We start from the raw sequence: 57,671 nt of genomic DNA on the forward strand, positions 1-57,671 counted from the left end.
GCTCGGCAGCGTGGGAGCGGCCGGCAGCGCACCGAGGTTCGGCAGGCTCGGGAGGGACCCGAGATCCGGCGTGCCCGGCAGGCTGGGCAGGCCGCCCAGGTCCGGTACGCCCGGGAGCGCCGGCTGCTGCAGTGCCGGCAGGCCTGGTGCTACCAGGTCACCGCCACCGACCGCGGGGCCGGCCTGGCCGTGCACGCCGTAGTGGCCGGCATCGGTGGTGATGTGCAGGGTCGGCTGCTGCAGGGCGGCGGCCGCCTGAGCGGAGTGCCTCGCCTGGTACGCGGCGGCGGCAGCCTTCTTGGCGGCGGCCTTGGCCGCGTCGACCGCGGACTGGTTGTGCGCGATCTGCAGTGCTTGCCCGGGGGTGGCCTTGCCACCCTGCTGGGTGAGCACGTGCACCGTACGACTGGCGGTCTGGGTCACCTGCTGGGTCGAGGAGCTGACCAGCGAGGTGACGTTGGTGGTGCTGGGAAGCTGAATCGGCGCGGCGTGAGCCACGTCCGTCAGCGTGCCGGCAGCGTCCGTGGGGGCGGTGGCATCGGCGGCGTGTGCCGCGCCAGCCCCCACTGCCACGAACCCGGCGGTCAGGATCGCTGTCTCCAGCGATCGGCGAACCCATTTGTTCACAGTTCCAAGGCCCTTCTTGTCACTTGGCATGTGGTCAAGCGCAGAGAGTCGACAACCGGTGCGCTGGCCATCGTGGACAGGCATCTCGACTCAAGGGGAAGCAACTCAGTCCGGAGAGACTGACGGCTTGGCGGTGGTATGCAAGATGAAAAGATCATCTGAACCAACCGGCCCAGCAGCTTCGAACCCCAGCCCTGACGAGCGAAGTGGATCGAGCCAGGCGCTCGAGTCCGAGCCGGAGTGGCCGGAGACGGACGCCACCATGAACGCCGGCTGCACCGGGGCGGGCCCCGGTCCGGACGGCGATCCGGACGCGCTGAGAAGCTGCGCCACGACCGGCGCTATGGCGGCGGTACGTGGCACCTGCACCGCGGCCCGGGAGGCCCGTGGCGCAGTGGGGAAAGCCAGAACTGGGGTGCCGACCGGGATCGGGTGGCCGCCGGAGTGGCCGCCGCCGATCGGCTGACCGGCCGGCGGGGCCGGGTGCCACGGCGCTGGCCACGGCAGGTCCGGGAGGCAGCACGGCAGGTGCCCGGGGTAGCCGTTCAGGATCGGCATCGGCGAGTCGCCTGGGTCGTCGACGATCGGCAGCGAGGGCGATAACGCCGCTGGCCGTACGACCGCGGCCACGATCGACCGGAGCCTATGGCCAGGCCGGCTGACCAGATCGGTCACCGAGCCGGTCAGCCCCGAGGTGAGGCCGCCCACTGAGCCAACCGCCGACGAACCGCCTCCCGAGCCACCAACAAGGCCACCGAGCAGGCCGCTGGACGGGGACGGCGTGGAGCCGGTCGTGTCCACCGCAGGCTTGTCGCCGGTGACCTTGCTGTCGGCGACCGGACTGTCAGCCGGCGCCGAACCGGCGGCCGTCGTGCTGCCGGTGACCTGGCCGACGGTTGACGAGACCGGGCCCAGAGCCGGCAGCGACGGCTGGTCCGTGGGAGCGCTCACCGCGGCGACCACGTCCGTCACCGATGTCGTCGGCTGAGTCGACACGGTGTCGGCGTACGCGACGCCGCTGTGCGAAAGGGAGGCGGCGAGCCAGAATCCGGCCGCGAGTCCGGCGACCGCGAGCGCCGCCCGTGCTGTCCGGCTGCCGCGCGCACGACACAGCGCGGTGCTGACACCGCACCGTGTCGGGCCGAGCAGATCCAGCACGTGACTCCTTTGGCACTGTTCCTTGGCGCCGCAGATTACCGGCCTGGCACTCGCAACAACAACCAAGGGCGCGTAAATCTCGTTATTTCTGCTGAGAACCGACGGTAAGTTGCGTTCTCCACACAAGACGACACTGTGCTTTTCGTGTGTCGTACGCCATCTCGTTACACATCGGCGCAGGTCAGCGGACTTTTCTAGCGAATAGTACTAATAGCGATATACCGTACAATTCGGATTCAGAGTTACATTTGCCGAAGTTATGCGTCCCGCGCCTAACTTTATGCGTACCGAACAAGGTGACCATGCCCGGAAGGGAAGCCGACAGACCATGCTCCTGAATAACCAGAACCGCCGCCAAAGCCTATGGTTCTGGCTGTGACCGCTGCACCTGCCCCTTATGCCGACAGCGAGGTCGGCCGGCTGCGCACCGTGATGCTGCACCGGCCCGGCGCGGAGCTGAAACGGCTGACCCCTCGCAACAACGACGACCTGCTGTTCGACGGGATCCCGTGGGTCGGGCGCGCGCAGGAGGAACACGATGCGTTCGCTGACGCGTTGCGCGGCCACGGCGTCGAGGTCGTCTACGTGACGGACCTGATCCGCGAGACGCTCACCGTCGCGGACGCTCGGACCGAGGTCACCGAGGCGGTGCTCGCCGATCCGCGGCTGGGCATCGGGCTCCGCCGGGCGGTCGGCGCCCTGCTGGACACCCTCGACCCGGACGCGCTGGCCGAGGTGCTGATCGCCGGGCTCGCGCACCACGAACTACGGACCGGCCGGGACACCCTCACCTACACGTTGATGGACGACCACGACTTCATCATCAACCCACTGCCGAACGTGCTGTTCACCCGCGACTCCAGCGTCTGGATCGCTGGCCAGGTCGCGGTGACCAGCTTCGCGATGCCGGCCCGGTCCAGGGAAACGACCCTGACCAGGGCGATTTACACGTACCACCCACGGTTCGCCGGCACCGAACTGGTGTACGAGCCGGAGTTCGAACACGTCGAAGGTGGGGACGTGCTGCTGCTGGCCCCTGGCGTGATCGCCGTCGGGGTCGGCGAGCGGACCACGTCGGCCGGCGCCGAGCGGCTCGCCCAGCGGGTCTTCGAGCGTGGCCTGGCGCACACCCTGCTGGTGCTGCCGATCGCCCAGGAGCGGGCCACCATGCACCTGGACACGGTTTGCACGATGGTCGACGTGGACGCGGTGGTGATGTATCCGAACATCGCCGACAGCCTCTGTGCCTACACCATGACCGCCGGTCCCGAGCCGGGCTCGGTCAGCCAGCTGAGCGGCCCGGAGCCGTTCCTGACGGCGGCCGCGAAGGCGATGCGGATCGACACCCTGCGGGTGATCGACACCGGGCTGGACCCGGTGACCGCCGAGCGCGAGCAGTGGGACGACGGCAACAACACACTCTGTATCGCGCCGCGCCTCGCGGTGGCGTACGAGCGGAACATCGAGACCAACGCGCGGCTGGAAGAGGCCGGCGTCGAAGTGGTCCGGATCGCCGGCTCGGAACTGGGCAGCGGCCGGGGCGGGCCGCGCTGTATGTCCTGCCCCATCACCCGCGACCCGCTGCCGCGGTAGCCGGCCGGACACGACCGGGGGCCGGGGATGATCACAGCGGACGCCGACGGGCGCGAGATCATCGCCGTACGACATGGGCAGAGCGAGGCCAACGCGGCCTTCGGCCTGGCCGACCGGACCGGCGTCGAGCCGGTCGGGATGCCGGACCGGGACGCCGACGTCCTGCTCACCGAGACGGGTCGGGGGCAGTCGGCCGCGCTCGGCCGCTGGCTCGGCACCCTGCCACCGTCCCGGCAGCCCCAGCTGGTCTATTGCTCGGTCTTTCGACGCGCCCAGCAGACCGCCGAGCTGGCCCTCGCGGCCCTCGCCGAGTCCGGCGGCCCGGCCGTACCAACAGTGCCCGACGAGCGGCTCCGAGACCGTGACATGGGCCAGTTCGAGCTGCTCACCGCGGCCGCGATCCGGCGCCGCTTCCCGGCCGAGTCGGCCCGCCGGGACCGGCTGGGCGACCTCTACTACCGGCCGCCAGGCGGCGAGTCGCTGGCCGATGTCGCCTTCCGCATGCGGGCCGTGCTCACGGACATCCGCCGGCGTCCGGAGCGTTGCGTCCTGCTGGTCGGCCATGACGCGGTCGTCCTGATGCTGCGTTACGTGCTGGAGGGCCTCGACGAGCGGGAGCTGCGTACGGTGATCCGCGACAACCCGGTGCGCAACACGTCGGTCACTCGCTGGCGGGACAAGGGCGACGAATGCCGGTTGGTCGACTACAACCTCTGCGACCACCTGCGCTAACGCTTAGTGACCCGGTCGCGGGCCGCGGCGCGGCTGGTCGGGGGGCGGGCTCTGGGTTCGGGGTGGGGGCGGCTGCTGGCCGGTGCCACCGCGTCGCTGCACACCCCGGCCCTGTTCGCGGGCCTTGCGAGCACGGTCGAGCAGGTCACGGGCTCGCTGGGCGTCGGCCGGCGGCAGCGGCGCCAGCTCGCCGGCCGGCGGTGCGGCAGCTGGCCGGGCGGCGAGCGGCGGTATCCGCGGATCGTCGGCCGGCGGCGTACCGCTGAACCTGCCTGGACGGACCGGCTGGGCCGCTTCAACGGGCTGGGCTGGGTTGATGGCCTGGGCTGAGTTGACGGGCTGGGCTGGGTTAACGGGTTGAGCTGGGCGTACGTCCGGCGGCTCGGCCTGACCCCCGGCTCCCGACGCGGCCGGCGGAGGTCCGCCAGCGGCCGGTCCAGGAGCGGCGGTGGGTGGCGACGCACTCGGCGCTGGCCCGGGGCCGACGCCAGCGGGCGGTGGTCCAGCGGGCGGTGGTCCTGAGCCGGCGGACGGGCCGCCGGCCACTGGTGGCTCCTGGCGGGCCGGCGAGCGCAGGTCGATGAGCGGACCCTCGACGATCTCGACCGGTGCCAGGTCCTCCAACGGAGTCGCTGGACGGGGTGCGACCGCCTCGGCGGGGGTGGGCTGGCCAGCCGGCGGGGGTGGGCTGGGCTGCTTGGCCTGCGCTGCCTCGGCCGGATCCACCGACGCGGCCGCGTTGCCACGGAACCCCGCCTTCACCGGTGGTTCGGGCTTCTCCGCCTGGCTGGCACCGGTTGGTACGGCCGCACCTGGCGCCGCGGAGTCGGTCGGCTTGGCGCGACTCCACAACCTGGCCAGCAAGGACTGCTCTTCAGCGACCTCAGCGCCTTCGACCAACCCAGCGGCACCAGCCACACCAGCACCAGCTGCCCCGGCCGCTCCAGCTCCGGCGGCACCCGCTGCCCCGGCAGCGCCCGCGCCGGTCACCCCAGCGGCGCCCGCACCCGCAACGCCGGCCACGCCAGCACCGGCCACCCCAGCACCAGCGGCTCCGGAAGCGCCAGCCGCCACGCCCGCAGAGGCCGCCGCACCTCCAGCGACAGCGGCAGCTGTTGGACCAGCCGCGACGGCTCCCCCGGCCACTGCGGCGGCACCGGCGCCCGCCGGACTCGAATAGACGATCGACTTGGCGTACGGCTGAAGCAGTGGCGCGACCTGCTGGCGATAGATCGACCCGCTGGCGACCCCCTGCGTCGCCACGCCGACGGCCGGCGCGACCGCGCCGACCCGTCGGGCGGACGAGATGGCCTCGCCGGCCTGGAAGCCGTATTGGGTGAAGAGCGCCTGCCGGGTCACGTCGGCGAAAGACTTGGCCACCGGTCGCGCGGCCGATCCACCGCCTCCGCCGCCGCCGCCAATCCGCCACAGCAACGACATGTCCGCCGCGGCCGCGCCGGTGGTCTCCAGCGAGTCGAAAACGCCCGAGAGGTAGTCGCCGACCGCTCGGCTACCCAGCCCGAGCTTGTCGATCAGCCGGCCGTCCGGGGTGCTCTCCACCGGGGTCGCCGGCTGACCTTCCTGCCACAGCTTGCTGGACACAACAGTCGCGAAATGCTTGTTCGACAGGCGGTTGCCCTCACCCGCCGGCGCTTGCGGGTCGGCGGCCACGTACTGGCCGGTGCCCGGGTCGATGAGGTCGCCCTCCCAGAACATCCGGGCGGCACCGGTCTGGCCGGGATCGAGATTGAAGTACGCCTCACCGCGATCGACCGCGTCGATCCCCCGGGCGATCCAGCCGAGCACATCCTGCGGGCCGCTGATGGGCCGCCCGTCCGCTCGTACGCCCCGAGCCTGCAACTCGGCGATGACCTGCGCAAACGCGGCCTGCACACCTTCCGGCGTGGACAGCCGGAGACGCTCGGCGCGGGCCACCGAACGGACCGCGTCGACGATGTCGTCGAACTGGTCCGTGTGCAGCAGGTTGAGCGCGGCCCGCAGTGCTTCGACCGCCTCGGCGTCGCCCTCGGACAGGTCGAGCCCGTCGTCAGGCTCCTCGACGCCGTCGAGCGGCGCCGCAAGGGCGTCCAGCAGCTCCAGCGGCTCGGGGGCAGCCGGTTGCCGCGGGGGCTCAGGAGGTTCCGCCGCGCTCTCGGTCACCCCTCGTACGGTAGTCGTGCGAGCGCTCCGGCACGACCATCCACAAGCGGCCGATCGGCGCCATCCGCGCGGCGCATAGCCTCTTAGCGGAGGGTCATTTGGCGCAGTCGCAGGCCGTCCCGGGCGCGCCGCTCGGGAGCGGTCAGCGGCTCGTCGTTGGCCTCGGCCGTGGTCAGCGCCTCGGCGACCCTGCCCACCACTGGCTCCCAGTCGGCCGCGGTCGGCTCGCCAGGCAGGTCCCAGACGGGGATCAGCAGGCCATGCGCCCGGTACGCGCCGATGTAGCGCGAGTCGGTGCCGAGCGTGAGCTGGTCCTGCGCGTACACCCGGGACAAGGCCTGCAGCGCAGCGTCCTCCTGCCACGGCAGCACCCAGCGCAGCTGCGCCTTGCCGCCGGTCTGGCACCAGTACGCCGAGAGGTCCGGCTGCACTCGTACGGTCGGCTCCATCACCGAGTTGGCCCGCTTCATCCCACCGGTGACCTCCTCGTCCGCCGGCTCGACCGTGTTCAGCCAGAAGTCGAAGTTCGGGTGGCTCCGCACCTTCAGCGGCTCGGCCTCGATCAGGTCCTGCAGCCGGCGGCCACGGCCGGGCAGGCCGGAAAGCACCACCCGATGGTTCGGCGGCGCGGTGAGCGCCAGCTCCAGCGCCTGCGCGAGGTCACGGCTGAGGTCACCGGACCGGGCCGGGGACTGCATCGCGAGCATCCGCCGGCCGTCCGGGGTGACCAGGCCGGGCCAGGTCAGCGGCAGCACGGTGGCGAGGGTGACCTCGACGCCGGCGAGCTGCTCGCCCACCGAGTCGGTGAGGCGTACGGTCGCGGTCGCCGCGGGCACCACCTCGCGCATCGCGACCCATTCGGTCTCGGACTGCAGGCCTTCGAACGGCCGGCCAACGAAAGCGTCCTGCTCACGTTTGTCCTGAGCGCGTACGTTTCGGGCCCGGCGCTCTCGCGATGCGGTCTTGCTCACGGCGTCGGCTCCTTTGTCGCGGCGGGGGAACCAAGCGAGCGTAGATGGACCAGAGTGGAGAGATGAAACAGGGTCAGCGACTCAGCGTGGCCGACCCGCTACCTAAGCCACCTCGAGAGGAGTGCTCTTGCGCCGCAACACGGCCCACACCGACTGGCCGGGGGCCTCGGTGTCCACTCCCCAGTCCGAGGCCAGAGTGGCCACGATGCGCAGCCCACGGCCGGTCTCGGAATCCAGCGGAGCATCCATCTGGTGCGGGAAACCGGCGGCGTCGATCGCGCCGCCGTCAGTCACGCGGAGGGTCACCTCGTGGCCCTCGTCGTTGCGGGCCAGCTCCCAAGCGATCCGGAGCACGCCGCCGGGCAGCGGGTTCGCATATCGCACGGCGTTGCCGACCAGCTCCGAGACCAGGATCTCGACATCGTCGGTGAGGTCCGCGGACACTCTGCGGGCGCCGAGCTCACGGCTCAGTTCCCGACGCACCGCGGCCGCGCTTCGCGGGTCGTGCGGCACATCACGGATCGCGAGCGTCACCGATGTCACCCTCCGTCCCGATAATCTGTAACAAATCTTCGTAGATGGTGCACACCATGTCCAGGGTTAACGGCCACATTCCCACCGAGACTGCAGCCAGCGACGACTCCACCACTCATCTAGTCATCGGCGGAGGGGTCGCTGGCGTTTCGTGTGCACGTCGATTGATTTCCGGCAATCTGTCGGTTGAGCTCCGGGAAGTACGGAAAACGCCCGGTGGTCGGATGTTTGCACCCCACCTGCACGGCCGTCCGGTCGATCTGGGTGCGTCATATTTCACCGCTCGCTATCGTGACTTTTCAGACATAGTGGCCTACTGGGTCAAGCGTGGTGTCGCCCGCCCATGGACTGACACCTTCGACGCGTACGCGCCGGGCCGGCCAGCCGAAGTAAGCGCAGGTCCGATGCGGTATGCCGCGCCAGCCGGACTACAGGCGCTCGTACAGGACCTAGCCGAAGGCCTGCCGATCGCGCTCGGCGCTCCGGTGACCCATGTCGGCCCCGGACCGACCGCGGACGGCCGCCGTTACCGGGCTGTCGTCCTCGCGATGCCGGACGCGGCGGCCGCCGAAATCCTCGACGAGTCCCTCACGGCCGAGCGCGCAGCAGTGACCGACATCACGTGGGATCCAGTGGTGGCGGTCGCCGTCGGCTACCGGGAACGCTGCTGGCCGTTCGCCAACGGCACCTTCGTCAACGACCACCCGATCCTCAGCTTCGTCGCCGACGACGGCGCCCGCCGCGGCGACTCAGCGCCAGTCCTGGTCGCGCACTCCACGGTGTCGTACGCCCGATCCGCCGCGGCCGACCCGAGCACCGACCCGGCCGGCCCGATGCTGGCGGCCCTCGCCGACCTGGGCGTCACCGGCACCCCGGACTGGATTCACACTCACCTCTGGCCGCACGCCCGGCCGGCAGGTGGACGCGGCAACGACCCCACCTATCACCTCGGCGACGCCATGATCGGCCTCTGCGGCGACTCCTGGGGCTCCCCCCGCATCGAAACCGCCTGGTCATCAGGCGCCGCCCTAGCCACCGCCCTGCTAGACCGCGGCTAACCCGCCCATCAGATCGAGACATCCACGAGTGCTTGAGCACTCACCCATTCGCGCCCCCAGCTCAATGTGAGTGAGAACTCACTCATTCGGTCTTGAAATGAGTGAGCGCTCACTCGTACTCTGTGGGCATGGACATCGAGCAGGGTCGACGCCGGGCGCCGGCGATGAGTGTTGAGGATCGCCGTGCGGCGATCGTCAAGGCGACCATGCCGCTGGTGCTGGAACACGGCGCCAACGTGACGACCAAGCAGATCGCGCAGGCCGCGGGGATCGCGGAGGGCACGGTCTTCCGGGCGTTCGACGACAAGGAAGAACTGATCCGTACGTGCGTCGCCGAGGTCTTCAAGATGGACGACGCGGTGAGCTGGATGCGGGCGATTGGCACCGAGACGCCGTTGCCGGAGCGGCTGCGCGGCGCCGGCATGGTCATGCAGGAGCAAATGGCCCGGATCGGCACCCTGATGCAGGCGCTGGCGGCCTCCGGCCATGACGTACGCAAGCACCACGACCATAAGGAGCCCAAGGAAAACGGTCCGCAGAACTTCATGCGGAACGTCACCGAGGCCGTCGCCGAGTTGCTGGAACCCGACCGGGATCAGCTGACGGTGCCACCGGACCAGCTCGCGCAGCTGTTCCTCAGCCTCGTCTTCGGCGCCCGGATGCGCTATGGCGACCAGGGGCCCACCCAAGAGCAGATCGACGCCTATCTCAACCAGACAGTCGACGTTCTTTTGTACGGCGCCTATCGCCCGAACTCTGACAAAACAGACCTCCGAGGGGGAAACAATGAATAAACCACTAATAGAAGCCATCAATGTCAGCAAGACGTTCGGCAAGGTCACCGCGCTGGACAAAGTCAGCATCGAGGTGGCGCAAGGCAGCGTGATGGGCCTTCTCGGTCACAACGGAGCCGGCAAGACCACGCTCGTCAATGTCCTCACCACGATGCTGCCGCCGACCAGCGGCACCGCCCGGGTCGCCGGGTTCGACGTGACCAAGGACGGTCACCAGATCCGCTCCCGGATTGGCCTCACCGGCCAGTTCGCAGCGGTCGACGAGGAGCTGTCCGGCCGCGACAACCTGGTACTGATCGCCCGACTGCTGGGCGCCACCAAGGCGCAGGCGCGAACTCGCGCCGACGAGCTGCTGGCGATTTTCGACCTCACCGAGGCGGCGAAGCGGCTGGCGAAGACTTATTCCGGCGGCATGCGGCGGCGGCTCGACCTGTCCGCCAGTCTGGTCGGCCATCCGGACGTGATCTTCCTGGACGAGCCGACCACCGGCCTCGACCCGGCCAGCCGGGTCGGCATGTGGCAGATCGTCGAGTCGCTGGTGCAGGACGGTACGACCGTACTGCTGACCACGCAGTATCTGGACGAGGCGGACCGGCTGGCCGACTCGATCACCGTGCTGGCTGGCGGCAAGGTGGTCGCGGCCGGTACGGCGGCGCAGCTGAAGTCGCAGGTCGGGCAACGGTCGGTGACCGCCACCCTGGTCGACAACAGCGAGTCCGGCCGGGCCGTCGACGTGCTCCGCCAGGCCGGTCTGGAGCCGGCCTACGACCCGAGTCGCAAGACGATCACCAGCCCGGTGACCGCCTCCGCGCAGCTGACCACCGTCGTACGAGCGCTGGACGACGCTTCGATCGAGGTCGCCGAGCTGGCGCTGGGCGAACCGACCCTGGACGACGTTTACCTCGCCCTCGCGCACTCCACCGCCACCGCGGCCTGACCATAAAGGACTTTCCTATGACAACGACACTCACCAAACCCATAGAACCGCCGGCCGCTCCCGTTCGGGAGCGCGACTGGCACGGCGCCGGCGTCGGCACCCAGATCGCGGTGTTGACCGCCCGGTCGCTGCGCAAGTTCCTCACCAACCCGCGGCTGATCATTTTCAGCCTGCTGCAGCCGCTGATCATGTTGCTGCTGTTCAGTCAGGTGTTCGGGAAGGCACTGATGGGCTCCGGGCTCACCCAGGGCGGCAGCTACATCAACTACCTGATGCCGGCGATCCTGGTGACCACCGGCATTGGCGCCTCCTTGCAGTCCGGCGTCGGGCTGGTCACCGAGATGAAGAACGGAGTGCTCGCCAGGTTCCGGTCGCTGCCGATCCGGCTTGGCACCGTGCTGGTCGCCCGCAGCATCAGCGATCTCGTACGCTCGGCCATCCAGCTGGTCATCCTGCTGATCTTCGCGGCGATCCTGTTCGGCTTCAACCCGGCCGGCGGCATCCTCGGAGTGACCGGTTCGCTGCTCTTGGCGTTGGCCGTCAGCTGGGCGCTGACCTGGGTGTTCCTCGCGATCGCGTCCTGGCTGCGGAACGAGGAGGCGATGCAGACCGTCGGCTTCCTGGCGATGTTCCCGCTGATGTTCGCCTCCAGCGCCTTCGTCCCGCTGGCCGCGCTGCCGATCTGGCTGAAGGTGGTCGCCACGATCAACCCGCTCACGTACGCGGTGGACGCGTCCCGTCACCTGTCGCTCGCGACACCGGTCGGCACCGGAGTGATCTCCGCGCTCGGCGCCAGCGCGGTGCTGGCAGTCGTCGGCATCTTGTTCGCCGTCAAGGGTTTCCGCCGCCCGGCGTAACCCTTACCTATAGATACGAGGGTGGCCCGGCGTGTTCGCAGCGCCGGGCCACCCTCTTGCGTACGACTAGATGACCTGCGGCTGGCCGGAGTCGGCGGTCATGTCACGGCCGGCGGCGGACCAGGCCTTCATCCCGCCGTCCAGGTTGACAGCGTCGTTGATGCCCTGGGACTGCAGCCACGCGACCACTCGCGACGACCGGCCGCCACCGCGGCAGGTCACCACTATCGGCTTGTCGTCGGGCAGCTCGTCCAGCCGGGCCGGCACATCGGCCATCGGGACGTGCACCGCGTTCGGGGCGTGTCCGGCCGCCCACTCGTCGTCCTCCCGGACGTCGAGCAAGTAGGCGTCCGCGGGCACCTGGTCGACCGTGATACTGGGAACCGAGTTCGCCGCGTTCGGCTGCACCGGGTCACCACCTCCATCGTGAATCTCCGTCGCACCGGGTCTCAGTGTGACGTCCCTGCGGTCCAGCATGACTGATACGCCATGAGCAGCAACAACAACCCTGGCATGAGCTATCGCACAGTGGCGCCATGGCCGAGTCAGCGGTGCGCGTACCGACCCGGCTGAGCGGCCGCTGGCCGGCACTGGAGCGGCAAGTCGCGGACTCCGGGCACGTTTGTCCGTCGATCGAGTACACATTCGTTCCAAAATCAGGGAAATCAGGCGATCGGACCATGCAGTACGGTGAAGGGCACATCACCATTGCCGTGGGAGGACCGAAAGCATGCTGCCGGAGCGGATGGCCGGCTGTCTGCTCGCCGGCGCGGTAGGTGACGCGCTCGGCGCCCCCATCGAATTCCTGTCTATTCAAGGCATTCGGCAGCGGTACGGGCCGGCCGGGTTGACCAGTTACGCGCCGGCGTACGGGCGGACCGGTGGGGCGATCACCGACGACACCCAGATGACCTTGTTTACCCTCGAGGGCCTGTTGTTGGCCGGTCCGGAAGGCGACCAGGTCGAGGCGGTCCGACAGGCCTACCTGCGCTGGCTGGAAACCCAGGGCGGCCCGCCGGCCGAGCCGGCCGGCCGGTTGCTGGGGATCGCCGACCTGCATTCGTTGCGGGCGCCCGGAAACACCTGTCTGTCAGCGCTGCGGGCGACCGTGGCCGGCGGGCCGACCGGCACGGTGGCGGACCCGATCAACGACTCCAAAGGCTGCGGCGGCGTGATGCGGGCCGCGCCGGCCGGGTTCGTCAGCGGCGATTTGCGGCGCGCTTTCGCGCTTGGCAGCGAGATCGCCGCACTGACTCACGGCCACCCGTCCGGTTACCTGCCCGCCGGCGTACTCGCAGCGGTGGTGAGCCAGGTCCTGTACGCGGACGCTTCGCTGCCGGATGCGCTGGAAGCCGCCGCGGCCGAGCTGAGCCGCTGGCCGAAGCACGAGGAGACGACCGCCGCCCTGGCGGCTGGCATCGCGCTGGCCACCGCCGGCCGGCCGACGCCAGAGCTGCTGGAGAGCCTCGGCGGCGGCTGGACCGGCGAGGAGGCGCTGGCGATCGCGGTCTGTGCCGCGCTAGCCGGTGACGACCTGCGGGACGCGCTGCTGCTGGCGGTGAACCACTCCGGCGACGCCGACTCCACCGGCGCACTCTGCGGCAACCTGCTGGGCGCCGTGGCCGGTACGGCCGCGATTCCGGCGCAGTGGCTAGCGGACCTGGAGATGCGGGACGTGATGCAAGACCTGGCGGCGGACGCGGCTCGTACGTTCAGCTGGTGAGGCCGAGCAGCTCGCGCATCCGTGCGTACTTCCTGGTTAACCGCTGCCGGGTTGGTTCGTCCAACACCGAAAGTCGGGCCGGGTCGGCGTTGTGGGCGAGGTCGCTCTCCTTGACCAGCCGGGCACCTGGCTCGGCCAGGATCCGGGCGGCATAGTCGGCCGCCGGCTCGCCGCGCCGCTTCGTCATCGCCAGCACCATCCGCCGGGTGGTTTCCGGCACGTCCAGGCTGGCCAGCTCCGCCTCGGTCAGCACCCCGTCCTCGACCGCGTCATGCAGCCAGCCAGCGGCGATCTGGTCCGGGCTGCCACCCCGCTCGGCAATCCCGCCGGCCACCGCGGCCAGGTGTTCGGCGTAGGGCCGGCCCGCCTTGTCAACCTGCGCGGCATGCCGTTCCCGAGCGAACCGCTCCACCCATTCCAGATCGACCGGCACTCGCTCAGCCTTCGCCGGACAACTTCGCACTGATGCGTTTGACAAAGGCGTCAGCCTCGGCCTCGGTGATCTCCACGTGGTCGACGTCGTCGTGACCGAGTCGATAGAGCCGTAGGTAATCAGTCGGCTCCCAGCGCAGGTTGCGGGTGAAAGCCTCGTCGACGTCCTGACCGTCTATCACTCTGTGACGGACCACGCCGATCGGATTGCTCGGCGAGGTGCGCTCGTTGTATTTCGCGTAATAAGTAATGGTTTCCATCAAGCCCTCCTACTTCACGATAGTCGGCGGAGGGATCTCACCGGCACCCGGCGGGATCGGTACGTGGCTGAAGATCTGCCCCTGCTCGGCCTGCAGGCGGGCGATCTCCTCGGCCGAGACCCCGGGCAGCCGCTGCGCCTCGTATAGCTCGTGAGTGACCATCTTGGCGTCGAAGCTCTGCGGAGTGTGGAACTGCACTTCGAAGACCTGGCCAGTGCTCGGGTCCTTCCAGAACGAGTTGATGCCTTTGTAGTCACCTGGTGCGTTGGTCCAGCTCGGCTTCCACTTCACCGCCTGGTAGCCCTGGTGCTGGAGTTCCTGGACCGCGTGCTCAACCCCGGCCGAATACTGGCCGCCAGGCACGTCGATGGTGTAGCGAACCGCGTCCTTCACGTCGGCGAGACCATCGGCGACGGAAGCTCCCGGATTCTCCAGGAGGTAGGTGGCGAGCTTGCGCTTGAGCGAGTCCGCGCCTTTCAGCCGGTACTCGAAACCCTCCAGCTTCCCGCCCTCGATGTGGTGAGTCAGCGAATCAACGCTGCCGCTGATCTTGGGCTCGTGGCCAGCCACCTGGTCGATGAAGTGATCAGCCGCGGCACTGTCGGCCGGGTTCAGATGTAGGCCGTTCTCGCCCTTCCACGATCCGTCCGGCTGATGGCCCAGGTGCGGATCCGCCGGGCTGCCATCATGCCCGTGACTGCCCTGAGCGTCATGCCCACTCGGGTCATGCGAGTTGGCCGGGTCATGCGAGTTCGCGGGGTCATGCGTACCCGCGGGATCGTGCGGGTTTGCGGGATCGTGCGGATTCGCAGGATCGTGCGGATTCGCGGGGTCGTGCGGGTTCGCAGGATCGTGCGGATTCGCGGGGTCGTGCGGCGCGTTCGGGTCGTGCGTGTCGGTCGGCGTGTGGTCGTGCGGGGTGTTCACGTCGGTGTCGTGGACGTGCGGGTTGGTCGGACCGTCGGGCAGTTCGGCGTGTGGCGGGTGTACGTCCGGGGTGTGCGGCAAGTTCACGTCCGGAGTGTCCACATGCGGGATCTTCAGGTCCGGCGTCTTGGACCACGGGAGTTTCAGGTCGGCGAGCTTCGGGATCTTGATGTCGACCAGATCGGTGAGCTTGGGCAGCTTCACGTCCGGGATCTTGGACGCGACGGTGGCGGTGAAGTCGGCGATCTTGGGGAACCTGGCCGCCAGGGTGCCGGCCACGTCGGCGGCCTTGCCGGCGAGGCTGGTGCCCTTGAGGCCGGCGCCGGCGCCCTTGGTGCCGAAAACGACCGAGGCGATGTTGAAGACCACCGCGCCACTGGCCCGTGCCGGATCCTTGCCCCACTCGTCGTACGCGATCAGGCTCTTGCCCATGTTCAGGTAGTCGTTGCTCAGACCACCCTTGGGCATGCCGGGAATGCCGGTGGTCTGATCGATGGTCAGCGCCAGCGGCAAGGCCCCTGGCGTCACCAACAAAGCCAGCTCGCCAATGCCCTTCCAGGAGGCGACGAAGCCGTCCCAGCCACCGAAACCGACCAGATTTCCGAGGCCCTTGATCGTGCCCCACAGGCCGTCCACGATGAAGCCCTTGCCGAACGAGACAACGCCGTCCCAGGCGTCCTCATACCAGGGCTTGTCCCGCTCTTCAGGCTTGCCCCACGGCAGGCCCTTGTCGGAGTTCAGCGCCTGGTTGAGCTGGTCCTGCGAATACCCGAACTCGTTGGGATCGGTCTTGTCGTCGCCGTTGTCCTGGACGTACGGCGTGCCACCCCAGAGCGCGATGATCTTGTTCGCGCAGGTCCGCTGGGCCGCCATCCACGCCGCGACGGCGCCGTTGACGTCGGTCTCCATCTGGTTGTGCTCGTTGACCTTGTCGCCGTCTTTGCGCCAGTCGTCGTCGTTCTTCACGTCGGCGACGAACTTCGTCGCGCGCGTCTTCAGACTCGCCAACTGGGCCTGGAGCGGGGTGATTTCGGCCGCGTACGCCACCAAAGCCGACCCGACAGTGCCGATGTCCGTGCCGGCCGAGGCCGCCTTCGTACGCACCGGATTCGTCGCCGCGAACAGCTGCGCGGCCTCCGGGGCGGTGTAGCACGAGCTCAGGCCCTGCCACGCCGAGTCGACATCGCCACCAGTGGTGGAGATGTTCGACCCGGCGGTCTGCAGGGCTTTCCCGTTGGTCGAGATCGCCTCGACATCACCGATCTGCGGGATTCCGTCTGGGTTGATCATCTCGGCGGAGCCAGTCCTTTACTTCTTCTCCCAGGCCGGCGGCACAGTCGCCGACGAGGCGGCTTTCTGTGCGTTGGCAGCCATCTCCAGGTCACCCTTGACGTACGCGTTGACCGCGTTCACCGCGCCGGTCATCGCATCGCCGGTGCGCTTGACCACGAACTCCAGGTCAGGCTTGATCTTGTCGGCGAAGGTCGACATCGCGGTCGCGATGATCTGCGACTGGGTCGCCTGCGTGCCGTTCTGCATGGAGGTCTGCAGGCTGGTCATTTCGGCTTCGAAGCCCTTGGCGACACCTTGGGTCTTGGTCAGCACACCCTGGATGGCGGGAACGTGAAGATCCCAAGCGCCCACGACGGTGTCCTCCCCTCAGCTGTGTCGGCCGGTCAGCCGATGTTGGAAACCGCGGTCCCGGCCTGGCTCAGCGCGGTGGTGGCGGTGTCGTCGTTGTTCAGCAGCGTGGTCTTGACCAGCGCGATGATCGAGCGGACCTCGCTCGCGGCGGTGTTCCAACGCTTCTCCACGCCGGCGTACTGCTCGGACACGCCGTCGGCCTGGAAGTCGGCCATCGCGGCGTTCACCGCGCCCTGCCGCTCGCCGATCAGTGACTCCAGCCGGGACACGATCCCAGCGAGGTCGCCCTGCACGGTCTGCGAGGGCCCCGTGTCGTAACTACGCCGATCTGCGTTCACCATTTCTGTTCCCCCCGCCTAGCGTGAAGACCCGAAGCGGGCCGCGTCGAAGTTCGCCGTGCTCATCGCGTGGTGCGAGTGGTCGGCCATCTGCTGGTCACCGGTGGTGAAAGCGGAGTTCATGCCACCCTGACCGCCGAGGATCTTGGACAGCGCGCCATTGAGGTCGGCGGTCACCTGATCCGACTGCGCCTTGAACGTGTCGAACGCGGACCGGCCGGCCCCGTTGAACTTGCCTTCCAACGGCGTCACGGCCGCCACCAGCTGTTTGATCAAAGAACCGAGGTCACCACTGGACCCCTGGGTCTGCTTCGCCAGCGTCGACAGAGTCGCCGCGCCCATGTCGAACTTGACCATGCGTTCACCTCCGTACGCCTGGATGCGGGCCCACGGCCCCATCGTCTTTCCCAAGTCTGCCCCAACGGGTGTTAGGTCAGCGTGAAGAGAACTGCCCATCGCCGCTGGTCGGCCTGCCCGACAGGTCGGACAAGCGCGACCTTGCCAGAATGTACGCAGCAAACTGATCCCACCCGAGGTTTGGACGAAGATGGCCCGCGACTATGACACGCAACTGCTGGAGTCCGTCGCGGTACGCCGCCGCCGGCTCCGGGACGCGCTGATCTGGGGGCGGCTGCGAACCCGCCGGACGATCTCTGACAACGTGGTGCGGTTCCTGATCGGACTTGTCCTCGCAGGCCTGGGATGCGCCGCCTGCGTGGGCTGGTCGTATCTTCAGAAAGCGCTCGCTGACCAGGCCAAACAAGCCAAGTCAGCAACCGCGGTCGTACGGCTGGTCGAGCACCGGCCGACCCAGTGGGAGGTGAGGTAGACAGTGGCCTCAGCGGCCGGTGGCTACACCCGGGTGACGCTCGCCGGCAGCCGGCGGCGGGTGGACATCGTGGTGCCCTCCGACGAACCGGTCGGCCGGCTGCTGCCGGAGGCGCTCCGGCTGACCGGCGAACCGCCGGGCCAGCCGCCGACGCTGCGGCACCTGGTCACCGCCGACGGCACCCTGCTGGACGCGGACGCCACCCTCGGCGAGGCTGGCGTACCGGACGGCGCGGTGCTGCGGGTGGTCGGGCTCGCCGACGCGCCGCCAGCCGCGGTGATCCACGACGTGACCGAAGAGGTCGCCGACGACCTGGACCGCCGGGCCTGGCGGTGGGGCCCGGTGCCGCGCCGGTGGGTCGGCACGGTGGCCATCGTGGCCGGCACGGTGCTGGCCACCGACCTGACCATCGGCCAGTTCCCGGCCGGCGGCCGGCTCGGCGCCGACCTGGTCTGGACCCTCGCCCTGCTGCTCTGCGGGATCGTGCTGGCCACCTACGCGACCCAGCCGATCGGCACCGCGCTGATCCTGGCCGGCGGGGCCACCGGCGTACTGGCCGGCTGGATCGGCACCGGGAACCTGTTCGGCGGCGGCCCGGTAGCAGCTGGTGTCGCCGCGGCGAGCCTCGCCGCCACCGCGGTCGCCCTCGGCCTGAGTACGGGGATCGGTTCCGGCGGCGTGATCGGCGGGCTCGGCGGGTTGGTACTGATCGCCGCCTGGTGGTTGCCGCTCGCGCTCGGCGTGCCACCGCTGGAGGTGGCCGCGGTGCTCGCGGTGCTCTCCGTCGTGCTGCTCGGCGTACTGCCCCGGCTCGCGCTCGGATTGTCCGGGATGACCGGGCTGGACGACCGAAGGTCCCGGAACGAGCAGGTCACCCGGCCGGCGGTGGAGAGCGCACTGCGGGCCGCGCACCGCAGCCTGTCGCTGGCCACCCTCGCGCTGGCGGCCTCGGCCGCCGTCGCCGGCTGGCTGCTGACCTCGACGATCAGCCCGTGGACACTGCCGCTGACCGCGCTGATGGCCGCCTCGCTGCTGTCCCGAGCCCGGGTCTTTCCACTGGTGCCGCAGGTCGCCGGCCTGATCGGGGCGGCCTGGCTGGCCGTCCTGGGCCTGCTGCTGGCCTGGTTGCGGGCGGACGGCACCATGCGATGGGCGGTGATCGTCGGGCTGGTCCTGCTGGTGGTGATCGCCAGCGCGGTGTTGGTCGTCGAGCCGCCAGATCACGTACGGGCCCGGCTTCGTCGGCTCACCGACCGGCTGGAGGCGGTTACCGTGATAGCGATGGTGCCGGTCGCGCTCGGCGTCTTCGGCGTGTACGAGCGGCTGTTGCACACGTTCTGATGCCCGGGTTGGGTACGGGCAATCGACTGGAAGCTGGGGGTTGGGGAGGTGGTGCAGACATGACGGACCGCGACTGGGGTTCGGACGTGCTCCGCGACCTCGACAACCAGGCCGTGCAGGCCAATGTGCAGGCCGACGTGCAGGCCAATGAGGCCTCGGCACCGTCCGCTCCCGGTGAGCGAGCGACCGATTCAGCCGGTGGACCGTTGGGTGGGGCAGGTGGTGGGGCACCGCGGCCGCCACAGGCTGGCTCCGCACGTGGGGTGGCCCGCATCCCGCAGCCGCCGATCAGCGGTCCCTCGCTGCCGTCCGCGCACCCGCAGGATCCGTATCAGCCGGCCCCGCAGCCCGGCCCGGCGTACGAGGCTCCCTCCCCGTACGAGCACGGGTCGCCCTACCAGGCTCAGTCGCCATACCAGCAGCAGTCGCCATACCAGCAGCAGCCATCCCAGCCGGGGCCGTACGAGGCAGCGCCGTACCGGCCTGCGACGCCGTACCAGGCCGCTCCGCAGGCCCAGCCGACTGAGCCATCACAACAACGGCCGCCACAACAACAGCAGTCGGCCGTGCCGTTCACCACCCACCCGGCTTCCCGGCAGGCCGGCCCCGGCTATCCGGCCCAACCACCAAACCAGCCAGCACCGAGCCACGGTGGCCAGCAGCCGTGGGAACCAAACCCACAGGTACCTTTCACCTCCAGTGAACAAAGTGTCCAGCCTGGACCACCTGTCCACAACACCGATTTCGCCCCCAGAGTTCCCGCACCGCAGGGCCAGCCGGCTGGCTCGTACGACCCCAACAGCGTGGTCGGGCGAGTCCGCAGCGGCGAACCCCCGCTGCGCAAGGCGACCCGGTCGGTCCGCCGGCTGTTCGGCGGAGCCGACGACGTACAGGTGCTGACCGAAGCGGCGGCCGGCGTGCAGCGACCGGTGACGACCGGGCGGCGGATCGCGATCGCCGGGGTGCGGGGTGGCTGCGGGAAGTCGACGCTGGCGGCGCTGGTCGGGAGTGTGTACGCGGCCCGGCGGACCGACCGGGTGCTGGCCATTGACGCCGACCCGAACGCCGGCTCGCTGGCCTGGCGGCTGGGCGTGACCGGTGCCCCGGCGCTCAGCCAGGTCGGCCCGCAACTGCTGTCGGGTCGCGGTCTGGACGCGGCCAGCGTGGACCAGATCATCGCCCGTACGCCCAGCGGCCTGTCGGTGCTGCCCGGCGCGCCCGACGGCGACGCGGTGGTGCCGCCAACCGGTGCCCGGGACGTAGCCAGGATCCTGTCCCGGTTCTTCGCGGTCACCGTGCTGGACTGCCCCGCCGGCCTGAACAGCGACGCGACCCTGGCCGTGCTCGCCGACTCGCATGCGATCGTGCTGGTCACCTCCGCGAGTGCGGACGGGATCCGGAGCCTGCGCGGGCCGCTGGACCGGGTGGCGAGCGCGTCGCCCGACACCCTTCGGCACACCCTGGTCGCGCTGGTGTCGCACAATCCCACGTCCGAGGGCATCGACCTGGCGAAGGCGGACCGGGCGCTCGCCGGCTACGGCATACCGATCCGGCACCTGCCGTACGACCGGCACCTCGCCGCCGGCGCGGCGATCTCGCTGGACCAGCTGGCCGAGCCCACCGTCACCGCCGGCACGGTCATCGCCGCGGACGCCATCGCGCGCGCCACCGCCCTGTGAGGCATCGCAGCACTGTGAGGATTCCGTGACCACACGCCTGGTGCACCGGCCGGCCCGGCTGAGCAAGCCGCGACCAGTGGTCGACCCCCGCCCGGTGGAGGCGCCGCCGGTGTTGCCGGAGAGCAAGGGCCTCGGTGGCATGCATGCCCTGCTGCCGATGATGGGCATGGGCGGCTCGATGTCGATGATGCTGGTCTTTCGCGGTTCCGGGCTGGCCGGCATTGGTGCGTTGGTGATGGTGCTGGTGGTGGTCGCGACCGGCGCGATGTTCTTCACCCAGCGTGGCCAGGCCACCCGGACCCGCCGGCAGCAGCGCGAACGCTACCTGGATTACCTCGAGGAACTCCGCGAAGAGCTGTCCGACCACGAGAAACAGACGCTCACCCAGGCCCGCGAGCTGGACCCGCCGCCGGCCGCACTGCTGGACGTCGTACGCGACCCGAGCCGGCTCTGGGAACGCCGCCGCCGGGACCTGGACTTCCTGGCCCTGCGGGCCGGCACCGGTCCGCTCCCGGCGCAGCCGCTGGACCTGCAGGACAAGGGCAGTCCGCTGCAGCCCACCGACCCGTTCATGATGGCCGAGGCGCAGGCGCTGGTACGCCGTTATGGCACCGTCGTCGGGCTGCCGCTGCGGGTGCCGCTGGACCTCGCCGGCGACGTGAGCATCGTCGGCGACCGGGCCAGCGTGCTCACCGTGGTACGTGCGTTGCTCACCCAGGCGGCCGCGCTGCACGCCCCCGAAGATGTCGGCATGGCCGTCGCGTACCCGCCGAACCGGGAGACCGACTGGGACTGGGTGCGGTGGCTGCCACACCTCGCTGACCAGGAACAACACGACGCCGGCGGACCGGTGCGGCGGGTCGCCGCGGATCCGACCGCGCTGGCCCACCTGATGGGCACCGAGCTGAACGCGCGGGCCAACCAGGCCGCCGAAGCCCGCCGCAACCTGTCCGGCAACGCCCTCGCGCCCACCCTGCAACGGCTGCTGGTCGTCCACGACACGTACGGCGAGACGGCCGTCGGGCTGCCCATTCCGGACCGCGCCGCCACCCCGGGCGCGCTCGGCATCACCGTCCTGCACCTGGTTTCGGACCGATTGTCCGAGCCGAGCGAGGTGTCGCTGCGGATCACCGTCGAGGGCGGCCGGCTGCGGGTCGAGGACCGTCGCCGGGACTACACGTACGAAGGCGACCTGGACGACGTGCCGGTCGGGCTGGCCGACGGCCTCGCCCGGCTGCTCGCGCCGCTGCGGCTCTCCCCAGAGTCGTACGACGACGGCACCGGCTCGGCGCCGGCGGACTTTCCCGCGCTGCTGGGCATCGAGGACCCGCAGTCGCTGCACCTCGGCAGCCTGTGGAAGCCGCGTGGCGACCGGGACTTCCTGCGCGTACCGCTGGGCGTGGACGACACCGGCCGGCCCGTCCTGCTGGACCTTAAGGAGTCCGCGCAGCTCGGCATGGGCCCGCACGGGCTGTGCGTGGGCGCGACCGGCTCCGGCAAGAGCGAGATGCTCCGAACGCTGGTGTTGTCGCTGCTCACCACCCATTCGCCCGAACTGCTCAGCATGATTTTGGTGGACTACAAGGGGGGCGCCACCTTCGCGCCCTTCGACGGGCTGCCGCACGTGGCCGGCGTCATTACCAACCTCTCCGACGACGTCGGCATGGTCGAGCGGGTCCACACCAGCCTGGCCGGCGAGGTACAGCGCCGCCAGCAGGTGCTCAAGGACGCCGGCAACATCGCGAACATCACCGACTATCAGCTCGTACGCGCGCAACGCCCGGACCTGCCGGCGCTGCCACACCTGCTGGTGATCATCGACGAGTTCGGCGAGCTGCTGACCGCCAAGCCCGACTTCATCGAGCTGTTCCTGTCCATCGGCCGGATCGGCCGCTCGATCGGGGTTCACCTGCTGCTGTCCAGCCAGCGCATCGAGGGCGGCAAGCTGCGCGGCCTCGACACGTACCTGTCCTACCGGTTGGGCCTGCGCACCTTCTCCGAAGCGGAGAGCCGGACCGTCCTGGAGACCCCGGACGCGTTCCACCTTCCACCGCTGCCCGGCTTCGGGTACTTGAAGGTGGACACCACGATCTATCAGAAGTTCAAGTCGGCGTACATCTCCGGGCCGTACCGCGGACCGGAAGGCGAAGTGGTCCTGCTGCCGGGCGCACCCCGGGTGGTCGAGGTGCCTCGGTACGGCACCGCCGAGCTGCCGGACCAGGCACCAGAACCGACCGGCGACGAGCTGCTGCCGGCTCGCAGCACCGGTCCGACCCTACTGTCGACGGTGGTCGACCAGCTGGTCGGGGCGGCCGAGCCGGTGCCGCAGATCTGGCTGCCGCCGATGCCGGCGGCGATCTCACTGGACCGCATCGGCGGCTCTGTCGGTGGCATTGAGATGGCCGCCGACGGATTGCGGATGCGCGGTGAGACGGGCCGGCTGCGGGTGCCGATCGGGCTGCTGGACGACCCGGCCAACCAGTGGCAGGGCAGCTGGCGACTCGACCTGCGGCGAGCCGGCGGGCATGTCGGGATCATCGGCGGCCCGCAGTCCGGCAAGAGCACTTTGCTGCGCACGCTCGTCCTGTCCCTGTCGCTCACGCACAGCCCGACCGAGGTGGCGATCTACGGCATCGACCTGCTCGGCGCCGGCCTGCAGGCGCTCGGCGACCTGCCGCACGTCGGCGGGGTGGCCAGCCGAAACGACCCGGAGCGGGTCCGCCGGACACTGGAAGAAGTACGGGCGATGATCGACCACCGGGAGCGGGTGTTCCGGGAACGCCGGATCGACACCCTGGACGCACTGCGTTCCGCGCATGCGGACGGTGCCGTGCCGGAGCTCGCGGCCGCCGACGTGGTGGTCGTGCTGGACGGCTACGGCCAGATCAACGGCGACTTCGAGGACCTGGAACCGCTGGTGCACGCGATCCTGGGCCGCGGCGGCGCGTACGGCGTGCACGTGGTCTCGACGATGACCCGCTGGAACGAGGTGCGGATCGCCCAGCAGGCGGCCTTCGGCAATCGGATCGAGCTGCGGCTGAACGACCCGAGCGACTCCGGCATCGAGCGCCGGCTGTCCGAGACCATCCGGCCCGACCAGCCCGGCCGGGCGCTGACCGACCGCAAGCTGCTCGCGCACGTGGCGCTGCCGCGGATCGACTCGCTGCCGGACGCGGCCAGCATCGGCGCCGGGCTGGCCCAGGCCGTACGAGCGATCCGGGCTTCCTGGGTGGGACCGCAGGCGCCCGCGGTCCGGGTGCTGCCCGGGTTGCTACCGGCCAGCAGCCTGCCGGACCACGTCCAGCTGCCCGCCGGCGTACCGCTGGGCGTGAACGAGTCCGACCTGTCTCCCGCGGTGCTCGACCTCTTTGGCGCCGACCAGCACCTGTTCGTGATGGGCGACCGGGCCTGCGGCAAGACCAACCTGCTCCGGCTGGTCGCCGAGCAGCTGATCAGCCGTTATGGCGACGAGGAGTTGGTGTTCGCGATCTTCGACCCGCGGCGCGGGCTGCGGGACGTGGTCGACGACAAGTACGTCGGCGGGTACGCGCCGAGCGCGCCGCGGGCCGCTCAGCTGACCGCCGCGGTGTCCGCCGAGCTGGCCAAGCGGATGCCCGAAGACCCGGCCGCTTTGGACTCCGGCGAACACACCTTCAGCGGGCCACGGATCGTTCTGCTGGCGGACGACTACGACGTATTGGCCGCCGCCGGCACCGCCCCGCTGGCCGGCTTCATCCCGTTCCTGGCCTCGGCCCGCGACCTCGGCCTGCATGTAGTGATGACCCGCCGGGTCACCGGCGCGGCCCGCGGCCTCTACGAGCCGTTCACGCTGGCCCTGCGCGAGTCCGGGGTGACCGCGCTGGTGATGTCCGGCGACCGCACCGAGGGGCAGCTGTTTTCCGGCGTACGCGCGTCGGTGCTGCCGCCGGGCCGTGGCTTGTTGGTACGCGAGGGCGAACGGCCGCTGACCATCCAGACTGCCTGGACGGGACCACTGGAGCTGACTCATGACCGTTGATTTCGTCGCGCTGTGCCGGTCGATGCCGGACGTGGAGTCGACCCTGACCGCGCTGCTGGCGGCCGGTCCCGAGCTGCGGCTGAGCTCGTACCAGGACGGCGCGATCTTCGAGATCCGGGACGAGGCCGGCCGGCCGCTGGTCGCGGTCGAGGGACCGCTGCTGATCCAGGTACCGGGCGAGCTCAGCCGGCTGCTCGGCCCGGAGGTGGAACCGGTCGGCGTGCCGGTCTGGTGGGTGGAGGCGCGCGCCGCGTCCGCCCGCGAAGGCGCCGCCGACATCGCCCGCCGGGTGACGAACACGCTGGCCGGACGGCTCAATGGAGTCGTCTGGCCGTTGGAGGAGGAGTCGTCGTGAAGGAGCATCCGGCGGTCGACGTGGCCACCGACCGGGCCGCGGTGCTGCTGCAGCAGCGGCCGGTGATCGGGCTGAGCCGGTGGATCAACGACGTCGTGCACGTGTGCGTACGCGACTCCAAGCTGGTGCAGATCGTCACCCCGGAAACCAGCCGGCTGACCACCCCGCTGGAAACCGTGATGCTCGCCGTCGGTGGCCGCTGGGTCGTACGTACGCCCGACAACCGCTACTACGACGGCCTGCGCGGCGACGCGTTGCGGTGGGACGGGCAGTGCTTCCGCGGCACCGACGACCCGATCCCGGCGGAGTTCGTCGACACCTCGACCAAGGCCGGTGGGCTGCTGCGGGTGGATGTTTCGGTGCTGCACCGGGCCTCGGAAACCACCGAGGTGGGCGGCCTCGCCGAGGACTGTTTCGTTGGCCTCACGGGGAAAGCGCCGGCCGGCTGGGGCGTCGGTGAGCCGGCGTCGCAGCGTTGGGACACCGGCGAGTTCACTCGGTTCTGCCGGGAGCGAGCACCACGCTCGACGACCCTGGTGGTGGTCGGGCAACCGGAGTCACCGTCGGTCGCGCTGGTCGAGATCGGACGTACCCAGGCGGGCGTACGGGAACGGGTCCGGATCGCCGTCGGCAGCACCGGCCAGCCCGACCTCGCCGCGTTGGACCGGCTGGCCAGCCATTTGACCGACCTCTACCTGGTCCGCAGCATGATCGCCGGCCTGGAGCCGGGCCGGGCCGACTGCACGGTGGACCCGCGGTTCACCGGCTTCCCGGTGCCGTACGGACTGCTGATCGGCCCCGAAGGGGTGGCCGACGTGGGCGCCGACCGGGCCGCCGACTCGCCGGCCGCCGTCGTCCAACTGGTCGGGCCGGACAGCCGGCAGGCCTGCTGGAACCGGCTGGTCGCGGCCGGTGAGGAACGCGATCCACAGATCGTGCTGGAAGCGGTCCTGCGGCATTTCGGCCTGGACGGCCGGATCGCCGGCTCCAGCCGGATCACCTCGCCGGAGCAGTAGCCCGTCGTCGGTCAGGCGCCGTGGTTGGCGTTGTTGGGCGGGTGTTTCTTCAGATAGCCGGCCATGTCGTCGGCGCGTAGACCGTGGCTGAGGTCGCTGATGCCTTGCGACGACGGGATCTCGTAGTCGACGCCGTCCATCTGCTCGGACCTCGCCATCGGCAGCGTGGAGAAACTGACCGCGCTGGCACTGAGCCCGCGCAACGCGAAGGCCAGATCGCGCACCGGGAACGTCTTGTCGACCGTCACGGCCGCCGTGACCGCGGACAGCAGCGCGTCCAGCTTCACCGGGTTGGTCAACACGCCCGTACTCGTCGCCTTGGCCATCAACGCGTGCAGGAACTGCTGCTGCCGCTTGATTCGGTCGTAGTCCGAGCCCGGCAGGTTGTAGCGCTGCCGGACGTAGATCTCGGCGAGCTTGCCGTCCAGGTGGTTGACGCCCTGCTTGAAGACGTAGTGGGTGCGCTCGTCCTTGACCGTCTTGTCGACCGTCACATCCACCCCACCGACCGCGTCCGTGACCGTGTGCAAGGCGGAGAAGTTCACCACCACGACGTGGTCGACCGTGATCGACAGCAGGTCCTGGACGGTCTGGATCAGCAGTGGTGCGCCGCCGTACGAGAAGGCCGCGTTGATCTTGGTGTCGCCGTGCCCGGGGATGTGCACGTACGAGTCGCGCGGCAGCGACACCGCGTCGGCCCTGGTCAGGTCCTTGTTCAGGTGAAAGAGCATGACGGTGTCGGAGCGGGTGCCGTAAACGCCCTGATAGGCCCGGCTGTCGCCGGAGTTGTCGACGCCGACCACCAGGATGTTCATCGGACCGTCGACCTTGCCGACTGGAGCCACCGACGGAGTCGGCGAGCCCTTCGGACCGGCCGGCAGCAGATCCTGCCGGGCGATCTTGCTGTCGTACCGGCCGACCAGCGCGTACGCGGCGCCCAGGCCGCCAGCGGCGAGCACCAGCAGCACCACCCCGACCACCAGGCACCAACGCGCCCAACGAGGCAGCCGCCGCCGCTGGGGTGAGGTTTCGCTCTCAGCCACCGGACCTCCCAACCGCGGTCATCACCATCAGAACGTCTGACGGCCCGCGAAGGTTGGCCGGTGGCATCGGCGATTTCTCCGGCCAGCCCCTAACAGGCGTCGAGGTGGGCAGTATGCCCGATCTCGCCCTGTTTAGGTGGCATTGTGACCTGCCAAGCTTGGAGGTCTTAGCTCCCGCTGTCGGCGTTGTTCACTGGGTGCGTCTTGGCCCAGTCCGCCATCGTGTCGTTGCTGACCGCGCTGAACAGTGCGGAGGCCTTTGTCTTGTCGGACTTCACATAGCTGACCCCGCCGATCAGCACCGAGCCCAGGTTCGGCATCGTCACGAAGCTGATGTCGGCCGCCCGCAAGCCCTTGAACTGGAACGCCATGTCGGTCAGCGAGAACTGCTCGTCGGCGGTGACCGACTTGGTGGCCGCGTCCAGGAACGCGTTCAGTTTGCCGGGGTCGGTCAGCGTGCCGGTCGAGGTGGCCTTCTTCAGCAGCGCCTTGAGGAAGATCTGGGCCCGCTTCTGCCGGTCGAAGTCCGAGTTCGGCAGCCCGTACCGCTGCCGGACGTAGTCCAGTGCGGCGGTGCCGTCCAGGTGGTTGACGCCCTTGGTGAAAGTCCGCTTGCTGCGTGGGTCGGTCACCGTCTTGTCCACTGTCACGTCCACGCCACCGAGCGCATCGGTCATCGTTTTGAAGCCGGCGAATCCAATGACCACCAGGTGGTCGATGTGCACGTCGGTGAAGTTCTCGACGGTCTGGATCAGCAGTGGCGCGCCGCCGTACGAATAGGCCGCGTTGATTTTCGTCTTGTTGCCGCCGAGGCCGTTTTTGGCCTTGGGCACCGAAACGTAGGTGTCCCGCGGAATGGAGATCAAATACGCCTTGGTGTGGTCGGCCGGAATGTGCAGCAGGATGATCGCGTCGGTCCGCTGACCTTCCACGCCCTGGTAGCCCCGCGAGCCGTCGGCGTTGTCGTCGCCGACGACCAGGATGTTCTGGGCACCGTCCACGGTTTTGTGTGGCCGGTCGCCCAGCCCGGCGAACGGGTCGGTGCGGGTGATGTTGCCGTTCAGAGTTTGCACGCGGGCGTACGCATAACCGCCGAGCAGCAGAATCAGCACGACGGCGACCCCGCCGCCAATCAGCGAGATGCGCTTCCAGTTCCGTCGCGGCTTGACCGTACGACCGGTGTAGACCGTCCCGCCACCGCTGCCGGTTGGTCTCGATCGGGTTGGAGTAGGCACCCGTCGACAGTACCGCGGCCCCGCACGGGATCCCTTACCCCGTTGCCCGTTCGGACGCAAGTCCATCCGCGGGATTGACCACCCCTAAGCCTTAAGGGGTACGCCGATCTGGGCGGCGAGGTCTTCGATGGTGCGGCGCAGGCCTTCCTTCGGCGACACCTGCGGCTGGTAGCCCAGCTCGGTGGTGATCCGGGTCAGGTCCGGCCGGCGTACCAGCGGGTCGTCCTCGGGCATCGGCAGGAAGGTGAACTCGGACTTGGAGCCGATGATGTCCTTGATCAGCTCGGCCAGCTCCACCATCGTCATCTCGTGCTCGGTGCCGCAGTTCATCGGGCCGGTCTGGTCCGAGTCCAGCAGCAGCAAGATACCGGCGACCAGGTCGGACACGTAACAGATGGACCGGGTCTGGGTGCCGTCGCCGTACAGCGTGATCGACTCGTCGGCGAGCGCCTGGGAGACGAAGTTCGGGATGGCGCGGCCGTCGTCGATGCGCATTCTCGGGCCGTACGTGTTGAAAATGCGGACGATCCTGACATCTACCCCATAAGTTCGGCGGTATGCCATGGTGATCGCCTCGCCGTACCGCTTCGCCTCGTCATAGACCGAGCGTGGGCCGATCGAGCTGACGTTGCCCCAGTACGTCTCCGGCTGCGGGTGCACCTGGGGGTCGCCGTACACCTCGGAGGTGGAGGCGAACAGGAACCGGGCACCGTGCTGACGAGCCAGGTCGAGGCAGTTCTGGGTGCCCTGCGAGTTCACCCGGAGGATCTCCACCGGGATCCGGCCGAAGTCGGCCGGCGACGCGGGCGACGCGAAGTGTGCGATCACGTCGAACTTTCCCTGCACCGGCAAGGCCTCGGACAGGTTGCCGAGCGACACGTCCGCGGAGACGAAACTGAACCGCGGCTCGTTGGCCAGGTGCGCGATGTTGTCCGTCGTACCGGTGACGTTGTTGTCCACCGCCACGACCTCGCAGCCACGGGCCAAAAACCCGTCGACCAGGTGGCTGCCGACGAATCCGCCGCCGCCGGTGACCAACACTCGGTGACCCGCTCCGTACCCCACGTCAGCTCTCAACTCACTCTCGATTGGCCTGGACATCGGGAGGGTACCGGGCGGCCGACTGTGAGCTGTGTCTGGTGTACTTCGGGCCAGTATTTCCCCCACCTCCTCGCACAGGTCCATCCAGGTACCCTGGAAACCGGTCTATTCGGCGCAACCAGGCCGCCGCGGAGTGAATTCTGGCGGCTGGCCCACCAACTGACGGAGTCGGCGATCATCGACGGGGCAGGGCGAAGGCGGGGCCGGGCGGCCGTCACAGTGGTGCTTGTCACCGTTGTCCTGCTGTTCGCGGCACCGCTGGCGCCGGCCGCCGCTTACCCGATCAGGGACCACCAGTGGTATCTCGCGCCGCTGCAGATCCCGCAGGCGCAACAGCAGGCGCGCGGGCAAGGGGTGATCGTCGCGGTCATCGACAGCGGCGTGGACGACACCATCCCGGAGCTGGCTGGACGGGTGCTCGCCGGCAGTGGTTTCGGCCCCGGCGCCGGCACGGACGGCCGTAAGGACCTCGGCAGCACCGGCCACGGCACCGCGATGGCTTCGCTGATCGCCGGCGCCGGCGCTGACGACCAGGTGCTCGGGGTCGCGCCCGCATCGACGATCCTGCCGATCTCAGTGCTGGCCGACCAGGGCGCGCCGGCCAGCGCGATCGCCGCCGCGATCCGCTACGCGACGGACCGCGGCGCCAAGGTCATCAACCTGTCGCTGGGCGCTCCCGGCGCGGCGTCGTCGGACATGCGGGACGCGATCGACTACGCGCTGGCCAGGGACGTTGTGGTGGTGGCCGCGGCCGGCAACGTGGCCAGCGGGGACGTACAGGTGGCGAACCTCGCCAGCGTGCCCGGCGTGGTCGCCGTCTCCGGCATCGACAAGGACGGCTCGCCGTGGAGCGGCTCGGCCAAGGGCCCGCAAACCGTGGTTTCGGCGCCCTCGACCAGCATCCTGGTCGCTACCCCGGCCCGCAACGACCCGCACTACGCGCTCGGCAGCGGCACCAGCCAGGCCACCGCCCTCACCTCCGGCACGATCGCACTCCTGCGCTCTCGGTATCCCGGCCTTAACGCGGCCAACATCATCGAGCGGCTGATCGCCACCGCCCAGGACCGCGGCGCTCCCGGCCGGGACACCTCGTACGGCTTCGGTGAGATCCAGCCGTACGCGGCCCTCACCGCTCGTGTCCCGGGCGTCTACAGCAACCCGCTGCTGACCGGCGGCTCCACCGCCGGCGCTGACCCGGAGGCCTCCCCGACCCTGCAGCCGGTGCCGATCCAGCCGGCCCCGCTGCAGCCCACCCTGCCCGGCCTCGCCCCCACCGGCCCGGACGACCCCGGCAAGCAACCGCAGGCCGGTTCGGCGCAGGACGACTCCGGCCACCTGCTCCTGCTGGCCGCCGCGGTCGGCGTCGCGATCGGGATCGGCATCACGCTCATCTCCACCTTCGCCACCATGGTCTTTCGCCGCACCGAACGCGCCCGAGCCCGCCGCGAGGCGTACCAATGGCCCCCACCGCCCATCTGAGCACCGCGTTCCGGCGCCGGCGAAGGGGTCTCCACCGCACCCGGGCTTGCGGGCGGAGCGCACCATCGAAGCAGCCTCCCGATGTCGTGCCAGGTTCCGGCCATGCCATGTCCGGGCGGCCGGCGAGGCGATGGAGTGGCAGGGTGCGAAACATCGACGGCAAGCCCCTCAGCCGGACCGCTGGGGTAGCGATCGCGACCCTGTTCGCGGTCCTGGTCATCCTGTTCGGCGCCGACCCGGCGGCGGCGCTGCCGATCCGGCAGGGCCAGTGGTATCTCGCGCCACTGCAAATCACCCAGGCGCAGCAACTGACCCGCGGCCAGGGCGTCACCGTCGCGGTGATCGACACCGGCGTGGACGCGGACGTGCCGGAGCTGTCCGGCAAGGTCGTCAGCGGCACCGGCTTCGGGCCCGGTCAAGGCACCGACGGCCGTACCGACGCCGAAGGCCACGGCACCGCGATGGCGACCCTGATCGCCGGATCCGGCGCAGACGGGCGAGTGCTCGGAGTCGCTCCAGAGGCGACCGTGCTACCGGTCCAGGTGCTCGGCGCGAAGGGCGGCGGGCCGTCGTCGGCCATCGCGCAGGGCCTGCGATACGCCGCCGATCACGGCGCCAAGGTCGCGAACCTCTCGCTCGGCGGGCAGGGTGCGACCGGGTCGGACCTGCTGTCGGCCATCCAGTACGCGCAGTCGAAAGACGTCGTGGTGGTCGCCGCGGCCGGCAACATCGCCAACGGCGACAGGGTGGTGGCGAACATCGCGAGCGTGCCGGGTGTGGTGGCGGTCGCCGGCATCGGTCGAGACGGTAACGCGTGGGACGGCTCGGCGACCGGCCCGGAAACCGTGGTCGCGGCGCCGGCCATGAACATCATCATCCCGTCGCCGTCGGCGGACCCGAGCTATCAGCTCAGTGACGGCACCAGCCAGGCCACCGCGATCACCTCCGGGGTGGTGGCGCTGATCCGCGCGCAGTATCCGAACCTGAACGCGGCCAACGTGATCCAGCGGCTGATCTCGACGGTCCAGGACAAGGGCCCGGCCGGCCGCGACAACGCCTACGGCTTCGGCGAGATCCAGGCGTATTCGGCGCTCACCGGTAACGTCCAGCAGGTCACCGCGAACCCGTTGCTGGCCGGCGCACCCGCCGACGGGACGCCGTCGGACAACCCGACCCAGGGTGGCACCCCGCCCAACCTGCAGCCGATCCCGATGCAGCCGGCCCAGCCGGGTGCCGGCCAGCCGCAGGCCGGTGGTGCCCAGCCGGACGGCAACGGGCTGCTGATCGCCGCGATCGCGGTCGGCGGCGGGCTGATGGGCCTGGTGATCATCGCCGCCGCGAGCGTGCTGATCGTGATCGTCCGCCGCCGTACCGAACCGGCGCCGGCCTACTACCCGTACGCCGGCTACCGCCCGCCGGGCTACTGACGGACCAGCACCAGCTTGCCTCCCGGAGTGCCCCAGAGCTCCGGGGCCTGCTCCCAGTCGGCGGTGCGGGTGACCACCAGATCGGCACGCAACCGGCCGGCGAGCACCTCGGCCAGCGCCGCCGGCATATCCGGCCGGACATTCGCACGGCCGGTCACCAGCGTGACACCCTTGGCGTACATTTCCAGCATTGGCAACGAAACATCGTTGCCGAAGTAGATCCCGGTGTCGGTCAGCACCCCGCCGGCCTGGGTGGACCGCAACGCCGAGCGCAGACCGGCTTCGTCCCCACTGCTGTTGACCACGATCGGATGCGATCGGGTACGGGCCCGCAGCGTCCGGCATTCAACCGTGGCGCCCAGTTGTTCGGCGACCGCGCAGTTCTCCTCGTTCGGGTCGACGTAGGTCACCTCGGCGCCCAAGGCGCGGGCCGTCGCGGTCGCATAGAGGCCGATCGAAGCGTGTCCGTACACCAGAACCCGCGGCTCCAAGGCGTCCTTCAGGTGCGGCGCCACCGTCCGCCAGGCGTCGCTCAGATTGTCCCCCAGTGCCGCGACGGCCACCACGTCGACGTCCGCTGGCAGTCCCAGGCACATGGCGTCTGCGTACGGGACGTGCAGGACATCCGCGAGCGCACCGTCGCACCCGCCGCCGAGCTGCCCCATCCCGTACGACGAACCGGCCGTTACCTGCTGGCAACGGCCGGTCTCGCCGCGCCGACAGCGGACACAACTGCCGCAGCTGATCTGGAACGCGACCGACACCAGGTCCCCCGGCGCCACGTCCGCTACCGCCGGTCCGACCTCGACGACCTCGGCGACCACCTCATGACCGAGCGGGAACGGCCCGGTCACCGGCGTCACGCCGGCCACGATCGGTTCGTCCAGGTCGCAGCCGGCGACCGCGACGGGCCGTACCAACGCGGCCAGGTCCGACCCCAGTCGCGGCGCCGGCACCTCGTGCCACTCCAGATGGCGCGGTCCGACATACCTCAGCTCTCGCATGACACTCCCTAGAATGATCGTTCTAGCGCTAGAATGACCGTTCTAACGACAGTGCGTCAATGGCGAGGAGCCGACCCTGCCCGATCAGCCCGATGCCCGTAAACGGCTGCTGAGGACCGGCGGCCGGCTGTTCCGGCGGCAGGGCTACGCGAACACATCCATCAAGCAGATCCTCGACGAAAGCGGCGTGGTCGCCGGGTCGCTCTACCATCACTTTCCCGGCGGCAAGCAGGATCTGGCGGCGATCGTGCTGCGCGGAAGTGGAGCCGTGATCGCCGACCACCTGCGGACCGCGCTGACCGGCGCCGCCACCCCAGCACACGCGATCCAGGCCTGGATCAGCCTGCTGGAACAGTCGATGGCCGGCAGCGACGGCCTGGAGGGCTGCCCGGTCGCTCCAGTCGCCGCCGAAGCACCGATGGCCGGAACCGCGGTCCGAGAAGCGGCCGCTGCCGCCTTCGCCGGCTGGGCCGAGGTGATCGCCGAACACCTGTCCGCCGCCGGCCACCGCCGGCCGACCCAAGCGGCGACTGTCGTCCTGTCCTCGATCGAAGGCGCACTGTTGCTCGCTCGTACGAGTGGCGACCCAGCGGCTCTGCGAACCGTCCGCGAGTCGATACCCAAACTGCTCGCGGCACTCGACTCGTAGCCTCCCGGTGAAGGTTTCTTTGACGTGTCAAGGGCGCTTGACGGCACGAAATTGTCGTACGTGTCTGTTTTTCTTTCCCCCTCCCTTTGAACGGGCGGGGGGTGGGTTGAGAGGTGGACCTTAATTTTTTGTTTGAACATTGGTCCTCGAACCCGCCCCCCACCCGTCACTGGGTGGGGGTGATTTTTGGGGGTGGGTACGACAGTTTCGCGCCGCACCCCTCCATGGAGATGGGCTGAAAACGACGAGCGCGAAACTGTCGGTGCCGGCTGGCAGGCTCGACTCGGGAGCCACGTTTCTGGGAAGAGTGTTCGGGGAAGTCAGCGTCAGGAGCGGCGGGACCGGGCCAGTAGGGCGACGAAGTACGGCGTGCCGATGAGGGCGACCACCAGGCCGGAGGGGATTTCGGCGGGGGCGAGCACAGTGCGGCCGAGGGTGTCGGCGGTGACCAGCAGGGTGGCGCCGAGGAGGGCGGCGACCGGGACCAGGCGGGCGTGCCGGTGGCCGGCCAGCAGGCGGGCGAGGTGTGGCGCGACCAGGCCGACGAAGGAAATCGCGCCGACGGTGGCGACGGCAGCGGAGGTGAGCAGGACGGCGGCGGCCAGCAGGAGGAGGCGGAGGTGGTCCAGGCGTACGCCCAGCGAGCGAGGCAGTTCGTCGCCCAGGGCCAGCAGGTCCATCCGGTGCGTGCCGCCGACCAGTAGAGGGACCATAAGGACCGCGACGGCGAGCAGTGGCCAGAAGTTGGCGAGGCTGACGCCGTAGGTGGTGCCGGACAGCCACACCAACGCCCGCGCGAGGGCGAGGCCCGAGCTCGACACCAGCCAGGCCACGCCAGCGCCGGCCGCGGCGGAGGCGGCGATGCCGACCAGCACCAGCCGGGCCGGTGCGACCCGACCGCCGACCGCCGAAATCGCATAGACGGCGGCGAAAATCGCGGAGCCGCCGACGAAAGCGGCGGCCGGCAGCAGCCAGGCGGGCGCGGCCGGGAGCAGGATGACGACGCTGACCGCGGCCAGTGACGCGCCGCCGGTGACGCCGACGACGGACGGTTCGGCGATGGAGTTTCGTACAACAGCCTGCAAAAGTACGCCGCCGGAAGCCAGTGCGGCGCCGGCCACGGCGGCCACCAGCAGCCGCGGCAGCCGAAAGACGGACAGCACGATCTCGGCGAAACCAGCGTCTGCGCCGGTCAGGAAGCGCAGCACGTCCAGCGGCGCGACAGTGAGGTCGCCGAACACCAGGCCAGCGACCACCGCGACCAGCAGTACGACGACCAGCCCAGACAGCAGCAGTCCGTACGGTAGCCGGCGCCCATCAGGATGGGCGCCGTCGGCGGCGCTTCCGGCCTGCCCGACCGGCACCCGGCGGGCCATCACCAGGAAGATCGGCGCGGCCAAGATCGCGACCGTGACGCCGGCCGGGATCTCGCCGCTGGCCGGATCGAGCCACTGGCCGGCGAGGTCGGCGGCCAGCACCAGAACAGCTGCCCAGAGGGCGCTGGCCGGCAACAACAACCGGTGCCGGCGTACGCCGAGGCCGCGCAGCAGGTGCGGGACGACGATGCCGGCGAAGCTGATCGGGCCGGTGACGCTGACCGCGATCGCGGCCATCGCCACCGCCGCGAGGATCGCCACGGTCCGGACAGTGCGCACGGGGACGCCCAGTGAACGGGCCACGTCGTCACCGGTAGCGAGCAAGTCCAATGGCCGTGCCAAGAACATCGCCAGCACCAGGACGCCGACGACCGCCGCGAGCGCCATCGCCGGCCCTCCGGCGGCTAGCTGCAGCAAACTTCCCTGCCCCCACAGGTAAAGTCCTGCGGTCGCCTGTTCGTTGAACAACAAAAGCACGGCGGCGATCGACGAAAGTGCCAGGCTGATCGCGAAACCGCCGAGCAGCAGCCGCGCCGCCGAGACCCGGCCGACCCCGATGACGGCCTGCACCAGCAGCACGGCGGCCAGCCCGCCAGCCAGCGCGACCAGCGGTCGCGAGAACCCGGGCAGTGTCACACCGAGCGCGGCGGTGGCCACCAGGGCGAGGTAACCGCCGCTGTTCACCGCGAGTGTTTCCGGACCGGCTAACGGATTCCGGGTGGTGGCCTGCAAAAGGGTGCCAGCGCCGGCCAGTGCGGCTCCGGCCACCAGGCCAGCGACCAGCCGGGGCAGCCGGCTGCCCAGCAGCACCCCCCGATCGGCGCCACCACCGAAAAAGGCCCCGAAAAGTTCTCCCATCGACACCCTGGCGACGCCGGTTTTGAGCGCCAGCAGGGAAACGACTACGAGTGCGACCAGCCCGATGCCGACGACAACGGCGTTGCGCCCGAGCCGCGCCGGTTCCGCGGACCTCAAGCCTGGTAGACGCGGAGGAATTCGGCGATGGCCTGCTGAGCGGACAGCGGACCGCCGAAGAACCAAGTGCCAGGATCCAGCGCGAACACCCGTTTCTGTACGACTGCGGGCAATTTTGCATAGACGGCGTTGCCTGGCAACGCGGTCGCGAACGGATTGTCGTTCTTGACCGCGACATAAAGCAGGTCAGCGGAGCCGGCCTGGGTCAGCCCCTCGACGCCGACGGTGGTGAAGCCGGAGCCGGCGTCCTTGCCCGGCCAGCTGTCCACCAACCCGAGCCGGCCGGCGATCTGGCCGGGGATCGAGTTGGGGGTGAACATCCGCAGCTGCGGGCTGCCTTTGGTGGTGAACGCCTGTACGACGACCACGCTCGCGCCGGCTTTTTTCTTGGCCGCCAACCGAGTTCTGCCGGCCGCGAAGGCGCTGTCGAGCTGCCCGACCACGGCCTGTGCCTGGGACGTACGACCAACCGCGGTGCCCAGCTGCCGGAAGGAGTTCAGCGCGCCGGTCAGGTGATCTGGCTTGACGTACGCGTCGAAAACCAGCGTTGGCGCGATCTTTTTCAGTGCTGCCAACGAGTTCGGCGTGACCCGGTCCGCGTCGGTGACGATCAGGTCCGGCTTGAGCTGGTAGATCGCGTCCAGGCTGGGCTCCTGCCGCTTGCCGACGTCCTTTGTGGACGGTACGAACCGGGAGCCGGCGGTCACCCACGTGTTGTAGCCGGCGATATCCGCCACCCCGACCGGCTGTACGCCGAGCGCGAGCAGGTCCTCGCCGTAGGACCACTCCAGCGCGACGACTCTCTTGGCCGGCGCCTTCAGGCTTTGCGTCCCGTTCGCGTCGGTCACCCTGACCGCACCAGCCGCACTGTCCGATGTGGACGGTGCGGAGCCGCAACCGGTCAGGGCCAAGGCGAGTACGACGACAACGCCGAGCCGGCGGGTGGATTTCAACAGGACTCCTCAGTAGTGGTTCAAGCGGTACGGGCGGCAAACCGGCGTCCCGGTCTCCGGGTCGGTGTCCACGGCGACCTCCAACCGGTAGCCGGCCCGGATGTGCTCGGTGGTGATCACCTCGGCGGGCCGACCGGCGGCGATCAGCCGACCGTCCCCGACCAGCACCACCTGGTCAGCGACCGCGGCGGCGTGGTTGAGGTCGTGCAGCACGGCCACCACCGCCTTGCCAGCGTCCGCCGCGAGGTCGTGCAGCAGGTCCAGCACCTCGCTCTGGTGCCGCAGGTCCAGGAACGTGGTCGGCTCGTCCAACAGCAGCACGTCGGTCCGCTGCGCCAGTGCCATCGCGATCCAGGCCCGCTGCCGTTCGCCGCCGGACAACGCGTCGACGGTACGGTCCGCGAGATCGCTCAGGCGCGTACGCGCCAACGCCTCGTCGACGGCTTCCCGGTCGGTGCCACTGGCCCGGCCGAGCAGGCCCTGATGGGGCGTACGGCCGTAGCCGACCAGTTCTCGTACGGACACTCCCGGCGGCACCAGCGCGGACTGCGGCAGGAAGGCCAGCCGGCGGGCCAACGCACCGGCCGACAGCTCGGACAACTCCGTCCCGCCCACCCGGATGGAGCCGGCCGCGAGTTTGTGCAGGCGGGCGGCTGTGCGCAACAGCGTCGACTTGCCGGACCCGTTCGCACCCAGGATCGCGGTGACGCTGCCGGCCGGTACGGCCAGATCGATGTCCTGAAGGACCAGCCGCTCGGCATACCCGACGGCCACGCCTCGCAGCTCGAGCAGGGGGACGGTCGCGGGCATGAGTTGAGGCTAACCTAAGACTCTCGGCTGGAAACACACCAACGCCGGCGAGGGCCTCTGCCTCCTCGCCGACGTTGGTGGTGCACTGACAGCCGCGCGGACGCGGCCGCCCCCCACCCTTCAGTGCGCGCCCGTTCCGGCCGGCCGGAACCAGACGAACCTCAGCCCCACCCCCAGGGGCAGACAGTAATTCCGTTGCGACGCCCTGTAGCGGCCTCGTGTGACGGACACTAAGGACCGACGGTCACGCTGCGGAAGCGGACACCTCAAGTAATGCGATAAGCGGCCGTTTCCCTGCGACGAACGGTCCCCGATACGGCGTGTCACAAATAGTATGCAATTTGTGTCGCTCGGTAGTTTTTGTGGTGATTCGTCAGCCTCCGGGCTGACCTGGAATCGAGCCGGAACTCTTGGATGCCGGCGGTTTCGAAGCGGACGGCTTGGCCGACGGATGAGCCGGAGACGGTGACGGGGAGGGCGTGACCGAGGTCCGCGTCGTCGGCTTGGGCGAAGGCCCTGTCGACGGCTCTGTCGAGCTCATGCAGGCCGCTGGCACCGCGGTGGCGGACGGACTCGCCTGCTGCTGGGCCATCTTCGCGGTGTCGCACTGCTGGGCCCGGAAGGCACCGGTGACCGCGAACCCGGCGATCACCACGGCCACCACCGCGACGCCCAGCACGGCGAACGGCCAGACCGTACGGCGATCCCGCCAGGTCCGCCCGGAACCGTGCAGGAAGGCCGATCCGAGCTGGCGGCGCCGCAACGCGTCCGCCTCCAGCAGGTGACGCTCTGCGTTCGGGGTGGTCACGAACGCGGGCGGGACGGTCGGCTGGGGCTGTGGTGCTGGTGGTGGTGGCTGCTGCTGTCCGGCCGCGCCGCCCTGCGGCTGCTGCTGATGGCCTCCTGGATACTGCGGCGGCTGGCCGAACGGTACGGTCACGCCGCCCATGCTCCCATCCGCCCGTACGAGCCAGCCGTGCTACCCGCCGAACAGGCCGTTGAGCTTGCCCATCAACGCGGAGTAGTTGCTGGCGGCGCCGTCGGTGGCCGACACGAGCTTGTTGAACGCGCTCTGCACCTGGGTGAAGTGCGCGTCGTACTCCTGGTGCTGCTTGGAATAACCCTCGGAGGAGCCACCGTCCCATTTGGACAGGGTGTCCTTGGCGGCCGAGTTGATCTCGTTCAGGATGCCGTTGAACCGGCCGATGTAGCTCTGCTGGTCGGACGCCAGGTTCTGCAGCCCGGAGACATTCCCGCCGACCTCGTACTGTGCGCCCATAACAAACTCCCTGGTGAGAAACACTTTGTTCTTGCCGTTGATGACTACTTTGCCGGCTCCCGGTCGGTCCAGCCGCACCTGCGCGCGGACCTGGCACGAACTGGGGAGAGCGATGTTGTCGCTGGCAGAAGGGGCGGCCACTGTCGTAGTGACCGCCCCATCTCTCTATTCCCCCGTGGGACAGTGGTGGATTTCCCCGGCGGCTATTCAGTTGGCATCGTTATTCAGTTGGCATCGTTATTCAGTTGGCATCGTTATTCAGCTGACATCGGTTGCTCAGCTGACATCGCGGGCTCAGCGGTTCGGGTTGGCGACCAGGGCAGACAGGCCGGAGCTGGCGCTGGACAGGTCGTCACCGGACTGCTGATCGGTGGAATTGACCCCGGTCTGCGCATCACTCAGGTGAATACCGTGCGTGTTGATCCACTGCATCAACTCACCAAAACGACCCACCAACTCGTTCTTCGCGTTCTGGAACGCCACCAACCCATTGCCCTGAATCACGTCCTTGTCCTTGGACATGTCATCAATCAACGCGTTCAACTGCTGCTGAATGCTCTGCGCCTGCGAACCCAGATGCTGCCCGCCCTGACCCAACGCATTCGCCTGAGTCAAACCAATGAAGTTGTCAGCCATGGCAGTGAGCCCTTCCGCGATGCTCCGCCGCGACTTGCTGGTGCGGCCGGAGTCCCAGCTCCCTGCTGGGCGACAAGGAGGACTCTGCCGCTCGTACGCACCGGCCGCGGCCCTCCGGCGCGGAGGTGGCACGAACTGGGGAGCGGTCGCCGCCGTGGTGGCACGATTCCGGGAGTTGCCAGCTCGGACCTGCATTTAGGCTGGTGATCATCCGGTGCGAGGACCGCCGGATCGTGGATGTGAGGGAGGAAGATCCGATGGACGTCGCCGGCAACCCGAACGAGGCGCACTCCGCCGGTCAGAACACGCAGGCAGCCGCGGACGCCGCGAACGCTGTCCGCGGCCAGTTCACCGGGGCCGCCCAAGCGTGCGCCGACGCTGCCAAGGAAGCCAGCCTTCCCGGTGCGTACGGCGGATACCAGGCCCATTTCATCGACCGGATCAACGCCGTACTCACTCTCGCGCAGACCTCCGGCATCAACATCCAGACCGGCGCCGCCGCGCTGGTCGCCACCGACAGCGACAACTCGACCGGCTTTGGGCAGGCCCAGAGCACTTTGCCGTCGATCAACCGCGGCTCTGTTCGCGCCATCTGATCTTGCGATAAACGAGGACTGAATCCCATGGCTGCCACCCCAGATATCCCAGACACCCCGGCCGACCCCGGCACCATCGACGCCGCCGCGAACCAGCTGCGCGGAGTCGCCGCGGTGATCAGCGGGCACGGCTCCGACGTGAACAGCGCGGTGAACACCGCCGCGCTGCAGTTCTCCGAGGTCATCGCCGGCCCGATCAAGGACCTGGCGGGCAAGAACCTGGCCGCTTTCGAGGCCGCGTACGGATCTGCCACCTACGGCGCGGACATCGCGCATAACTGGTCGCTGGACGTGCAGGACTTCAAGACCAAGCGGAACGCGCTGCTCGCCGAGTGGCAGCAGGCGCTGTCCACCGGCTTCGGGGTGGCGCGGCCGCTCACCGGCCGGCAGGCCGAGGCCAACGACATCACGCCGGAGGAGCAGAAGGCGTCACTGGCGACCTACCACTCGGCGGTCGACAGCGCCCAGAACGACAAGGCCGGCGACATCACTGGTCGCGCGCACGCCCTGCTCGAGTTTCTCCGGACGCAGGCCAACGACCTGGCCGGCCGGGTGCAGCACGACCCGAACGACGCGGACCTACAGGCGCTCGCCAAGGCGGGCGCGCTGTCGTGGGGTTCGTACGTGGCGTTTCCCGGCCATCACGTCACCCCGCCGGTGACCGCGGCCGACGCCCAGCACGCGGCGCAGGTCCTCAACGACGCGGCGAACGGCAAGAACGTGTCGCAGGAGGACGTACGCCGAGCGTTGGAGCTGCTGGACCAGGTGAACAGCGGTGCCGCCGCCGCGATCGCGGCCGGCGTCGGAGTTTCGGCCGGCGTACTGGCATATCTGACCACTCTCTACAACGGACTCGGCGGCAATGTCTTCAAACTGCCGGACTACCTGAGCAAGAGCGGCTTCAACGACGCCGACAAGGGCCGCTACACCACCGACCTCGGCAGCGGCCTGTTGTTGCTGTCCAACGAAAACCTCAAGACCGACGACCCGAACCAGCACGGCGGGTTCGACCGACTGCCGCCAGAGGTGCGGAGCCTGCTGACGGACAACGCGTACCAAGCCCCCGGCCCGTACAACGGTGTCCAGCCGGTCGCCATCAACCGGCCGCAGGACTGGAACGGCCTGCTGAACCTGCTCGGCAACACCCCGCCGAACATCTCCGGTGGCGAGAAGTTCTCCGCTCAGCTGACCTACCGGCTGGGCGAGATCGCGGACGCGTCGCAGTCGTTCCACGACCGGCTTTACGGCCAGGGCTTCAAAGACAGCGACCTGAAGGACCACGGCCTGACCGGAAACGTCCTCTTCGACCACGGTGCCGCCGACCACCTGATCACCGGGCTGCTCAACGTCGCCACCCGCAACCACGCCGGCATCACCGACGTGCTCAACGGCGTTGGCTTCGATCCGAGCCACGTGCCCGGCGGTCGCTCGTCCAACGGGCTCGGCGACGGCCACGACCACTACACCAACCCGGTGGCGGCGCTGCTCAGCTACGAGTACGCCGATGACGGCCGTACGGCCGCGCACCTGATCGACTGGATCGGGCCAGCCCACAACTCGTCCAACCCGGCCGACCAGGCGCTCGCCAACAGCGCCGCCAACCGCCTCTTCGCACTGGTCGGCCAGGCGAACGGCAAGGACGGCGGCTACAACCTGCTGACCAACATCCCGGGCTCGACCGGCGACAACCACACCCTCGGCGCCCGCAACCCGGCCATCACGGCGGCGCTCGGCGAGACCGCGGTGGGCTTCATCGACCGGTTCGCCGCCGACCCCGATGGCGGGCCGACGGACGTACGCGGCGGTGACGTGCAGATCAGCGAGGGCGACCGGATCCGGATCTTCAGCCTGATCGCCACCGACCCCAAGGCCGCCGAGGCACTATCCACGTCGGTGCAGCTGTACGAGCAGAAGCTCGGCGGTATGGAGGTCAGCACGAACGACCAGCACGCTGTGCAACTGGGCAACTCGGTCGCAAGGATCGACTCGTACCTGGAGGTCGGCGTCAACAACGGGCTGATCGAGACCGGCCTCGGCGACCAGGAGGCGCAGCAGAAGGCGGCCGCTATCCACGCGGCCTCGGAGAAGGTGGTCGCCGGCCTGATCAAGGACGTGGTGTTGGCGCCGATCCCGGGCGGCAGCGGGGTCGCCAAACTGCTCATCGCCGGCGGCAAGAGCCTCTTCAACTCGGCCTACGCGGACGCGACCACGCCGTCGGATCCGAGCAAGATCCCGATCAACATCTCCACCCAGAACGGCTACGGCCTCGACCGGCTGCAATACAACACCTACTACGGCGAGGTCAACGAGCTGGCCAGCGAGGGCAAGATCACCGCGCACACCAACCCGGAGCTGTTCACCGACGGGCACCTGAAGTCCTCGACCGAACTGCTGCCCAACCCGAGCCAGTCCAGTGCCGCACAGGACACTCTGCGCACGGCCATCAAGGGCGCCGGGGTGGACACCAGCGCCTTCCAGAACCAGGCTTCGGACAAGGACAACAACCAGGTCGCGCACAACTACTACAACAGCGTCGACGAGTACAAGACCCGGATCCGCAACGGCAGCCTGAAGTAGCTGAAAAGCGTCTGGACGCCTCGGTTTCCAGACGCTTTTCTATGCGTTGGCGGTGATCGCGACGGCCAGGTCGAGATAGCCGCGGCGGGTGTCCGGGGTGAGGCCGCCGGGGTCCAGCCGACCGCCGGTGGCCAGCGCCGGGTCGTACGGGACCAGGACCGCGATGCCGCCGACCGCGGCCGCCAACTGGTCCGCGGACGACTGCACGGAGGCCCGCGAGCCACCGGGCGGGAGCAGCACGGTCAACACCACGGCGGGCTGCATCGGCGTACCCACCCGCGGCCGCAGCCGGCCCAGCGCACCCTGGGCCGCGCCTAGGCCCTGGGGGGTGCCGAGGGTGACCACCACGACCCGGTCGGCCCGGGCGATGCTGGTCATGCCGGCGTCCTCGACGTTGGTGGCCGCGTCCACCACGGTGAAGGCGTACTTGTTCCGCGAGTTGTCCAGCATCTCCGCGGTAGCCGTACGGGACAGCGGGTTGTTGTACGGCGCGGCGTCGATAACGTGTACGCCGGACGGGATCATCAGCGGGTCGACCATACCGCCGCCCACCTGGCGTACGTCCGCGGTCGACGGCGCCCGCTGCCCGGACAGCCGCTCGCCGATCGACGCGCCACCGGCCACCACAGCCATCAGCAGCACGTTCTCCCGACGCAACGCACCGAGGGTCAGCGCGAGTCCGGCGGCCGTGGTGGAGGTCCCGACCCGATTGCCGGCACCGATCAACGCCACCATCTGTGGGCCCGGCTGGCGGCCTCGTACCGTCGCGAGCACCCGCCGCTCACGCTCGGCGACGGCGGCCGAGCCGGGATTGACGATGCCGAAGACGACGGACGACACGAGCCCTCGCCAGCCAGTCACACCGCCCGTACTGAGCCCGCCCTTGACCGCCGGCGGCCCGACCGGGCGCGGCGCCGGCAGTGCGCCTGGCGGGGTGTTTGGCCCTGCGCCTCGCGGCGGGGTAGCGATCGGACCGGCCAGCACCGAGGACGACTGCGGCTGCCAGGGCGCCGGGATGGCGTCGTACGGGTTCGCCGGATTAACGGGCAGCTGTCCAGCGGAAACGGGTGCGGGCAAGGCGGCCCGCGGTGGTTGCGCCGGCCGGGCACTAACCGGCCGCGGCGGGCCTACCTGTGGCGGCGGACCGGGCTGCGCTGGCCTGGGTTGTGCTGGCCTGGGTTGTGCTGGACCGGGTTGTGCTGGACCGGGTGAGGCTGCCGCCGGCGGAGTGCTCGTCGGTCTAGCCGGCGGCGCGGACGCCGGACGTGCGGGCGTGGCCGGCGGGCGCGTTGGCTGGGGTGCGGGCGGAGCCGGCCGTGCTGCCGAGGCGGGCGGCGCGGTTGGCCGTACGGGCGCGAACGGCTCGACGGATCCCGCTGCGGAGCCGGTCGGGATGGGCGGCGGGCCAGGGTGCGGAATGGGCTGGGTCGGGCGCGATGGTGGCCCACTCGCGGACGGTCGGCTGGCTGGTGGCGTTGAGGTAGGCGCGGCCGGAGACTGGGCCGCCGGTTGAGACTGGGCCATCGGTTGAGACTGGGCCACCGGCCGAGGAGGCGCCGGCGGAGTGGATGCCGGCCGTACTGCTGCTGCCGGTGGCGTCGATGCGGGCTCAGGAGGCTGTACCACTGGCGGCTGGGCTTGCCGCGATGGCTGTTGGGCAGCCGGGCGTGGTGGGTCGGAGCGCGGCGGTGCTGGCGGCCGTGCTGGCGGTGGCGGGACGGGCGGCGCTGGTGGGTACCCGGGCGGTGGCGGGCTCGGACGGCGAGCGGACTGGTTGGGCCGCGGTGCGGCGGCCGGTGGGCGTGGGTTGCTGCCGGAGGGGCCGACATAGCGCGGCGGGCCGAGGGCGGGCGGTGGGCCAGGCTGCGGAGGCGGCGGGGTGCGGGGTCGGCGTACCGGTGGACGCTCGCCCTCTCGCCCAGCAGCGGCCGGCCGGTCACCTGGCGTGGACCGTGGTGGCCCCGATGCGGGCCGAGCCGGTGGCTGGCCGGCCGGCGGCGTCGATACCGGACCCGCCGATGGCGCTGATCGGTACGGCGTCGGCGGCACCGGGGGGCGAGCAGGGGTCGGTGGCGGCCCGGTGGCTGGCGGCGGTGGCCCGCCGGGGCGGCCGGACGGGAACGCGCCGGGCGGGGGCTCCGGCAAGTACGACGGCCACTTGCCCGGCGGGTTCTCACTCGGCCGAGCTGGCGGGGTGGCTGGAGGTCGTACGCCCGGCTGTTGGCTACCAGGTGACTGGACAACAGGTGACTGGGCAGCAGGAGGCGGGGCAGCGGGAGGCGGGGCAGCGGGTGGAGGTGGCACCGACGCGCGGCCGGCCGACCGGCCGTACCCGCCGGCCTGGCGGCTGGTGCCGGAGTCATCGGCCGGTGCGGCGAGCGGTGCCTGGGCGCGGCCCTGCGGCCGGGTGCCGGCGGGGGCACCGGACCTGGGCGCGCTCTGGTCGGCCCCCTCAGCCGGCACCTCAGCCGGCCGTTTGGGAGGCACAGCAGCGCGGCCCTGCGCTTTCGCGGGGTCGGCGGGGTCGGCCGGCGTACGGTCCGGGCCGGTCACCGGGCTGGCCTCTCGCGGCACCGCAGCACAGACATTGCCGTCATTTGACCAACATTGACATGGCCAGCGCGTACGCGCCGACCGCACCGGCGCAGACCGGGACGAGGGCGACCACGATCAGCCGCTCCGCCCAGTCCAGGATCCGCTTGATTCGGGCTCTTGCGATGTCACTCGGGTGCACGGCGCTGACCAGTACGAACGCGACCGCCACCACAACCGCCACCAGTGGCACCCAGAGCCGCAGCGACGGTTCGTACGACACCAGGCCATAGCCCTGCGCGACCAGGCCGATCACACCGGCGGCGCGCAGCGGCAGGATGTGCCAGATCTGCGAGAACGCCCGCGATCTCAGGAGCAGCGCGATGGCAAGCAACGCGCCGAGGCCGCGGTCCCAATAGCTGTCGATGAACGCGAGCCGAACGCAGGCGATGGCGGTCAGCAGGCCGATGCCCATCAGCGCGCCGACCAGCGAGGCGCCGCTGCGGGACAGCCGGTCGGTCAGCGTGTTCGAGGCCATCTGACCGCCCGAGCGCACCAGGTAGTCGGCCGAGGCGAGGCCGCCGACCGACAGGGACAACCGAGGCATCGCGCCGACGACCACGACCAGCAGCACCGGAGCGATCCGGATCACGTCGTCGATCGGCCCACCCAGCAGGGCGGTGACCGCGGCGCACACACCGACCGCGCCGGCCACCGCGAAGCCGGCGAGATGGCCAGCCGCGAGCGGGGTGCCGGCTCGTACGAGCGAGGCCAGGACCAGCGCGGCCACCAGCGCGACCGCGCCGGCGAGCGGCATCGACCCGCCGGCCGCAAGGACGCCGAGCCAGCCGGCGAGACCGGCCCACAGGCAGCCCACCACGATCGCCAGCCGACCGGAGCTGGGCTCGCCCTGAGTGCCGGCCCACCAGCCGGCGCCGCAGAGCGCGATCGCCACCACCGCGGCGAGGCCGAGCGCGGCGAACGAGCCGCTGGCACGTACGGCTGGATCGAAAAGCAACGCGAACATCCCCAGCGAGGCGGCGATCAGCGCGAACCGGAGGCTGATCTGGCCACGCCACAGCCGTCCGGAGCCGTCCACCACGTCCTCGACGGAGTCCCTGACATCCTCGACATACGCGGGACGGCCGGCGCTCGCGCCGCCGCGCAGCTCCAGCACCTCGCCGTCGATCACCCCGGACTCGAACAGCGATGCCTCGGGCTGCAGCAGGGTGCCGTTGAAGCGGACCAGCGCCCACGAAACGGGGTGCTGGCTGCCTGGCTGCGGCGGACTGCACAGCCTGAGCAGCTGGGGTAAGAGGTCCGTCACTGGTAGGGCCGCGGGCAGCGCGACATCGACGCGGCGCGAGTCGCTGACCACGGTGACTCGGCTGTAGCCCGCTGGCACTGCGCCCCCTCGTTTCGACCCAGTGGCAGTGCCGCTTTTCAGCGGCACTCCGGCAACCGCGCCGGCTGGCTCGCGCATCAATTCCGGTCGACGGCTCACCTGCTACCTCAGTGCGCGCCGCCCTCGCCGGGAGAGCATATCGTCGGCGGCATGACGACCACCCTGGTGCAGCGGCCGGCCCGCATCGCGGTGCCCGATCCCGGCTCCGATCCCATCCTGGTGGCGGCCCCACCGCAGCAGAGCGGAGGCCAGCAGGGTGGCGCGAACTTCGCCGTCGTCCTCACCCCGATCATCTCCGGGTCCGGTTCGCTAATCGTCACCCTGACGAGCCAGGGCCGGCCGGTCCAGGCGATCGCCGGACTGTTGTTCCTGGTCGGCTCGGTCGGGCTGGGCGTGGTGTTGTTCGTCGGTACGCGCAACAGCGCCCGCCGGCAGGTTCGGGAGAACCGCGAGCGCTACCTGGACTACCTGGAGAACCTGCGCAGGCTGTTGCGCAAGGTGGTCGCCGACCAGCATGAGGCCGCCGCGGTCCGTCATCCGGACCCGTCCACACTCTTGGACGCGTGCCGGCTGGACGCCCGTCGATGGGAGCGCCGAGCCAGCCATCCGGACGCGCTCGACCTGCGGATCGGCACCGGCAAGCGGCCGCTGGCCCGGCCGCTGTCGCTGCAGGCCGACACGAACAACCCCCTGGTGTCGTACGACCCGGTCGGTCTCGGCGTGGCGCAGCAGCTGGTGGAGCGTTATGGCTCGCTGTCCCAGCAGCCCATCGTGCTGCCACTGCGGCAGATCGGCACCCTGTCGGTGGTCGGCGACCGCACGGTCGGGCGGCGGTTGGCCCGCGCCCTGCTGGCCCAGCTGGTCACCTTCCACTCGCCAGACGACGTGCAGGTCGCGGTGGTCCGCAACCAGCAGCTCGGGACGTTCTGGGAGTGGGCGAAATGGCTGCCGCACAGCCAGGACGAGGCTCGTACGGACGGGCCACTGCCGAGCCGGCTGGTGGCGAACTCGACGGTCGAGCTGGCCGAGCTGCTGGCCGAGGAGATCGAGGAACGCAAGGTCAACCGGCAGCGCCGGCGCGGCCAGGAGTTCACCGGCCGCCGACTGGTCGTCGTGGTGGACAGCGAGTTCCAGCCGTCCATCTCCGGGCTGGAGTCCGAAGAGGGCTCCTCGCTCGCCGACCTGGGCGTTCATCTGGTCGTCCTGGTCGAGTCACGGGCCGCCGAACTGTCCGTTGTGGACGCCCGGATTTCCGTTAACCCGGACGGAACGGCGACCACCGAAGGACTGGCCGACCCGTTCACGGTCGACGACGTGAGCGTCGCGGAAATCGCCGGGGTGGCCCGCCAGCTGGCGCCCGTCCGGCTGTCGGCGAGCGACTCCGGGGACGTACTCACCTCCACCATCAGCCTGCCGGAAATCCTCGGCGTCGACGATCCGGCGGCGATCGACCCGACCACCACCTGGAAACCCCGGCCACAGCGCGAATTCCTCCGCGTGCCGGTCGGAGTCGGACCCGATGGCCGGCCGGTTTTGTTGGACTTGAAGGAATCCGCCCAAGGCGGGATGGGTCCACATGGACTGGTGGTCGGTGCGACCGGTTCGGGCAAGTCGGAAATGCTTCGTACGATGGTCGCGTCGTTGGTCATCAACCACTCCCCCGACCGGCTCGCCTTGCTGCTGGTGGACTTCAAGGGCGGCGCGACCTTCGCCGACATGGACCCGCTCCCGCACGTCGCCGGCAGCGTGACCAACCTGGCCGACGACCTCAGTTTGGTCGATCGCTTCAAGGAAGCGCTCTACGGCGAGATGGCCCGCCGCCAGCAGATCCTTTCGGATACCGGAAAACTGCCGAACGTCGACGCGTACGAACAAGTGCGTGCGCACCGCGGCAACCTGCCGCCACTGCCGCACCTGCTGGTCATCATCGACGAGTTTTCCGAGCTGTTGACCGCGAAACCGGACTTCGCCGAGCTTTTCGTGGCGGTCGGCCGGATCGGCCGGTCGATCGGCGTGCACCTGCTGCTGGCCACCCAGCGGCTGGAGGCCGGCAAGATCCGCGGCCTGGAGTCCCACCTGTCGTACCGGATCGGCCTGCGGACCTTCTCCGAGAGCGAGAGCCGCGAGGTCATCGGCGTGCCGGACGCGTACCACCTGCCGCCCGAACCCGGCTCGGGTTTCCTGAAGGTCGACACCACGGTTTTCGAGCGGTTCAAGGCCGCGCTGGTGTCATCAGCGTACAAGCCGCCGAGCGACGATGAGACAGTGATCGCGCCGGTGCTGCCGTACAACGCGACCAACGGCGCCGGTGCTCTCGCGGTCGCGCAGCAGCAGGTGCTGTCGGCGATCACCGACGACGAGGACGACGAAGAGGGCACCACGGTTTTGCGGGTCATCGTCGACACGCTGTCGATGGCTGAGTCCACGCCCGTACGACCGGTATGGCTGCCACCGCTGCCGACCGCGCTGACCCTCGACAGTGTGCACGGCCGGGAAGCGGCCGGCGAGGCGGCCGACCCGCGACACATCATCGCGCTGCTCGGACTCCGGGATGTTCCGAGCGAGCAGCGGCAGGACCCGCTGACCTGGGACGCCACCGGCGCCGACGGCAACCTGGTCGTGGTGGGCGCCCCGCTGTCCGGCAAGTCCACGCTGCTGCGAACGCTGATCAGCTCGCTCGCGCTGCGCTATGCGCCCGGGCAGGTGGCGTTCTTCTGCGTGGACTACGGCGGTGGCCAGCTGGTTCCGCTGGAAGCGTTGCCGCACGTGGCGGCCGTCGCGACCCGCTCGGACGGGGACCGGGTCCGGCGCACCATCAGTGACGTACACGCGATGCTCGACACCCGGGAAGGTGTGCTCCGCCAACACCGCCTGGACTCCGCCGACGCATTGCGTCGCGGCCGGGCGTCCGGCGAGGTGCCGGCGGCCATCTTCGGCGACGTTTTCCTGATCATCGACGGCTGGGGGCCGCTCCGGGAAGCGGACACCGATATCGAGGACCTGATCGTCGAGATCGCCCAGCGCGGCCCGACGCTGGGCGTCCACACGATTGTCTCGGTGTCGTCGCCGAACCAGATCCGGTCTCGGATGGGCTCGTCGATGGGCGGCCGGATCGAGCTCCGGCTAACCGACCACTTCGACTCCCAGATCGACCGGCTGACCGCCCAGGAGATGCCCCAGGACGTGCCCGGACGCGCGCTCGTACGCCCGAAGCACTTCATCCAGATCGCGCTGCCGCGGGTGGACGGGATCGCCGACACGGAGGACCTCGGCGACGGCGTACGCCACCTGGTGAAGCAGGTCGAACGCCGGTGGCCGGCCGGCCAGGTGCCGGTCGTACAGGTGCTGCCCGACATCGTCGACCTGTCCAGCGTGCTGGACTCGATCGCCGCCCTCGGCGAGCGGCGGATCGCGCTGGGACTGTCCGAGCGGGACCTCTCGCCGGCCTACCTGAACCTGCTCGGCGGCGACCCGCACCTGCTGGTCTACGGCGACGGCGAGACCGGCAAGTCGACGCTGCTGCGATCGGTCGTACGCCAACTGGTGGCCGGATCCGGCACCGGCAGCGTGCTGGACGGCAGCGCCAGCATCGGCATCGTGATGGTCGACTACCGGCGGGCCAACCTGGACCTGGTGCCGAAGGACTTCCTGCTCGCGTACAGCACCTCGGCGGCGCACACCCAGCAGGTCTGCGGCGAGCTGGCCGGCTCACTGAAGGCGCGGCTGCCCGGCCCGGACGTGACACCGCAGCAGCTGCGCGAGCGGTCCTGGTGGGACGGGATGGAGGTGATCCTGGTGGTGGACGACTACGACCTGGTCACCGGCTCCGGCGGCTCCCCGCTGACGCCACTGCTGCCGTACTTGGCGCAGGGCCACGACCTCGGCATCCACCTGATCGTCAGTCGGCGCACCGGCGGCGCCTCCCGGGCCATCTTCGAACCGGTGATGCAGCAGCTCAACGACCTCGCCCCCCCCGGCCTGCTCTTCTCCGGCGACCGTCTGGAAGGCCGCCTGGCCAACGGCGCGGTCTCCCGCCGACTGCCGGTAGGGCGAGCGCTTTACGCCCGCCGCGGCGCGGTCGCCGAACAAATCCAAACCTTCTGGACCCCACCCGTCGAGTAGCGTCCGGGCCGCACAATCGGGCCCCGATTGTGCGAATCCAGGGCGGTGCGGCGCGAAACTGTCGTACCGAGGTGACATTTTGAGCCCCCGCCCTTTAAGGGCGGGGGGTGGGTACGTGGGTTTTAGACGTCACGTAAGTAAGCGCGCGCTCTATGTTGACCTGTCAAGAACGGACAACTCGTGCTCGGGGGACGCTTACGTGCCGTGAGCGCAAGTAGGGTTCCCCCGCGGACATCCACGCGAGCGGCCCGGCGGTACTAGGTCACCGGCACGCCGAGGCCCTTTTCGAGCAGCGGGAAGGAGCGGTGCAGCTCGCGCTGCCAGTACGGCCAGTTGTGGATGCCTGGGCCGTAAAGGTCAGTCGTCAGCGGCACACCAAACACCTTCGCGCGCGTGATGAACGCCAGGTTTTCCTGGTAGAGGCCACCTTCCAGCGGATCAGGGGACGCGTTCGGCGGTTCGTACGGGCCGGGCTGTCCGTTGCCGCAAGACACGAAGGTCGGCGTGAAACGCAGCAGCGGCACCAGATCGGTGGGGTTGTGCGCCGCCCAGATCGCCGCCTGCCGGTCCGGGTCGCCCCAGAGCGCCGACGGGTCCGCGCCGGTGGCACCGACGATCTGCATGATGACCTGGGGGCTGTTGATCTTGGCGTCGACGTACGTGGTGTCGATGACGCCGCTGTACGACGCGGCCGCACGGAACATTCCGGGATGCCTCGCGGCGTACGACAGCGCCCCGAAACCGCCCATCGACAGGCCCGCGATCACCCGCCTGGTGCCGGCGCCGTAGCCGCGTTCCAGGAGCTGTCGCAGCTCGGTCAGGTGGAAGGTCTCCCACGCCGGTGCGCCACGCTCGCCGTGGTTCCACCAGTTCGAGTAAAAGCCGGCCGGGCCGCCCTCGGGCATCACGACCAACGCCGGCGTTTTAGCGGTGAACGCGGCCACGTCGGTGCTTCGGGTCCAGCTCAGGTACGAGTCGCAGCAGCCATGCAGCAAGTAGAGGATCGGCCAGCTCCGGTGCGCACCCATCGACCAGCCGGCGGGCACCAGCAGCCGGGCCTTCGCGGTGGTGCCGAGCGCCGGGGAGTCCACAGTCAGGTCCAGGGTGCGACTGTCCACCCACGTCTGCGCGACTACCCGCGCGCCGTCATCGGCCCGTACCGCCGGTCCGGCGTCCGCGAAGGCCGCGGGTACGGTGAAAGAGCCGGCGATCAGCATTGCGGTCACCAGCAAGGCGACCAACGATCGGAAACTGCGCATGGCCTGATCGTTGTCGCGTTGTCCTTGAATCGCAACAAGATGCACGGCGAGCCAGCCGCTTGCGGACAATCACGCGGGTTAAAGGAGAAATAGAATGCAAGACGCACTGCGCGCGGAAACCATCAGCATCACCGGGCACAACGGTGACGAGATCGAGGCCTACCTGGCCACGCCGCTGAACGACACCCCGCGCGGGTCGGTGATCGTGATTCACCACATGCCCGGCTATGACCGTGGGACCAAGGAAATCGTCCGCACCTTCGCGGCGAACGGCTATGCCGCGCTCTGCCCGAACCTGCACCACCGGGACGCCCCCGGCGCCAGCCCGGATGACGCCGCGGCGGCATCCCGGAACAACGGTGGCGTGCCGGACGACCAGCTGATCGGCGACGTGGCCGCGGCGGCGCAACACCTGCGTTCGCTGCCCTCTTCGAACGGCAAAGTGGGCACCATCGGTTACTGCTCCGGCGGCCGGCAGTCGTTCCTGGCCGCCACCGCCGTCGACCTGCAGGCCGCGGTCGACTGCTATGGCGCCTTCATCATTCGTACGCCCGCGGAGCTGGGTTTCCCGCTGCAGGTCGAGCCGATCCTGGACCGGGCCAAGGACCTGCGCTGCCCGCTGCTCGGCCTGTTCGGCGCCGAGGACAAGTTCCCGTCGCCGGAGGAGACCGGCGAGCTCGCCGCCGAGCTGGACCGGCTCGGCAAGCCGTACGAATTCCACACGTACGAAGGCGCGACGCACGCGTTCTTCACCACCAACCGGCCGAACTACCACATCGACGCCGCCCAGCAGGGCTGGCAGCGGATCTGGGAGTTCTTCGGCAAATACCTGGCTTCCTGACGTTCTGGAGGACCGTCCCATGTGTACTTATCTGACGGAGAAAATCGAGATCGACGGCAGCGGCAAGGGCGCGACCGGCTGGTTCGGCTGCACCTGCGCGACCGTCTATATCGACCACCCCGTGCACGCGCCGTACGCGCACACGGTGAACATCGACATTCTCAACCCGGCCCTCGGCCCGTCCGCGCGAGTCGCGCTGGAGCTGACCGAGGAGTCGGCTTTGGCGCTGGCCAACGCGATCCACGCCGCGCTCGCGGCGGCCCCAGCCGGCATCGCGTCGGTCAACCAGAAGGTGGGCGCCTAACTCGGGCGGGCACGATCAGGGGTGGCTGGAGGGCGTAAGGGGCGCGGTCACCGGAGCGTTTTGTTGCTTCTTCTGCTGGTCGTCGGAGGCCTGCTGCTTACGGAAGGCGCCAGCGACCGCCAGCCCGGCGATCACCACGGCCACCAGAATCACCCCGACCAGCACGCCCGGCCAGATCCGCCGACGGTCCCGCCACGTACGGGATGAGCCGAACAGCAGTGCGGCCCGCAGCTGCCGGCGGCGCAGCACATCGGATTCGAGCATGTAGCGCTCGACGTTGGGGGTGGTGCTCGAAGACCAGCCGGCAAGCGTCTTCTGCCGAGGCCTCCGAGGGGGCGCGGCCGGCGGCGGGGTCGTCACCGGACGAAGTTCTCGTCGGTACGTTCGGCGGCGAACGCGGCCAGGGTCAGGTACGCCTCGCGGGTCGCTGGCCGGAGCGCGGCCAGCGAGAGCGGGCCACCGGCCTCCAGCGCCCGGTCGTACGGCACCAGCACGACCCGCTGGCTGGCCCCGAGCAGCGCGCCGAGCCGGCGGATGGCGGTCCTGTACGACCGGTTGGTCATCCCGACCACCGCGACTACCAAGTGCCGCAGCCGGTCCGGATCGACCTGGTTGATCCGGCCCATCGCGTACTGCACAGCATCCACCAGGTCGGGCTGCGCCGGCTGCACGATCACCAGCCGGTCGGCGCGCGACATCATCGCGTGCGCGGTGCCGGAGACCTCGTCACCCACATCCAGCACGGTGAACGGGTAGGCAGCCCGGACCTGGTGCAACATCTCGACCAGGTCGCCGCGCTCGGCCGGCGAATACCAGGGCGCACTGTCGATCACCGCGAGCGAACCGATGGTGGCCGGGGGCTGCGGCAGCGCGGCCATCGTGCCGGCTCGGATCACGTCGTTGGCGCTGACCGAGGACGTGCCGGCGACTCGGGAGGCCAGCGACCGGGTGCCGGCCTGTACGTCGACCAGAGCGGTCTGGTCACCTCGTACCGTCGCCAGCGCGAGCGCGACTCCGGCGCAGGTCGTCGTGGTGCCAGCGCCCCCGACGGTGGAGAAGAACGACGTGACGCGGGGCTCGCGTTGCCTGGTGCGTACGCGCGCGATCAACTCGCGTTCACGCTGAATCGACCCGGCCGCGGACGGCGCCACGATGCCTTTGCCAGCACCACGCGCGACCTGCCGCAGGCCGCTCATCCCAGGCAACGTCCCCCACTGCTGCCGCACGGTCCCGCCGGCGGCCTGCAGAGCAGCCGGATCCGGACCAGCGGGCTGCGGTGGCAACGGTGGCACTGCAGGCCCCACGAGGCCTTGCGGCATGGTCTCCAGCGGCCGGCGCAGATACGTCCCGGGGCTCGCGAACCGCAGCGAACCGTCGCCCGAAGGCGGTGAGCTGGTCGGCATCGGCGCCGCTCGGCCGACGATTCGGCCGGTGCCAGCCGGCCGGAAAACCGTGGCCAGCGGTGGAACGGCCAGCCCGCCACCGGTGTCCGGCTCGCGCAGGGTCGGCTGGTGCGGATGCTGGAAGCCGCCAGGCAACGACGGCGGGTACGGGCCGGGCGGCGCACCGGGCGCGGCGGACACCGGGCCAACCGCCAGCGGGCTGGCCGACACCGGTTGCCATGCCGGTGGCGCGACGGGCAGCGGCGGTGGCGCCTGTAGGCCCAGGACACCCGGGTCGATGCCCATCCTGGCCAGCGCTCCGGCGGCGTCCTGAGCGGCCCGGCCGACCGTGTCGGAGTCCTGCTCGTCGGCTTCGGTCATGCCCACCCCCTCAGATCCCTTCATAATTCGCCATCGACGCAAACACGCCGCTCGCGCCGACGGTCAGCACCACGGCGGCGACCACCACGGCGATCTCCACCCAGTTCAGGACCTGTTTGGCGCGTGCGGTGGTGACCGGTGTGACCGGCAGCGCGGCGATCACCAGCACCACCAAGGCCGCGATCATCGCCAGCGCCGCGGCCCATTGCTGCAGCCCAGGCGTCCGCTCGCCGGTGGCCAGCCCGACTCCGGCCAGCACCACGGCACCGCCCAGGCGCAGCGGCAGCACGTGCCGCAGCCGGCCGAACGCTCGCGACCGGAGCAGCAACAACACGCCCATCACCGGCAGCAACAGCAGGCCCCACACGGTCGTCGACCGGATCAGCCAGCCGACTCCGGCGGCGACCACCAGCGCCGCGCCGGTCAGCGAACCGGTCAGCAAATACGTGCTCTGCCGGACTCGATCGGTCAGTTCCTGTTCGCTGATCCGGGCCACGTTGCGGAGCCGAAAGTCAGCCGCCGCGAGGCCGCCGACCGCGATCGAGGCCCGCGGCAGCGCGCCGGTGAGCAGGATCGCCAACAGCATGTCAACCAGGACCGCGTCGTCGATCGAGCCGCCCGCCAACGAGGTGACCATGGCGGCGAGGCCGGCCGGTACGAGCACCGCGCAGGCCGCGAGATGCGGGGTCGCGTACGACGTAAGACCCCGGCAGATCACCACGATCGCGGTCAGGTAGACCAGCGCGGCACCAAAGGCGACGACCGGCCCGGCGCCCAGCCAGGTGGCCAACAGCCAGCCGGCGAGGCCACCCCAGCCGGCGGCGACGGTGACCAGCACGGTCGCGGCGCGTACGTACGTGTTCCGGCCCGCCCACCAAGCCGCGCCACCCAGCAGGACGGCGGCGAGCACCGCGGCCAGCAACGAACCCGCCTGGTGCGGCTCCCGTACGGCCGGCAGCAGCGGCAACGCGGCCATCGCTACCCCTGCGGCCATCAGCACGAAGCCCTGAGTCGTCCGGTTGGCCCACAGGTCGTCGCCGGCGTCGACCGAGTCCTCGACGGCATCTCGTACGTCCTCGACATACGCCTCGGCGCCACCGACTTCGGCCGCCCGGAGCTCCAGCACGTCGCCGTCCACGACGCCCTCTTCGGTCAGCGAGTGGGCCAGCGCGATCGGCTTGCCGCCGACCCGCCCCAACGACCAGGCCTGCGGCTGGTCCGCGCCGGTCTCGGGCAGGCAGAAACGCAACACCTGCGGCACCACGTCGGCCACTGGCAGCTCGGTCGGCAGCGCCAGATCGACCCGCCGCGACCCGTGCACCACGGTCACCCTGCTGTACGCGGTCGGCACCCTGTGCCTTCCCCTTTCGCGACCCCTGAACTGTCCGGGGACAGTGTCCACCTTGCTCGTACTGCTCCCGGTTTCCGGCCGTACGTGCCGTCAGCACGTCATGGTGGCATGGACCGTCCACTATGGTCCCGTGCAGCCGCAACCCCAGCACCTCGACCGCTCGGCTCTGGAGATCGCATGACGACCACGCTGGTCCGGCGGCCGGCCCGGATCGCGCCACCGGCGGTGCCGGCGGACCGCGTCCAGATCGCCGAGCCGCCCCACCTGCAAGCGCAGCCGCCGGCGTCGATGAGCGCCTCGATGGTGGTCATGCCGGTGATCTCCGGCTGCGGCTCGCTGCTGGTCGCGGTCACCAACCCGGACAAGCCGCTGTTCGCGGTCGCCGGCCTGTTGTTGCTGGTCGGCTCGGTAGGGGTCGGGGCGATCATGCTGATCGGCCAGCGCACCGGGCCGCGCCGGCAGAAGCGGGAGTCCCGCGAGCGCTACCTCGACTACATCGAGGACCTCCGCCGCGACCTGCGGGACACCATCGATCTGCAACGCGCTGATGCGGCCTGGCGGCACCCGGAGCCGGCCCGGCTGCTGGACGTGGCCCGGATCGACGCCCGGCGGTGGGAGCGGCGGCCGGCCGACAGCGACTTCCTGGTGCTGCGGGCCGGTTCCGGCGACCGGCCGATCGCGACCCAGCTGACCCAGTCCAGCGACTTCAGCCCGCTGTCCGAAACCGATCCGGTCTGCGCCGAAGCGGCCCGGCAGCTCGAACACCGCTACCACCGGCTGCACGACCAACCAGTGCCAGTCGCCGTACGCGACTTCGGGGTGCTGACCGTGGTCGGCGATCGCGCGACTGGGCGACAGCTGGCGACCGCGATGATCAGCCAGCTGCTCGCCTTTCACGCGCCTGAGGACGTACGCCTCGCGATCGTCCGGGACGAGCGGCACGAAGCCAGCTGGGACTGGGCGAAATGGCT

General features: G+C 69.8%; 53 protein-coding genes (2 of these 53 running past the window's edge). 25 read left to right on the top strand and 28 right to left on the bottom strand.

Annotated features, from left to right (window positions below; all coding sequences use genetic code 11):
- Positions 1-657: the start of a hypothetical protein gene (locus ABD301_RS13525; protein ID WP_344310353.1), read on the bottom strand. The gene continues 1,473 nt to the left of window position 1, outside the view; 657 of the gene's 2,130 nt are visible here — the first part of the coding sequence; the start codon lies at positions 655-657; its stop codon lies beyond the left edge, outside the window.
- 75 nt (positions 658-732) lie between these two features.
- The gene (locus ABD301_RS13530) at positions 733-1,785 is read right to left on the bottom strand and encodes a hypothetical protein (RefSeq protein ID WP_163568537.1); all 1,053 of its coding nucleotides are present in this window, start codon (positions 1,783-1,785) and stop codon (positions 733-735) included.
- A gap of 363 nt (positions 1,786-2,148) precedes the next feature.
- On the opposite strand from ABD301_RS13530, the gene ABD301_RS13535 reads away from it, so the two are divergent.
- Both ABD301_RS13535 and ABD301_RS13540 read left to right on the top strand, forming a co-directional pair.
- Positions 2,149-3,378, top strand: coding sequence for an arginine deiminase (locus tag ABD301_RS13535; RefSeq protein WP_163568536.1), 1,230 nt, complete (start codon positions 2,149-2,151; stop codon positions 3,376-3,378).
- Between the two features lie 27 nt (positions 3,379-3,405).
- Entirely contained in the window at positions 3,406-4,110 is a 705-nt protein-coding gene (locus ABD301_RS13540; protein WP_163568535.1) for a histidine phosphatase family protein, read from the top strand.
- Positions 4,111-4,113: 3 nt separating this feature from the next.
- Here the strand turns inward: ABD301_RS13540 and ABD301_RS13545 are convergent, their stop codons facing one another.
- The 3 genes from ABD301_RS13545 to ABD301_RS13555 form a co-directional block, all read right to left on the bottom strand.
- The gene (locus ABD301_RS13545) at positions 4,114-6,270 is read right to left on the bottom strand and encodes a hypothetical protein (RefSeq protein WP_344310356.1); all 2,157 of its coding nucleotides are present in this window, start codon (positions 6,268-6,270) and stop codon (positions 4,114-4,116) included.
- An 83-nt stretch (positions 6,271-6,353) separates the two neighbouring features.
- The gene (locus tag ABD301_RS13550) at positions 6,354-7,241 is read right to left on the bottom strand and encodes a DUF5926 family protein (RefSeq protein WP_344310358.1); all 888 of its coding nucleotides are present in this window, start codon (positions 7,239-7,241) and stop codon (positions 6,354-6,356) included.
- Positions 7,242-7,343: 102 nt separating this feature from the next.
- On the bottom strand, positions 7,344-7,775 hold the full coding sequence (locus tag ABD301_RS13555) for an ATP-binding protein (RefSeq protein ID WP_344310360.1): 432 nt from the start codon (positions 7,773-7,775) through the stop codon (positions 7,344-7,346).
- Positions 7,776-7,831: 56 nt separating this feature from the next.
- Between ABD301_RS13555 and ABD301_RS13560 the strand changes: the two genes are divergently transcribed.
- The 4 genes from ABD301_RS13560 to ABD301_RS13575 all read left to right on the top strand — a co-directional run bounded on the left by ABD301_RS13560 (position 7,832) and on the right by ABD301_RS13575 (position 11,421).
- The gene (locus ABD301_RS13560; RefSeq protein ID WP_163568532.1) at positions 7,832-8,833 is read left to right on the top strand and encodes an FAD-dependent oxidoreductase; all 1,002 of its coding nucleotides are present in this window, start codon (positions 7,832-7,834) and stop codon (positions 8,831-8,833) included.
- A 128-nt stretch (positions 8,834-8,961) separates the two neighbouring features.
- Complete coding sequence (locus tag ABD301_RS13565) at positions 8,962-9,627, top strand: TetR/AcrR family transcriptional regulator (protein WP_163568531.1); 666 nt, start codon at positions 8,962-8,964, stop codon at positions 9,625-9,627.
- Entirely contained in the window at positions 9,620-10,564 is a 945-nt protein-coding gene (locus ABD301_RS13570) for an ATP-binding cassette domain-containing protein (protein ID WP_344310363.1), read from the top strand. Before ABD301_RS13565 ends, ABD301_RS13570 begins: the two co-directional genes overlap by 8 nt.
- 17 nt (positions 10,565-10,581) lie before the next feature.
- The gene (locus ABD301_RS13575) at positions 10,582-11,421 is read left to right on the top strand and encodes an ABC transporter permease (RefSeq protein ID WP_163568530.1); all 840 of its coding nucleotides are present in this window, start codon (positions 10,582-10,584) and stop codon (positions 11,419-11,421) included.
- Between the two features lie 66 nt (positions 11,422-11,487).
- On the opposite strand, the gene ABD301_RS13580 is transcribed toward ABD301_RS13575, so the two are convergent.
- Complete coding sequence (locus ABD301_RS13580) at positions 11,488-11,829, bottom strand: rhodanese-like domain-containing protein (RefSeq protein WP_279580384.1); 342 nt, start codon at positions 11,827-11,829, stop codon at positions 11,488-11,490.
- 322 nt (positions 11,830-12,151) lie between these two features.
- Here ABD301_RS13580 and ABD301_RS13585 point away from each other — a divergent pair, with 322 nt between their 5' ends.
- Positions 12,152-13,144, top strand: a complete 993-nt coding sequence (locus tag ABD301_RS13585; protein ID WP_344310368.1) for an ADP-ribosylglycohydrolase family protein — start codon at positions 12,152-12,154, stop codon at positions 13,142-13,144.
- Here ABD301_RS13585 and ABD301_RS13590 read toward each other — a convergent pair.
- From ABD301_RS13590 to ABD301_RS13615, 6 genes are read right to left on the bottom strand one after another with little or no spacing between them, the layout of a single operon-like run.
- The gene (locus ABD301_RS13590) at positions 13,134-13,577 is read right to left on the bottom strand and encodes an HD domain-containing protein (RefSeq protein WP_344310370.1); all 444 of its coding nucleotides are present in this window, start codon (positions 13,575-13,577) and stop codon (positions 13,134-13,136) included. The genes ABD301_RS13585 and ABD301_RS13590 overlap by 11 nt on opposite strands.
- 4 nt (positions 13,578-13,581) lie before the next feature.
- Positions 13,582-13,836, bottom strand: a complete 255-nt coding sequence (locus ABD301_RS13595) for a hypothetical protein (RefSeq protein WP_163568528.1) — start codon at positions 13,834-13,836, stop codon at positions 13,582-13,584.
- A gap of 9 nt (positions 13,837-13,845) precedes the next feature.
- Positions 13,846-16,053 (bottom strand): hypothetical protein, encoded by a 2,208-nt coding sequence (locus ABD301_RS13600; RefSeq protein WP_344310373.1) that lies wholly within the window; start codon positions 16,051-16,053, stop codon positions 13,846-13,848.
- Positions 16,054-16,071: 18 nt separating this feature from the next.
- Positions 16,072-16,407 (bottom strand): DUF6507 family protein, encoded by a 336-nt coding sequence (locus ABD301_RS13605; RefSeq protein WP_344310375.1) that lies wholly within the window; start codon positions 16,405-16,407, stop codon positions 16,072-16,074.
- A 32-nt stretch (positions 16,408-16,439) separates the two neighbouring features.
- Positions 16,440-16,748, bottom strand: coding sequence for a pore-forming ESAT-6 family protein (locus tag ABD301_RS13610; protein ID WP_344310377.1), 309 nt, complete (start codon positions 16,746-16,748; stop codon positions 16,440-16,442).
- Positions 16,749-16,763: 15 nt separating this feature from the next.
- Positions 16,764-17,102 carry a WXG100 family type VII secretion target gene (locus tag ABD301_RS13615; RefSeq protein ID WP_163568524.1) on the bottom strand — a complete coding sequence of 113 codons (339 nt, stop codon included), beginning with the start codon at positions 17,100-17,102 and terminating at the stop codon, positions 16,764-16,766.
- A 190-nt stretch (positions 17,103-17,292) separates the two neighbouring features.
- On the opposite strand from ABD301_RS13615, the gene ABD301_RS13620 reads away from it, so the two are divergent.
- The 6 genes from ABD301_RS13620 to ABD301_RS13645 are packed head-to-tail and all read left to right on the top strand — an operon-like array spanning position 17,293 to position 25,983.
- Positions 17,293-17,574 (top strand): hypothetical protein, encoded by a 282-nt coding sequence (locus ABD301_RS13620; RefSeq protein WP_163568523.1) that lies wholly within the window; start codon positions 17,293-17,295, stop codon positions 17,572-17,574.
- A gap of 3 nt (positions 17,575-17,577) precedes the next feature.
- Complete coding sequence (eccD, locus tag ABD301_RS13625; protein ID WP_344310380.1) at positions 17,578-18,915, top strand: type VII secretion integral membrane protein EccD; 1,338 nt, start codon at positions 17,578-17,580, stop codon at positions 18,913-18,915.
- A gap of 59 nt (positions 18,916-18,974) precedes the next feature.
- Positions 18,975-20,594, top strand: a complete 1,620-nt coding sequence (locus ABD301_RS13630) for a CpaE/TadZ family protein (protein WP_344310382.1) — start codon at positions 18,975-18,977, stop codon at positions 20,592-20,594.
- A gap of 25 nt (positions 20,595-20,619) precedes the next feature.
- A complete protein-coding gene (gene eccCa / locus ABD301_RS13635; protein ID WP_344310384.1) occupies positions 20,620-24,612 on the top strand; it encodes a type VII secretion protein EccCa in 3,993 nt (1,330 codons plus the stop codon).
- Positions 24,602-24,967 carry a hypothetical protein gene (locus ABD301_RS13640; protein ID WP_344310386.1) on the top strand — a complete coding sequence of 122 codons (366 nt, stop codon included), beginning with the start codon at positions 24,602-24,604 and terminating at the stop codon, positions 24,965-24,967. The genes eccCa (ABD301_RS13635) and ABD301_RS13640 overlap by 11 nt, the downstream gene beginning before the upstream one ends.
- Positions 24,964-25,983 carry a DUF6177 family protein gene (locus ABD301_RS13645; protein ID WP_344310388.1) on the top strand — a complete coding sequence of 340 codons (1,020 nt, stop codon included), beginning with the start codon at positions 24,964-24,966 and terminating at the stop codon, positions 25,981-25,983. The genes ABD301_RS13640 and ABD301_RS13645 overlap by 4 nt, the downstream gene beginning before the upstream one ends.
- 11 nt (positions 25,984-25,994) lie before the next feature.
- On the opposite strand, the gene ABD301_RS13650 is transcribed toward ABD301_RS13645, so the two are convergent.
- The 3 genes from ABD301_RS13650 to ABD301_RS13660 all read right to left on the bottom strand — a co-directional run bounded on the left by ABD301_RS13650 (position 25,995) and on the right by ABD301_RS13660 (position 29,326).
- Positions 25,995-27,026 carry an LCP family protein gene (locus tag ABD301_RS13650; RefSeq protein ID WP_344310390.1) on the bottom strand — a complete coding sequence of 344 codons (1,032 nt, stop codon included), beginning with the start codon at positions 27,024-27,026 and terminating at the stop codon, positions 25,995-25,997.
- Between the two features lie 167 nt (positions 27,027-27,193).
- On the bottom strand, positions 27,194-28,261 hold the full coding sequence (locus ABD301_RS13655; RefSeq protein WP_344310392.1) for an LCP family protein: 1,068 nt from the start codon (positions 28,259-28,261) through the stop codon (positions 27,194-27,196).
- A gap of 84 nt (positions 28,262-28,345) precedes the next feature.
- A complete protein-coding gene (locus ABD301_RS13660; protein WP_344310394.1) occupies positions 28,346-29,326 on the bottom strand; it encodes a UDP-glucuronic acid decarboxylase family protein in 981 nt (326 codons plus the stop codon).
- 258 nt (positions 29,327-29,584) lie between these two features.
- Between ABD301_RS13660 and ABD301_RS13665 the strand changes: the two genes are divergently transcribed.
- Both ABD301_RS13665 and ABD301_RS13670 read left to right on the top strand, forming a co-directional pair.
- Positions 29,585-30,841: a S8 family serine peptidase gene (locus ABD301_RS13665; protein ID WP_163573753.1), complete on the top strand. Its 1,257-nt coding sequence runs from the start codon at positions 29,585-29,587 to the stop codon at positions 30,839-30,841.
- A 143-nt stretch (positions 30,842-30,984) separates the two neighbouring features.
- Entirely contained in the window at positions 30,985-32,268 is a 1,284-nt protein-coding gene (locus ABD301_RS13670) for a S8 family serine peptidase (protein WP_344310397.1), read from the top strand.
- Here the strand turns inward: ABD301_RS13670 and ABD301_RS13675 are convergent.
- Complete coding sequence (locus ABD301_RS13675) at positions 32,262-33,272, bottom strand: alcohol dehydrogenase catalytic domain-containing protein (protein ID WP_344310399.1); 1,011 nt, start codon at positions 33,270-33,272, stop codon at positions 32,262-32,264. The two genes, ABD301_RS13670 and ABD301_RS13675, sit on opposite strands and share 7 nt — an antisense overlap.
- Positions 33,273-33,381: 109 nt before the next feature.
- Here ABD301_RS13675 and ABD301_RS13680 point away from each other — a divergent pair, with 109 nt between their 5' ends.
- The gene (locus tag ABD301_RS13680; RefSeq protein ID WP_344311129.1) at positions 33,382-33,921 is read left to right on the top strand and encodes a TetR/AcrR family transcriptional regulator; all 540 of its coding nucleotides are present in this window, start codon (positions 33,382-33,384) and stop codon (positions 33,919-33,921) included.
- A 326-nt stretch (positions 33,922-34,247) separates the two neighbouring features.
- Here ABD301_RS13680 and ABD301_RS13685 read toward each other — a convergent pair whose 3' ends face one another.
- The 6 genes from ABD301_RS13685 to ABD301_RS13710 form a co-directional block, all read right to left on the bottom strand.
- Positions 34,248-36,272, bottom strand: coding sequence for an iron ABC transporter permease (locus tag ABD301_RS13685; protein WP_344310401.1), 2,025 nt, complete (start codon positions 36,270-36,272; stop codon positions 34,248-34,250).
- On the bottom strand, positions 36,269-37,225 hold the full coding sequence (locus tag ABD301_RS13690) for an ABC transporter substrate-binding protein (protein ID WP_344310403.1): 957 nt from the start codon (positions 37,223-37,225) through the stop codon (positions 36,269-36,271). The genes ABD301_RS13685 and ABD301_RS13690 overlap by 4 nt, the downstream gene beginning before the upstream one ends.
- A 9-nt stretch (positions 37,226-37,234) precedes the next feature.
- A complete protein-coding gene (locus tag ABD301_RS13695; protein ID WP_163573745.1) occupies positions 37,235-38,035 on the bottom strand; it encodes an ABC transporter ATP-binding protein in 801 nt (266 codons plus the stop codon).
- Between the two features lie 373 nt (positions 38,036-38,408).
- On the bottom strand, positions 38,409-38,975 hold the full coding sequence (locus ABD301_RS13700; RefSeq protein WP_344310405.1) for a hypothetical protein: 567 nt from the start codon (positions 38,973-38,975) through the stop codon (positions 38,409-38,411).
- Between the two features lie 39 nt (positions 38,976-39,014).
- Complete coding sequence (locus ABD301_RS13705; RefSeq protein ID WP_279583324.1) at positions 39,015-39,455, bottom strand: WXG100 family type VII secretion target; 441 nt, start codon at positions 39,453-39,455, stop codon at positions 39,015-39,017.
- 153 nt (positions 39,456-39,608) lie between these two features.
- Entirely contained in the window at positions 39,609-39,950 is a 342-nt protein-coding gene (locus tag ABD301_RS13710; protein ID WP_163573743.1) for a hypothetical protein, read from the bottom strand.
- Between ABD301_RS13710 and ABD301_RS13715 the strand changes: the two genes are divergently transcribed.
- The 3 genes from ABD301_RS13715 to ABD301_RS13725 are packed head-to-tail and all read left to right on the top strand — an operon-like array spanning position 39,949 to position 43,123.
- Entirely contained in the window at positions 39,949-40,149 is a 201-nt protein-coding gene (locus ABD301_RS13715; RefSeq protein WP_163573742.1) for a hypothetical protein, read from the top strand. The genes ABD301_RS13710 and ABD301_RS13715 overlap by 2 nt on opposite strands.
- Positions 40,150-40,183: 34 nt before the next feature.
- Entirely contained in the window at positions 40,184-40,546 is a 363-nt protein-coding gene (locus tag ABD301_RS13720) for a hypothetical protein (RefSeq protein ID WP_344310408.1), read from the top strand.
- Positions 40,547-40,573: 27 nt separating this feature from the next.
- Positions 40,574-43,123: a TPR repeat domain-containing protein gene (locus tag ABD301_RS13725; RefSeq protein ID WP_344310410.1), complete on the top strand. Its 2,550-nt coding sequence runs from the start codon at positions 40,574-40,576 to the stop codon at positions 43,121-43,123.
- Positions 43,124-43,162: 39 nt separating this feature from the next.
- On the opposite strand, the gene ABD301_RS13730 is transcribed toward ABD301_RS13725, so the two are convergent.
- Entirely contained in the window at positions 43,163-43,963 is an 801-nt protein-coding gene (locus tag ABD301_RS13730; protein WP_344310412.1) for a CpaE/TadZ family protein, read from the bottom strand.
- Here ABD301_RS13730 and ABD301_RS13735 point away from each other — a divergent pair.
- Together ABD301_RS13735 and ABD301_RS13740 are read left to right on the top strand one after the other, a co-directional pair.
- Positions 43,941-44,636, top strand: coding sequence for a hypothetical protein (locus tag ABD301_RS13735; protein WP_344310414.1), 696 nt, complete (start codon positions 43,941-43,943; stop codon positions 44,634-44,636). The two genes, ABD301_RS13730 and ABD301_RS13735, sit on opposite strands and share 23 nt — an antisense overlap.
- A gap of 366 nt (positions 44,637-45,002) precedes the next feature.
- Positions 45,003-45,734 (top strand): hypothetical protein, encoded by a 732-nt coding sequence (locus ABD301_RS13740; protein ID WP_279583323.1) that lies wholly within the window; start codon positions 45,003-45,005, stop codon positions 45,732-45,734.
- Here the strand turns inward: ABD301_RS13740 and eccD (ABD301_RS13745) are convergent.
- Positions 45,717-47,060, bottom strand: a complete 1,344-nt coding sequence (eccD, locus tag ABD301_RS13745; protein ID WP_344310417.1) for a type VII secretion integral membrane protein EccD — start codon at positions 47,058-47,060, stop codon at positions 45,717-45,719. The two genes, ABD301_RS13740 and eccD (ABD301_RS13745), sit on opposite strands and share 18 nt — an antisense overlap.
- 150 nt (positions 47,061-47,210) lie before the next feature.
- Between eccD (ABD301_RS13745) and eccCa (ABD301_RS13750) the strand changes: the two genes are divergently transcribed.
- Complete coding sequence (eccCa, locus tag ABD301_RS13750) at positions 47,211-51,182, top strand: type VII secretion protein EccCa (protein WP_344310419.1); 3,972 nt, start codon at positions 47,211-47,213, stop codon at positions 51,180-51,182.
- A 257-nt stretch (positions 51,183-51,439) separates the two neighbouring features.
- On the opposite strand, the gene ABD301_RS13755 is transcribed toward eccCa (ABD301_RS13750), so the two are convergent.
- Positions 51,440-52,441, bottom strand: a complete 1,002-nt coding sequence (locus ABD301_RS13755; RefSeq protein ID WP_344310421.1) for an alpha/beta hydrolase — start codon at positions 52,439-52,441, stop codon at positions 51,440-51,442.
- A 94-nt stretch (positions 52,442-52,535) separates the two neighbouring features.
- Between ABD301_RS13755 and ABD301_RS13760 the strand changes: the two genes are divergently transcribed.
- Complete coding sequence (locus ABD301_RS13760; protein ID WP_344310423.1) at positions 52,536-53,282, top strand: dienelactone hydrolase family protein; 747 nt, start codon at positions 52,536-52,538, stop codon at positions 53,280-53,282.
- Between the two features lie 19 nt (positions 53,283-53,301).
- Positions 53,302-53,586: a DUF6295 family protein gene (locus tag ABD301_RS13765; protein WP_163568285.1), complete on the top strand. Its 285-nt coding sequence runs from the start codon at positions 53,302-53,304 to the stop codon at positions 53,584-53,586.
- Positions 53,587-53,601: 15 nt separating this feature from the next.
- On the opposite strand, the gene ABD301_RS13770 is transcribed toward ABD301_RS13765, so the two are convergent.
- From ABD301_RS13770 to eccD (ABD301_RS13780), 3 genes are all read right to left on the bottom strand, one after another.
- Complete coding sequence (locus ABD301_RS13770; RefSeq protein ID WP_163568298.1) at positions 53,602-53,850, bottom strand: hypothetical protein; 249 nt, start codon at positions 53,848-53,850, stop codon at positions 53,602-53,604.
- A gap of 92 nt (positions 53,851-53,942) precedes the next feature.
- Complete coding sequence (locus ABD301_RS13775; RefSeq protein ID WP_344310426.1) at positions 53,943-55,349, bottom strand: MinD/ParA family ATP-binding protein; 1,407 nt, start codon at positions 55,347-55,349, stop codon at positions 53,943-53,945.
- 10 nt (positions 55,350-55,359) lie between these two features.
- Entirely contained in the window at positions 55,360-56,700 is a 1,341-nt protein-coding gene (gene eccD, locus ABD301_RS13780) for a type VII secretion integral membrane protein EccD (protein ID WP_344310427.1), read from the bottom strand.
- A 177-nt stretch (positions 56,701-56,877) separates the two neighbouring features.
- Here eccD (ABD301_RS13780) and eccCa (ABD301_RS13785) point away from each other — a divergent pair, with 177 nt between their 5' ends.
- Positions 56,878-57,671, top strand: partial view of a type VII secretion protein EccCa gene (eccCa, locus tag ABD301_RS13785; RefSeq protein WP_344310429.1) — the start only. The gene runs 3,145 nt beyond the window's last position; 794 of the gene's 3,939 nt are visible here — the first part of the coding sequence; its start codon is at positions 56,878-56,880; the stop codon falls past the right edge of the window.

Source organism: Fodinicola feengrottensis (assembly GCF_039530045.1).
Lineage (GTDB): Bacteria > Actinomycetota > Actinomycetes > Mycobacteriales > HKI-0501 > Fodinicola > Fodinicola feengrottensis.

Coding starts and splice junctions, on each gene's coding strand:
- ABD301_RS13535 (WP_163568536.1), top strand. CDS start 2,149: ATGGTTCTGGCTGTGACCGCTGCACCTGCCCCTTATGCCGACAGCGAG.
- ABD301_RS13540 (WP_163568535.1), top strand. CDS start 3,406: ATGATCACAGCGGACGCCGACGGGCGCGAGATCATCGCCGTACGACAT.
- ABD301_RS13560 (WP_163568532.1), top strand. CDS start 7,832: ATGTCCAGGGTTAACGGCCACATTCCCACCGAGACTGCAGCCAGCGAC.
- ABD301_RS13565 (WP_163568531.1), top strand. CDS start 8,962: ATGGACATCGAGCAGGGTCGACGCCGGGCGCCGGCGATGAGTGTTGAG.
- ABD301_RS13570 (WP_344310363.1), top strand. CDS start 9,620: ATGAATAAACCACTAATAGAAGCCATCAATGTCAGCAAGACGTTCGGC.
- ABD301_RS13575 (WP_163568530.1), top strand. CDS start 10,582: ATGACAACGACACTCACCAAACCCATAGAACCGCCGGCCGCTCCCGTT.
- ABD301_RS13585 (WP_344310368.1), top strand. CDS start 12,152: ATGCTGCCGGAGCGGATGGCCGGCTGTCTGCTCGCCGGCGCGGTAGGT.
- ABD301_RS13595 (WP_163568528.1), bottom strand. CDS start 13,836: ATGGAAACCATTACTTATTACGCGAAATACAACGAGCGCACCTCGCCG.
- ABD301_RS13600 (WP_344310373.1), bottom strand. CDS start 16,053: ATGATCAACCCAGACGGAATCCCGCAGATCGGTGATGTCGAGGCGATC.
- ABD301_RS13610 (WP_344310377.1), bottom strand. CDS start 16,748: ATGGTGAACGCAGATCGGCGTAGTTACGACACGGGGCCCTCGCAGACC.
- ABD301_RS13615 (WP_163568524.1), bottom strand. CDS start 17,102: ATGGTCAAGTTCGACATGGGCGCGGCGACTCTGTCGACGCTGGCGAAG.
- ABD301_RS13620 (WP_163568523.1), top strand. CDS start 17,293: ATGGCCCGCGACTATGACACGCAACTGCTGGAGTCCGTCGCGGTACGC.
- ABD301_RS13630 (WP_344310382.1), top strand. CDS start 18,975: ATGACGGACCGCGACTGGGGTTCGGACGTGCTCCGCGACCTCGACAAC.
- ABD301_RS13640 (WP_344310386.1), top strand. CDS start 24,602: ATGACCGTTGATTTCGTCGCGCTGTGCCGGTCGATGCCGGACGTGGAG.
- ABD301_RS13675 (WP_344310399.1), bottom strand. CDS start 33,272: ATGCGAGAGCTGAGGTATGTCGGACCGCGCCATCTGGAGTGGCACGAG.
- ABD301_RS13695 (WP_163573745.1), bottom strand. CDS start 38,035: ATGCCCGCGACCGTCCCCCTGCTCGAGCTGCGAGGCGTGGCCGTCGGG.
- ABD301_RS13715 (WP_163573742.1), top strand. CDS start 39,949: ATGGCAGTGAGCCCTTCCGCGATGCTCCGCCGCGACTTGCTGGTGCGG.
- ABD301_RS13710 (WP_163573743.1), bottom strand. CDS start 39,950: ATGGCTGACAACTTCATTGGTTTGACTCAGGCGAATGCGTTGGGTCAG.
- ABD301_RS13725 (WP_344310410.1), top strand. CDS start 40,574: ATGGCTGCCACCCCAGATATCCCAGACACCCCGGCCGACCCCGGCACC.
- ABD301_RS13735 (WP_344310414.1), top strand. CDS start 43,941: ATGCCGAAGACGACGGACGACACGAGCCCTCGCCAGCCAGTCACACCG.
- eccCa (WP_344310419.1), top strand. CDS start 47,211: ATGACGACCACCCTGGTGCAGCGGCCGGCCCGCATCGCGGTGCCCGAT.
- ABD301_RS13755 (WP_344310421.1), bottom strand. CDS start 52,441: ATGCGCAGTTTCCGATCGTTGGTCGCCTTGCTGGTGACCGCAATGCTG.
- ABD301_RS13760 (WP_344310423.1), top strand. CDS start 52,536: ATGCAAGACGCACTGCGCGCGGAAACCATCAGCATCACCGGGCACAAC.
- ABD301_RS13765 (WP_163568285.1), top strand. CDS start 53,302: ATGTGTACTTATCTGACGGAGAAAATCGAGATCGACGGCAGCGGCAAG.
- ABD301_RS13770 (WP_163568298.1), bottom strand. CDS start 53,850: ATGCTCGAATCCGATGTGCTGCGCCGCCGGCAGCTGCGGGCCGCACTG.
- ABD301_RS13775 (WP_344310426.1), bottom strand. CDS start 55,349: ATGACCGAAGCCGACGAGCAGGACTCCGACACGGTCGGCCGGGCCGCT.